At 43.0% G+C, this 57,671-nt stretch carries 66 protein-coding genes and 1 riboswitch (2 of these 67 cut by a window edge); of the genes, 59 read left to right on the top strand and 7 right to left on the bottom strand.

Annotated features, from left to right (window positions below):
* A protein-coding gene (locus NQ095_RS01260; RefSeq protein ID WP_258261702.1) for a GNAT family N-acetyltransferase crosses the window boundary here: on the bottom strand, positions 1–46 show its 5' portion. It extends 536 nt beyond the left edge of the window; 46 of the gene's 582 nt are visible here — the first part of the coding sequence; its start codon is at positions 44–46; its stop codon lies off the left edge, out of view.
* Positions 47–183: 137 nt separating this feature from the next.
* Here NQ095_RS01260 and spoIIM point away from each other — a divergent pair, with 137 nt between their 5' ends.
* The 17 genes from spoIIM to NQ095_RS01175 all read left to right on the top strand — a co-directional run bounded on the left by spoIIM (position 184) and on the right by NQ095_RS01175 (position 15,087).
* Positions 184–837, top strand: a complete 654-nt coding sequence (gene spoIIM, locus NQ095_RS01255; RefSeq protein WP_258261701.1) for a stage II sporulation protein M — start codon at positions 184–186, stop codon at positions 835–837.
* Between the two features lie 111 nt (positions 838–948).
* Positions 949–1,407, top strand: a complete 459-nt coding sequence (gene fur / locus NQ095_RS01250; protein WP_258261700.1) for a ferric iron uptake transcriptional regulator — start codon at positions 949–951, stop codon at positions 1,405–1,407.
* A 187-nt stretch (positions 1,408–1,594) separates the two neighbouring features.
* Positions 1,595–1,822 (top strand): YqzK family protein, encoded by a 228-nt coding sequence (locus NQ095_RS01245; RefSeq protein WP_060672280.1) that lies wholly within the window; start codon positions 1,595–1,597, stop codon positions 1,820–1,822.
* A 6-nt stretch (positions 1,823–1,828) separates the two neighbouring features.
* A complete protein-coding gene (gene xerD, locus NQ095_RS01240) occupies positions 1,829–2,722 on the top strand; it encodes a site-specific tyrosine recombinase XerD (protein ID WP_060672281.1) in 894 nt (297 codons plus the stop codon).
* 209 nt (positions 2,723–2,931) lie between these two features.
* Positions 2,932–4,116: a phosphopentomutase gene (gene deoB / locus NQ095_RS01235; protein WP_258261699.1), complete on the top strand. Its 1,185-nt coding sequence runs from the start codon at positions 2,932–2,934 to the stop codon at positions 4,114–4,116.
* An 82-nt stretch (positions 4,117–4,198) separates the two neighbouring features.
* Positions 4,199–5,014, top strand: a complete 816-nt coding sequence (locus NQ095_RS01230; protein ID WP_060672283.1) for a purine-nucleoside phosphorylase — start codon at positions 4,199–4,201, stop codon at positions 5,012–5,014.
* 34 nt (positions 5,015–5,048) lie between these two features.
* Complete coding sequence (locus NQ095_RS01225; protein ID WP_258261698.1) at positions 5,049–6,353, top strand: pyrimidine-nucleoside phosphorylase; 1,305 nt, start codon at positions 5,049–5,051, stop codon at positions 6,351–6,353.
* Positions 6,354–6,802: 449 nt separating this feature from the next.
* Positions 6,803–7,969, top strand: a complete 1,167-nt coding sequence (locus NQ095_RS01220; protein ID WP_258261697.1) for a D-alanyl-D-alanine carboxypeptidase family protein — start codon at positions 6,803–6,805, stop codon at positions 7,967–7,969.
* Positions 7,970–8,090: 121 nt separating this feature from the next.
* Complete coding sequence (spoIIAA, locus tag NQ095_RS01215; RefSeq protein WP_034758203.1) at positions 8,091–8,441, top strand: anti-sigma F factor antagonist; 351 nt, start codon at positions 8,091–8,093, stop codon at positions 8,439–8,441.
* A 1-nt stretch (position 8,442) separates the two neighbouring features.
* Positions 8,443–8,886 (top strand): anti-sigma F factor, encoded by a 444-nt coding sequence (gene spoIIAB, locus NQ095_RS01210; protein ID WP_060672286.1) that lies wholly within the window; start codon positions 8,443–8,445, stop codon positions 8,884–8,886.
* Between the two features lie 12 nt (positions 8,887–8,898).
* A complete protein-coding gene (sigF, locus tag NQ095_RS01205) occupies positions 8,899–9,663 on the top strand; it encodes an RNA polymerase sporulation sigma factor SigF (protein WP_258261696.1) in 765 nt (254 codons plus the stop codon).
* A 220-nt stretch (positions 9,664–9,883) separates the two neighbouring features.
* Positions 9,884–10,504 (top strand): stage V sporulation protein AA, encoded by a 621-nt coding sequence (locus NQ095_RS01200; protein ID WP_258261695.1) that lies wholly within the window; start codon positions 9,884–9,886, stop codon positions 10,502–10,504.
* A complete protein-coding gene (locus NQ095_RS01195; protein ID WP_258261694.1) occupies positions 10,494–10,916 on the top strand; it encodes a stage V sporulation protein AB in 423 nt (140 codons plus the stop codon). Before NQ095_RS01200 ends, NQ095_RS01195 begins: the two co-directional genes overlap by 11 nt.
* A 23-nt stretch (positions 10,917–10,939) precedes the next feature.
* Positions 10,940–11,536, top strand: a complete 597-nt coding sequence (gene spoVAEA, locus NQ095_RS01190; RefSeq protein ID WP_258261693.1) for a stage V sporulation protein SpoVABEA — start codon at positions 10,940–10,942, stop codon at positions 11,534–11,536.
* Complete coding sequence (locus tag NQ095_RS01185; protein ID WP_258261692.1) at positions 11,502–12,980, top strand: spore germination protein; 1,479 nt, start codon at positions 11,502–11,504, stop codon at positions 12,978–12,980. The genes spoVAEA and NQ095_RS01185 overlap by 35 nt, the downstream gene beginning before the upstream one ends.
* A gap of 76 nt (positions 12,981–13,056) precedes the next feature.
* Positions 13,057–14,355: a diaminopimelate decarboxylase gene (gene lysA, locus NQ095_RS01180; RefSeq protein WP_258261691.1), complete on the top strand. Its 1,299-nt coding sequence runs from the start codon at positions 13,057–13,059 to the stop codon at positions 14,353–14,355.
* Positions 14,356–14,715: 360 nt separating this feature from the next.
* Positions 14,716–15,087 (top strand): GNAT family N-acetyltransferase, encoded by a 372-nt coding sequence (locus NQ095_RS01175; RefSeq protein ID WP_258261690.1) that lies wholly within the window; start codon positions 14,716–14,718, stop codon positions 15,085–15,087.
* A gap of 13 nt (positions 15,088–15,100) precedes the next feature.
* Here NQ095_RS01175 and NQ095_RS01170 read toward each other — a convergent pair whose 3' ends face one another.
* Positions 15,101–15,631 (bottom strand): DUF309 domain-containing protein, encoded by a 531-nt coding sequence (locus NQ095_RS01170; RefSeq protein WP_258261689.1) that lies wholly within the window; start codon positions 15,629–15,631, stop codon positions 15,101–15,103.
* A gap of 165 nt (positions 15,632–15,796) precedes the next feature.
* Here NQ095_RS01170 and NQ095_RS01165 point away from each other — a divergent pair, with 165 nt between their 5' ends.
* The 15 genes from NQ095_RS01165 to NQ095_RS01095 all read left to right on the top strand — a co-directional run bounded on the left by NQ095_RS01165 (position 15,797) and on the right by NQ095_RS01095 (position 31,535).
* A complete protein-coding gene (locus NQ095_RS01165; protein ID WP_258261841.1) occupies positions 15,797–16,561 on the top strand; it encodes a segregation/condensation protein A in 765 nt (254 codons plus the stop codon).
* The gene (scpB, locus tag NQ095_RS01160; protein ID WP_258261688.1) at positions 16,548–17,141 is read left to right on the top strand and encodes an SMC-Scp complex subunit ScpB; all 594 of its coding nucleotides are present in this window, start codon (positions 16,548–16,550) and stop codon (positions 17,139–17,141) included. Before NQ095_RS01165 ends, scpB begins: the two co-directional genes overlap by 14 nt.
* A 245-nt stretch (positions 17,142–17,386) precedes the next feature.
* Complete coding sequence (locus tag NQ095_RS01155) at positions 17,387–18,553, top strand: D-alanyl-D-alanine carboxypeptidase family protein (protein ID WP_258261687.1); 1,167 nt, start codon at positions 17,387–17,389, stop codon at positions 18,551–18,553.
* On the top strand, positions 18,546–19,139 hold the full coding sequence (locus NQ095_RS01150; protein ID WP_258261686.1) for a nucleoside recognition domain-containing protein: 594 nt from the start codon (positions 18,546–18,548) through the stop codon (positions 19,137–19,139). The genes NQ095_RS01155 and NQ095_RS01150 overlap by 8 nt, the downstream gene beginning before the upstream one ends.
* A complete protein-coding gene (locus NQ095_RS01145) occupies positions 19,140–19,667 on the top strand; it encodes a spore maturation protein (RefSeq protein ID WP_258261685.1) in 528 nt (175 codons plus the stop codon).
* A gap of 801 nt (positions 19,668–20,468) precedes the next feature.
* On the top strand, positions 20,469–21,200 hold the full coding sequence (locus tag NQ095_RS01140; RefSeq protein WP_258261684.1) for a pseudouridine synthase: 732 nt from the start codon (positions 20,469–20,471) through the stop codon (positions 21,198–21,200).
* 254 nt (positions 21,201–21,454) lie between these two features.
* On the top strand, positions 21,455–21,985 hold the full coding sequence (resA, locus tag NQ095_RS01135) for a thiol-disulfide oxidoreductase ResA (RefSeq protein ID WP_258261683.1): 531 nt from the start codon (positions 21,455–21,457) through the stop codon (positions 21,983–21,985).
* Positions 21,986–22,016: 31 nt separating this feature from the next.
* Positions 22,017–23,693: a cytochrome c biogenesis protein ResB gene (gene resB / locus NQ095_RS01130; protein ID WP_258261682.1), complete on the top strand. Its 1,677-nt coding sequence runs from the start codon at positions 22,017–22,019 to the stop codon at positions 23,691–23,693.
* Positions 23,674–24,849: a c-type cytochrome biogenesis protein CcsB gene (gene ccsB / locus NQ095_RS01125; protein WP_258261840.1), complete on the top strand. Its 1,176-nt coding sequence runs from the start codon at positions 23,674–23,676 to the stop codon at positions 24,847–24,849. The genes resB and ccsB overlap by 20 nt, the downstream gene beginning before the upstream one ends.
* A 121-nt stretch (positions 24,850–24,970) precedes the next feature.
* Positions 24,971–25,687, top strand: a complete 717-nt coding sequence (locus NQ095_RS01120; protein WP_258261681.1) for a response regulator transcription factor — start codon at positions 24,971–24,973, stop codon at positions 25,685–25,687.
* The gene (locus NQ095_RS01115) at positions 25,684–27,447 is read left to right on the top strand and encodes a cell wall metabolism sensor histidine kinase WalK (protein ID WP_258261680.1); all 1,764 of its coding nucleotides are present in this window, start codon (positions 25,684–25,686) and stop codon (positions 27,445–27,447) included. Before NQ095_RS01120 ends, NQ095_RS01115 begins: the two co-directional genes overlap by 4 nt.
* Positions 27,448–27,700: 253 nt before the next feature.
* Positions 27,701–28,255 carry an RNA polymerase sigma factor SigX gene (gene sigX / locus NQ095_RS01110; protein ID WP_258261679.1) on the top strand — a complete coding sequence of 185 codons (555 nt, stop codon included), beginning with the start codon at positions 27,701–27,703 and terminating at the stop codon, positions 28,253–28,255.
* Positions 28,227–29,450: a hypothetical protein gene (locus tag NQ095_RS01105; RefSeq protein WP_258261678.1), complete on the top strand. Its 1,224-nt coding sequence runs from the start codon at positions 28,227–28,229 to the stop codon at positions 29,448–29,450. Before sigX ends, NQ095_RS01105 begins: the two co-directional genes overlap by 29 nt.
* Before the next feature lie 220 nt (positions 29,451–29,670).
* Complete coding sequence (locus NQ095_RS01100) at positions 29,671–30,564, top strand: M23 family metallopeptidase (RefSeq protein WP_258261677.1); 894 nt, start codon at positions 29,671–29,673, stop codon at positions 30,562–30,564.
* Positions 30,565–30,677: 113 nt separating this feature from the next.
* Positions 30,678–30,812, top strand: a riboswitch (FMN riboswitch).
* A 153-nt stretch (positions 30,813–30,965) separates the two neighbouring features.
* The gene (locus NQ095_RS01095) at positions 30,966–31,535 is read left to right on the top strand and encodes an ECF transporter S component (RefSeq protein WP_258261676.1); all 570 of its coding nucleotides are present in this window, start codon (positions 30,966–30,968) and stop codon (positions 31,533–31,535) included.
* A gap of 98 nt (positions 31,536–31,633) precedes the next feature.
* On the opposite strand, the gene NQ095_RS01090 is transcribed toward NQ095_RS01095, so the two are convergent.
* The gene (locus tag NQ095_RS01090) at positions 31,634–31,882 is read right to left on the bottom strand and encodes a ferredoxin (protein ID WP_034758261.1); all 249 of its coding nucleotides are present in this window, start codon (positions 31,880–31,882) and stop codon (positions 31,634–31,636) included.
* Between the two features lie 222 nt (positions 31,883–32,104).
* Here NQ095_RS01090 and NQ095_RS01085 point away from each other — a divergent pair, with 222 nt between their 5' ends.
* From NQ095_RS01085 to NQ095_RS01055, 7 genes are all read left to right on the top strand, one after another.
* Positions 32,105–33,169: a YpbB family protein gene (locus tag NQ095_RS01085; RefSeq protein WP_258261675.1), complete on the top strand. Its 1,065-nt coding sequence runs from the start codon at positions 32,105–32,107 to the stop codon at positions 33,167–33,169.
* A complete protein-coding gene (locus tag NQ095_RS01080; RefSeq protein WP_258261674.1) occupies positions 33,147–34,619 on the top strand; it encodes a RecQ family ATP-dependent DNA helicase in 1,473 nt (490 codons plus the stop codon). The genes NQ095_RS01085 and NQ095_RS01080 overlap by 23 nt, the downstream gene beginning before the upstream one ends.
* A 9-nt stretch (positions 34,620–34,628) precedes the next feature.
* The gene (locus NQ095_RS01075; protein WP_258261673.1) at positions 34,629–35,228 is read left to right on the top strand and encodes a CPBP family intramembrane glutamic endopeptidase; all 600 of its coding nucleotides are present in this window, start codon (positions 34,629–34,631) and stop codon (positions 35,226–35,228) included.
* A complete protein-coding gene (locus tag NQ095_RS01070) occupies positions 35,221–35,916 on the top strand; it encodes a LysM peptidoglycan-binding domain-containing protein (protein ID WP_258261672.1) in 696 nt (231 codons plus the stop codon). Before NQ095_RS01075 ends, NQ095_RS01070 begins: the two co-directional genes overlap by 8 nt.
* A gap of 158 nt (positions 35,917–36,074) precedes the next feature.
* Positions 36,075–36,599 (top strand): phosphatase PAP2 family protein, encoded by a 525-nt coding sequence (locus NQ095_RS01065; protein ID WP_258261671.1) that lies wholly within the window; start codon positions 36,075–36,077, stop codon positions 36,597–36,599.
* A 52-nt stretch (positions 36,600–36,651) separates the two neighbouring features.
* Positions 36,652–37,800, top strand: a complete 1,149-nt coding sequence (locus NQ095_RS01060) for a glycosyltransferase family 4 protein (RefSeq protein ID WP_258261670.1) — start codon at positions 36,652–36,654, stop codon at positions 37,798–37,800.
* Positions 37,801–37,901: 101 nt separating this feature from the next.
* On the top strand, positions 37,902–38,357 hold the full coding sequence (locus NQ095_RS01055) for a YpbF family protein (RefSeq protein WP_258261669.1): 456 nt from the start codon (positions 37,902–37,904) through the stop codon (positions 38,355–38,357).
* A gap of 55 nt (positions 38,358–38,412) precedes the next feature.
* Here NQ095_RS01055 and NQ095_RS01050 read toward each other — a convergent pair whose 3' ends face one another.
* Positions 38,413–38,673: a spore coat protein CotJB gene (locus tag NQ095_RS01050; RefSeq protein WP_258261668.1), complete on the bottom strand. Its 261-nt coding sequence runs from the start codon at positions 38,671–38,673 to the stop codon at positions 38,413–38,415.
* Positions 38,674–38,895: 222 nt separating this feature from the next.
* Here NQ095_RS01050 and NQ095_RS01045 point away from each other — a divergent pair, with 222 nt between their 5' ends.
* From NQ095_RS01045 to NQ095_RS01015, 7 genes are all read left to right on the top strand, one after another.
* Positions 38,896–39,531, top strand: coding sequence for a CBS domain-containing protein (locus NQ095_RS01045; RefSeq protein WP_258261667.1), 636 nt, complete (start codon positions 38,896–38,898; stop codon positions 39,529–39,531).
* Between the two features lie 59 nt (positions 39,532–39,590).
* A complete protein-coding gene (locus tag NQ095_RS01040; RefSeq protein ID WP_258261666.1) occupies positions 39,591–39,974 on the top strand; it encodes a hypothetical protein in 384 nt (127 codons plus the stop codon).
* A complete protein-coding gene (locus NQ095_RS01035) occupies positions 39,967–40,731 on the top strand; it encodes a metallophosphoesterase (protein ID WP_258261665.1) in 765 nt (254 codons plus the stop codon). Before NQ095_RS01040 ends, NQ095_RS01035 begins: the two co-directional genes overlap by 8 nt.
* A gap of 97 nt (positions 40,732–40,828) precedes the next feature.
* Positions 40,829–41,740, top strand: a complete 912-nt coding sequence (locus NQ095_RS01030) for a MerR family transcriptional regulator (protein WP_258261664.1) — start codon at positions 40,829–40,831, stop codon at positions 41,738–41,740.
* Between the two features lie 71 nt (positions 41,741–41,811).
* Positions 41,812–42,396: an adaptor protein MecA gene (locus NQ095_RS01025; protein WP_258261663.1), complete on the top strand. Its 585-nt coding sequence runs from the start codon at positions 41,812–41,814 to the stop codon at positions 42,394–42,396.
* 378 nt (positions 42,397–42,774) lie between these two features.
* Positions 42,775–44,052, top strand: a complete 1,278-nt coding sequence (locus NQ095_RS01020) for a Glu/Leu/Phe/Val family dehydrogenase (protein ID WP_258261662.1) — start codon at positions 42,775–42,777, stop codon at positions 44,050–44,052.
* 232 nt (positions 44,053–44,284) lie between these two features.
* Positions 44,285–45,250 carry a YpdA family putative bacillithiol disulfide reductase gene (locus NQ095_RS01015; RefSeq protein ID WP_258261661.1) on the top strand — a complete coding sequence of 322 codons (966 nt, stop codon included), beginning with the start codon at positions 44,285–44,287 and terminating at the stop codon, positions 45,248–45,250.
* Between the two features lie 63 nt (positions 45,251–45,313).
* On the opposite strand, the gene NQ095_RS01010 is transcribed toward NQ095_RS01015, so the two are convergent.
* On the bottom strand, positions 45,314–46,291 hold the full coding sequence (locus NQ095_RS01010; RefSeq protein WP_375162788.1) for an asparaginase: 978 nt from the start codon (positions 46,289–46,291) through the stop codon (positions 45,314–45,316).
* A gap of 86 nt (positions 46,292–46,377) precedes the next feature.
* Between NQ095_RS01010 and prsW the strand changes: the two genes are divergently transcribed.
* Entirely contained in the window at positions 46,378–47,061 is a 684-nt protein-coding gene (gene prsW / locus NQ095_RS01005; protein ID WP_258261660.1) for a glutamic-type intramembrane protease PrsW, read from the top strand.
* Positions 47,062–47,150: 89 nt separating this feature from the next.
* Here prsW and NQ095_RS01000 read toward each other — a convergent pair whose 3' ends face one another.
* A complete protein-coding gene (locus NQ095_RS01000; RefSeq protein ID WP_258261838.1) occupies positions 47,151–47,495 on the bottom strand; it encodes a hypothetical protein in 345 nt (114 codons plus the stop codon).
* A gap of 258 nt (positions 47,496–47,753) precedes the next feature.
* Here NQ095_RS01000 and sleB point away from each other — a divergent pair, with 258 nt between their 5' ends.
* The 8 genes from sleB (at position 47,754) to fni (ending at position 54,642) form a co-directional block, all read left to right on the top strand.
* The gene (gene sleB / locus NQ095_RS00995; RefSeq protein WP_375162793.1) at positions 47,754–48,554 is read left to right on the top strand and encodes a spore cortex-lytic enzyme; all 801 of its coding nucleotides are present in this window, start codon (positions 47,754–47,756) and stop codon (positions 48,552–48,554) included.
* A gap of 14 nt (positions 48,555–48,568) precedes the next feature.
* The gene (gene ypeB, locus NQ095_RS00990; RefSeq protein ID WP_258261658.1) at positions 48,569–49,915 is read left to right on the top strand and encodes a germination protein YpeB; all 1,347 of its coding nucleotides are present in this window, start codon (positions 48,569–48,571) and stop codon (positions 49,913–49,915) included.
* Positions 49,916–50,062: 147 nt separating this feature from the next.
* On the top strand, positions 50,063–50,710 hold the full coding sequence (locus tag NQ095_RS00985; RefSeq protein WP_258261657.1) for a flagellar brake protein: 648 nt from the start codon (positions 50,063–50,065) through the stop codon (positions 50,708–50,710).
* Positions 50,711–50,762: 52 nt separating this feature from the next.
* Positions 50,763–50,939, top strand: a complete 177-nt coding sequence (locus tag NQ095_RS00980; protein WP_258261656.1) for a YpfB family protein — start codon at positions 50,763–50,765, stop codon at positions 50,937–50,939.
* Between the two features lie 127 nt (positions 50,940–51,066).
* A complete protein-coding gene (gene cmk, locus NQ095_RS00975; RefSeq protein WP_375162787.1) occupies positions 51,067–51,735 on the top strand; it encodes a (d)CMP kinase in 669 nt (222 codons plus the stop codon).
* A 1-nt stretch (position 51,736) separates the two neighbouring features.
* On the top strand, positions 51,737–52,318 hold the full coding sequence (locus NQ095_RS00970) for a lysophospholipid acyltransferase family protein (protein ID WP_258261654.1): 582 nt from the start codon (positions 51,737–51,739) through the stop codon (positions 52,316–52,318).
* 119 nt (positions 52,319–52,437) lie between these two features.
* Positions 52,438–53,571 (top strand): 30S ribosomal protein S1, encoded by a 1,134-nt coding sequence (rpsA, locus tag NQ095_RS00965; RefSeq protein ID WP_258261837.1) that lies wholly within the window; start codon positions 52,438–52,440, stop codon positions 53,569–53,571.
* Between the two features lie 12 nt (positions 53,572–53,583).
* On the top strand, positions 53,584–54,642 hold the full coding sequence (fni, locus tag NQ095_RS00960; protein WP_258261653.1) for a type 2 isopentenyl-diphosphate Delta-isomerase: 1,059 nt from the start codon (positions 53,584–53,586) through the stop codon (positions 54,640–54,642).
* Positions 54,643–54,826: 184 nt separating this feature from the next.
* Here fni and NQ095_RS00955 read toward each other — a convergent pair whose 3' ends face one another.
* On the bottom strand, positions 54,827–54,964 hold the full coding sequence (locus NQ095_RS00955; RefSeq protein WP_258261652.1) for a YpzI family protein: 138 nt from the start codon (positions 54,962–54,964) through the stop codon (positions 54,827–54,829).
* Positions 54,965–55,017: 53 nt separating this feature from the next.
* Between NQ095_RS00955 and NQ095_RS22605 the strand changes: the two genes are divergently transcribed.
* The 4 genes from NQ095_RS22605 to der form a co-directional block, all read left to right on the top strand.
* Positions 55,018–55,686 (top strand): YphA family membrane protein, encoded by a 669-nt coding sequence (locus NQ095_RS22605; RefSeq protein ID WP_483880572.1) that lies wholly within the window; start codon positions 55,018–55,020, stop codon positions 55,684–55,686.
* Positions 55,683–56,579 (top strand): YIEGIA family protein, encoded by an 897-nt coding sequence (locus tag NQ095_RS00945; protein ID WP_258261650.1) that lies wholly within the window; start codon positions 55,683–55,685, stop codon positions 56,577–56,579. The genes NQ095_RS22605 and NQ095_RS00945 overlap by 4 nt, the downstream gene beginning before the upstream one ends.
* Positions 56,576–56,764, top strand: coding sequence for a capping complex subunit for YIEGIA (locus NQ095_RS00940; RefSeq protein ID WP_258261649.1), 189 nt, complete (start codon positions 56,576–56,578; stop codon positions 56,762–56,764). Before NQ095_RS00945 ends, NQ095_RS00940 begins: the two co-directional genes overlap by 4 nt.
* Before the next feature lie 178 nt (positions 56,765–56,942).
* Positions 56,943–57,671, top strand: the 5' portion of a protein-coding gene (gene der / locus NQ095_RS00935; RefSeq protein WP_258261648.1) for a ribosome biogenesis GTPase Der. Its footprint extends 582 nt past the window's final position; the window shows 729 of its 1,311 coding nt (coding positions 1–729); the start codon lies at positions 56,943–56,945; the stop codon falls past the right edge of the window.

Below are 57,671 nucleotides of genomic sequence, written 5' to 3'. Positions count from 1 at the left end.
GGGTTTCGATACGTTCAGGGAACTTGATTAGGCTGTGGTTCTTCATAGTATGTTCCTCCACTTCCACAATAAGGTTTCTATGATTATACGTTTATCCCTGTGGAAGTTCAATAGAATAGAATAGAATAAACGTGGCCAACCTCACATATAGATTAGTAATCGATATCTAGGAGGAGCACTGTGATGCGCAAAAAAATGTCAAATTCAAATCCACTCGTTCAACATGTACAAGCACATTCCTCAATCTATTTATTTATCATTACATTGTTTTTAATGGGGATCATTTTTGGTGCGATTGTCGTGAATTCTTTATCATTCGCCCAAAAGGAGGACCTTTATTTCTATTTAAGTAAGTTCTTTAGTGAGATGGAGGATGGAAGTATGACGTCAGCCGAAGAGCTCTTCCGTCAGAGTTTCCTCCATAATGTGAAGTATCTCGGATTGATGTGGCTCCTCGGGATCTCGATCATCGGGCTGCCCCTCATCTTCGTCCTATTATTTATGAAAGGTGTCGTAGTTGGCTTCTCAGTCGGTTTCCTCGTGAATCAAATGGGGTGGAGCGGATTTTTATTGTCTTTTGTGAGCGTGCTTCCACAAAATATTATCATCATTCCGGCATTCATCTTCATCGGGGCGATCAGCGCTAACTTCTCCCTGACATTGATCCGGAAGATCTTTATGAGGAGCACGTCGTCCCTGCAGTTCCAGATGATTCCGTTTCTGTCCAGATACGTCATCTTCATGGTGGTGGCCATCGGAATCGTCACCATAGCCGCAAGTATTGAAGCCTATCTTTCACCTACTTTAATGGAAGCGGTCATAGGGAAAATTAAATAAAACGATTCTTATATAAGAATCGTTTTATTTGTTTGATTATAATTATTTTATTTTGCTTATTCTTCCCTTTTTGATATAATAGTAAAGACATTGACGAGGGAGGAGAGGACTATGGAAAGCCGCATTGAACGAATAAAAAAACAGCTTCATTCTGCCAGCTACAAGCTTACGCCACAGCGCGAAGCTACGGTACGCGTGTTATTGGAACATGAAGAAGATCACCTCAGCGCCGAAGATGTATACCTCCTCGTTAAGGAAAAATCTCCGGAAATTGGACTGGCGACCGTATATCGTACATTGGAATTGTTGTCTGAACTGAAAGTTGTAGATAAAATCAATTTTGGCGATGGTGTATCGCGTTATGATCTCAGGCAAGAAGGGGCAGCCCACTTCCATCACCATTTAGTATGCATTGAATGTGGAGCTGTTGATGAAATTCAAGATGATCTCTTAGAAGACGTTGAAACGATTGTCGAACGAGACTGGAAGTTTAAAATAAAAGACCACCGCCTCACCTTTCATGGCATTTGTTCCAGATGTCAGGATAAAGAAGAGGATCCAGAAGAATAAGATGATGCCGGAAAGCCTTAAAGACCCCTGTGTTGTTTCTGAAATCGGAAACCTCCCATACATACTCTTTAAGGCTTTTTTTATACTCTCCCGGAATTTTTCGCGGTTTCTGACTCCATAAGGTATAAAACGGTTCAAAATCGTCATAGCTTGTATTAATAAGCAAGCGAATATGGAGGACGACAGGATGATAAAAGGGGTTCAAATGGTATGGCAGACCATTAAGGTGTTTATTTTATTTACGGGTTCAACGATTTTGTTCTACTATGGTATCATGTGGATAAGTGAAGAATACGAAGGTTATCACAAATATGATGAGCCAGAGGGAGCGGCGGTAAAGGTTTATTCTTCCGTGACAGAGGAAGAAAGCCATTGGTATGACCGATTATTATTTTTTTATATGAACGGGGAGTAATGCAGTGTGGAAGACCATATTCAAGATTTCATGCACTTTTTAATAGTAGAAAAAGGGCTTGCAAAAAATACGATCGAGTCGTATCAACGCGATTTAAAGAATTATGCCTTATATTTATCGAAGGTTGAGGAAGTGGCGGAATTAAATGCCGTTTCACGAGTGAATATTCTTCAATTTCTCGGCCATTTGAAAAACCAGGGGAAATCTTCAAAGACCGTTGCCCGTCACGTGGCATCGATACGGTCCTTTCATCAATTCCTATTGAGGGAAAAGACGACGGAACAAGATCCGACTGTTCATATCGAGACACCTAAGACCGAGAGGACACTCCCGAGGATCTTGAGCATAGCTGAAGTGGAGGCTTTACTCGAAGCTCCTGAAGAATCGACGCCTTTAGGGATGAGGGACAAGGCGATGCTTGAGCTTCTTTATGCGACGGGGATACGGGTAAGCGAGCTCATCCAGCTTCAATTGGAAGATGTCCATTTGACCATGGGATTTGTCCGGTGCATCGGAAAAGGGAACAAAGAGCGGATTATCCCGATCGGGCAGACGGCCATGGATGTCCTCGAGAAATATTTAGGTGATGCACGATTGAAATTACGGAGCAAGAAGCACCGTGATGATCATTTATTCCTGAATCACCATGGAAAAGGGCTGACAAGACAAGGCTTCTGGAAGAATTTAAAGGCCCTTGCCAAGAAAGCCAATATCGAGAAGGATTTGACACCTCATACGCTTCGTCATTCATTTGCCACTCATTTGTTGGAGAATGGGGCGGATCTCAGGGCAGTACAGGAAATGCTTGGTCATGCAGACATTTCCACGACGCAAATCTATACACATGTGACGAAAACACGCTTAAAGGATGTCTATTCGCAATTCCATCCTAGAGCTTAATAGAATGAAGAGGGATTCCACAAAGAAATTACGCTTCTTTAAGGGATCTCTCTTGTTTTTTTTGTAAGGGAAAAGTAGAATATAGATGTCAGACTTCTGACGTTAAATCCTGTCGATTGCTTCAAAGCAGATAAGGGTAAGATACGTTTGAAGGTCGAAAATGTAACCGCTTTTTTAAAAATGGATTAATATTTAGGAGGTTTACTATAATGAGTAACTATACATACAAACGGGTTCACTTGATCGTAATGGATTCTGTCGGTATCGGCGAAGCGCCTGATGCAGAACTGTTCAACGACAAAGGAACAGATACGCTCGGTCATATTGCTGAACATATGGATGGACTGAAGATGCCGAATATCGGGAAGCTCGGCCTTTCCAATATTAAAGAAGTAAAGGGTATTGAAAAAGCTGATAAACCTCTTGCATACTACACAAAAATGCAGGAAGCGTCAGTCGGGAAGGACACAATGACCGGCCATTGGGAAATCATGGGCCTGAATATCGATAAGCCGTTCAAGACATACCCGGATGGTTTTCCGGAAAAATTGATTCAAAGACTTGAAGCCGAAACAGGCAGGACGATCATCGGAAACAAGCCTGCGAGTGGCACTGAAATCATTGAAGAACTGGGAAAAGAGCATATGGAAACAGGAGCTCTCATTGTGTATACATCTGCAGATCCCGTTCTTCAAATCGCAGCTCATGAAGACATCATTCCGATAGAAGAGCAGTACAAAATCTGTGAGATTGCCCGTGAAATCACGAAAGAAGAGGAATACCTCGTCGGACGTGTGATTGCCCGTCCGTTCGTGGGTGAACCAGGGGAGTTCAAACGGACATCCAATCGCCACGACTATGCGTTGAAGCCGTTTGAGCGTACGGTCATGAATGAAATGACAGATTCAGGACTGGACGTGATCGCCATCGGAAAGATTTCGGATATCTACAATGGTGAAGGTGTGACCGATTCGATCCGTACGAAGCATAATATGGACGGAATGGACAGTTTCATCAAAACATTCGATCAGTCCTTCACAGGTCTAAGCTTCCTGAATCTTGTGGACTTTGATGCGTTATACGGACATCGTCGTGATCCCAAAGGCTACGGGGAAGCACTGGAAGAGTTCGATGCGCGACTGCCGGAAGTGTTTGACAAAATGACGGAAGATGATCTTCTCATCATCACGGCGGATCATGGAAATGACCCTACTGCACCGGGGACAGACCATACGAGAGAGTATGTTCCACTTCTTGTATATTCCAAACGATTTAAAGAAGGGAAGAAACTGCCGATCTCCGAAACATTCGCAGATATCGGGGCAACGGTCGCTGATAACTTTAATGTGAAAATGCCGAAGTTCGGGCAAAGCTTCCTGGCTCAATTGAAATAAGGGAAAGAAAAAATAAAAGCAGGAGAGAGGGATGAAGCGGAAAGCTCATTTCCTCCTCTTTACGTTGAAAAGGAGTAATAAGATGAATTACGAGAACATCCAAAATGCAGCAAATCATTTAAAAAATCAATATACAGGACAGCCTAAGGTCGGATTGATCCTTGGATCAGGACTTGGCGTACTGGCAGATGAAATCCAAAACTCAGTGAAGATCCCTTATAAGGAAATTCCTGATTTCCCTGTTTCAACAGTAGCGGGACATGCCGGACAGCTTGTGTTCGGACAATTAGCCGGACAGGAAGTTGTCGCTATGCAAGGGCGTTTCCATTACTATGAAGGGTATGGATTCGATAAAGTGACATTCCCTGTACGCGTCATGAAAGAGCTGGGCGTTGAAGTGCTGATTGTGACAAATGCAGCCGGCGGGGTGAACGAAAGCTTCCAGGCTGGGGATTTAATGCTGATTTCCGATCATATCAACAACATGGGTGGCAATCCACTCATTGGAGCGAATGATTCCCGCTTGGGACCGAGATTCCCGGATATGTCAGAGGCTTATTGTAAAGAACTTCGTCAAAAAGCGAAAGAAATCGCTGGAAAATTATCCATTGAAGTGCAGGAAGGTGTGTATGTAGGAAATACCGGTCCTACATATGAAACGCCTGCTGAAGTTCGCCTTGCCCGCACCCTGGGTGGAGATGCAGTCGGAATGTCAACGGTACCTGAAGTCATCGTGGCCCGCCATGCAGGAATCAAGGTATTGGGGATTTCATGTATTTCAAACATGGCTGCAGGGATTCTGGATCAGCCTCTTTCCCATGATGAAGTCATGGAAACGACGGAAATGGTACGTGCTAATTTCCTTTCATATGTAAAAGAGATCGTAAAATCGTTATAAAAGTGGATTAATTTTAGAAGAATGGGTGAATACAATGAGAATGGTTGACTTAATAGAGAAGAAACGCGAAGGAAAAGAATTATCTACGGAAGAAATTAAATTCATCGTGGAAGGGTATACAGATGGCAGCATCCCTGATTATCAGGTGAGTGCCCTGACAATGGCGATTTTCTTTAAAGATATGAGCGATAGAGAAAGAGCAGACCTGACGATGGCCATGGTGGAATCCGGAGATCAAATTGATCTGTCCGCCATTGAAGGAATCAAAGTGGATAAGCACTCTACAGGAGGAGTCGGTGATACAACCACACTTGTTCTTGGACCACTTGTGGCATCTGTCGGTGTCCCTGTAGCGAAGATGAGCGGAAGGGGTCTTGGTCACACCGGGGGAACCATCGATAAGCTTGAATCCGTAGAAGGATTTCATGTGGAAATCGAAAACGAGGAGTTCATCCGCCTTGTGAATAAGAATAAACTTGCCGTCATCGGTCAAAGCGGTAACTTGACACCTGCCGATAAAAAGCTGTATTCCCTGCGTGATGTGACGGCAACGGTCAACAGTATCCCTCTGATTGCAAGCTCGATCATGAGTAAAAAGATTGCAGCGGGTGCCGATGCCATCGTCCTTGACGTAAAAACCGGTGCCGGTGCCTTCATGAAGACGCTTGACGATTCAAAGGACCTTGCCAAAGCAATGGTGAACATCGGGAATAACGTCGGAAGAAAAACGATGGCGGTCATCTCAGACATGAGCCAGCCTCTTGGATATGCGATCGGGAATGCGTTGGAAGTGAAAGAAGCGATCGATACGTTAAAAGGGGAAGGACCTGAGGACTTAACGGAACTGTGCCTGACCCTTGGAAGCCACATGGTGTTCCTTGCGGAGAAAGCTTCAACGTTGGATGAAGCGAGGGCGTTATTACAAAAAGCCATTGAAGATGGTTCAGCTCTTGAGAACTTCAAAGTCTTCCTGGAGTCTCAAGGAGGAGATCCATCCGTTGTGGATGAACCTTCCAAGCTGCCTCAAGCGGAGTACAAGATCGAGCTTGAAGCGAAACAGGATGGCTATGTATCTGAGATAGTCGCTGATGCAGTTGGAACGGCTGCTATGTGGCTTGGGGCAGGACGGGCGACGAAAGATTCAGTGATCGACTTAGCCGTCGGTCTTGAACTTCGCAAGAAAATTGGCGATGAGGTCAAAGCGGGGGATTCCCTTGCGACGATCTACAGCAATGACGAAAACATCGACAAGGTTAAAGAGAAGCTATATGAAAGCATCAAAGTGACATCTGAACATGTGGATGCGCCTACGTTGATTCACACTGAAATCACGGGTTGATTCATCATGTTCGATCAAGGCCTTTGCCAAGAGGAATATTTCTCTTCGGCAGAGGCTTTTTTTGATGAGTTTTAGTAGAGTGAGGAGTGATATTTTCCACTTATTGTAATAAAACGCAATTGTTGAAGAAAATGACGCAATCACCAATGAAAAAGACGAACTCATAAAACAGAGCCTCTTTAAAGCGTTCAACCCCCAACTGAAGCAGTTTCAAAATAGCAAATCCTCAAGCCAAATAATCATTTCTCATTCTAAATTCACATTTTTTCAAATTCAATCCCCATTTCTTCAACAAACAACCATTTTACACCTAGCTCCTCTCCCGCTTCCATCAAACGCTCCTCTACCCCACCACTTTTTTACCAATCATTGTATAAAAATGATGAGGATGGAAAAAATGGATCTATGAGTATGGAATAATAACGAGATTTTGATTGGAGGACAGTTGGATGAAACGTTTTGCGTATATAGTGGTGACATTTGTGTTAACAGCTTTTCTATTTCCTTCTATGGGATTTGCTCAGGAGAAGAAATCGGAGCTCGCCGACGTGGCGAAATCAGCCATTTTGATTGAGCGTGATACAGGAGCGGTGCTTTATGAGAAAAACAGCCATGAAAAGCTGGCACCTGCTTCCATGACCAAGATCATGACCATGACCCTCATCATGGAAGCCCTTGAAAAAGGTCAGATCAAGTGGGATGACAAAGTGCGTGCAAGTGAGTACGCTGCATCGATGGGTGGATCACAGATTTTCCTCGAGCCGGGTGAAAGCATGTCAGTTAAAGAAATGCTGAAGGGGATTGCCATTGGGTCGGCCAATGACGCCTCAGTCGCGATGGCGGAGCATATTGCAGGAAGCGAAGAAGCATTTGTTGAGAAAATGAACAAAAAGGTGAAGGAGCTCGGATTAAAGGACACTCACTTCAAAAACCCGACAGGTTTACCGTCCAAAGATCATTACAGCTCGGCCCATGATATGTCCATGATGGCGAAAGAACTTCTTAAATATGATGGAATCACGAAATTTACAGGCAGCTATGAATCCTATTTACGGGAAGGGTCGGATAAAAAGTTCTGGCTTGTGAATACAAATAAATTAGTCCGCTTTTATGAAGGGGTGGACGGTTTGAAAACAGGTTTCACGAATGAGGCGAAATATTGCCTGACGGCGACGGCAAAGAAAGACAATATGAGAGTGATTGCGGTCGTGTTCGGTGCCCCGACTCCAAAGGAACGTAACAATGAGGTCAGCAAAATGCTTGATTATGCCTTCAATCAGTATTCGACCAAACCCCTCTTCAAAAAAGGAGATTCCCTGGCAAAGGTGAAAGTCTCAAAAGGGAAGGAAAATAAAGTGGATGCTGTAACGGATGAACCTATATCCCTCCTTACCCAAAAAGGTGAAAAGCTAGATGGGATCCAGCAGAAAATCACCTTGTCGAAAGACTTGAAAGCCCCGATTAAAAAAGGAGACAAAGTCGGGACACTCGTGGTGATGAATAAAGGGAAAAAAGTAGTCGAAAGCACCCTTGTGGCCAAGAAAAATATAAACGATGCCAGCTGGTGGGAATTATATAAAAAATCCTTTGGACTTTTTACGAAGGTAGGTAAGTAATGACCTTCAGAAAATAACCTCTAATTATGACGAATTCCTTCTAGTTTTGTCATGGAGAAGGAATTCACTAAAAGAATAGCGAAATGACTCACTATACGACAGAGAAGGAGGCTTTCTGATAGTGAGTCTTGCTATTAACTTAGAAGTCAAAAAAGATGTACTGTGTGTCCGTTTAAGTGGTGAGTTGGATCATCACACCGCCGATGAACTGAGAGAAAAAGCTTCAAGCCTGATTGAAAGTGAGAATGTGAAGCATATCATTTTGAATTTAGAGGAATTAAGCTTTATGGATAGTTCCGGATTGGGTGTCATTTTGGGCAGATACAAGCAGATCAAGCAAAAGCATGGAGAAATGGTGGTATGTGCGATTTCCCCTTCTGTAAACCGATTATTTGAAATGTCAGGGTTGTTTAAGATCATTCGTCTTGAGCCGTCTGAAGAAAACGCATTACAAAGATTGGGGGTCGCATGATATGAGAAATGAAATGAATATTCAATTCAGTTCTTTAAGCCAAAATGAATCTTTTGCCCGCGTGACTGTGGCATCATTTATTGCCCAGCTCGATCCGACAATGGATGAGTTGACTGAAATCAAGACCGTCGTCTCGGAAGCCGTGACCAATGCCATCATTCACGGGTATGATAACAGACCGAATGGGACGGTTTATATTTCCGTGATCATGGAAGAGGATGGGTTCATTGATATGACCATCCGCGATGAAGGGATTGGAATCGGGGATGTGGAAGAAGCCCGTCAGCCACTCTACACCTCCAAGCCGGAGCTTGAGCGTTCCGGGATGGGATTTACGATCATGGAGAATTTCATGGATGAAATAGAAGTGTCATCACACCCAGGTACAGGCACCACGGTAAGGTTGAAGAAGCACTTGACCAATAGTAAAGCGCTATGCAATTAAGGAGTCGTGCCCATGGATGTCGAAGTGAAAAATGAAAAGGAACAGACCTTTTTGAAAGATCACGAGGTGAAAGACCTGATAAAGAAAAGTCAGGATGGTGACCAGAGCGCCAGGGATTTAATCGTCCAGAAGAATATGCGCCTCGTATGGTCCGTCGTCCAACGTTTTCTCAATCGTGGTTATGAGCCGGATGATCTCTTTCAAATAGGCAGTATCGGGTTGCTGAAATCAGTGGATAAGTTTGATTTAAGCTACGATGTCAAGTTTTCGACTTATGCGGTTCCGATGATTATCGGGGAGATCCAGCGTTTCATTCGGGATGATGGGACAGTGAAGGTGAGTCGTTCCCTGAAGGAAATGGGGAATAAGATCAGGAAAGCAAAGGATGAGCTCTCCAAGAAGTTCGGAAGGGTCCCGACCGTCAGCGAGCTTGCCGACCATCTTGAGTATTCCGTTGAAGAGGTGATCATGGCCCAGGAAGCGAGTCGTGCTCCATCATCGATTCATGAAACGGTTTATGAAAATGATGGAGATCCCATCACGCTTTTAGATCAGATTGCCGATAATACGGATAATAAATGGTTTGACAAGATTGCCTTGAAAGAAGCCATCCGTGAATTGGATGATCGGGAGCGGCTGATCGTATATTTAAGGTATTACAAAGATCAGACCCAATCGGAAGTAGCGGATCGGCTGGGGATCTCCCAGGTGCAGGTATCGAGGCTAGAGAAGAAGATCTTACAAACGATGAAAGAACAGATGCATACAGAGTCATAGGTAAAATAACCTTGTGGATCCAATTTTTGAATCCACAAGGTTATTTTTTTGATTGAAATTGTTTTCATAAACCACTCACTCCAGTCCTTCCCAGTGCTTCCATCCCTACGTTGGGTTCAGCTATTTCTCCCAGTCATCCCCGTGGTCATTACATAAATAAATCACGTTAATCCATACTATTGGTACGAAGGGAAAATCATGTTTTCAGGAAGTGAACTGCATGGAAGGTATTTTGTATATACGCTTACGTCATCGAGTGCAGGTAAGGGAAGAGAGCATGGTCAAGCTTTCTCAGCTGGCGCAAATCATAGCATCCGAAACGATTGTAGAAGATGTAAGAGAAATCCCGATTCACCAAGTGACGCCTTCAGATAAGAATATTGTCGTGATCGATGTCATGAAAGTCATCAGTGAGGTATGCAAAGTATATCCAGACCTGGATATTCAAACGATCGGGCCGACTCAAAGTATTATAGAAGTGATTTATGAGAAAAAGAAAGTCTCTCTCCCTTTATTCATTGGCGTTTGGTTACTATTATTCATCGGTGCGGCCCTGGCAATTATGAATTTCCATGAAGATGTAAGTATGAGAGAAGTTCATCAAAGGCTGTATCATTTCGTGACAGGAGGGGTGGATCCCCATCCTTTATTGTTCCAGGTTCCTTACTCGTTTGGGTTGGGCCTCGGGATGATTTTGTTTTTCAATCATGTGTTCCGAAAAAGACTCAATGAAGAGCCGAGCCCTCTTGAGGTTGAAATGTTTAACTACCAGCAGGATTTAGATCAATACGTGATTATGCACGAAAATAAAGAAAGTCAGAAGAAACTGGATGACCATTAATGTTTTGATAACCGTATTTATTGGATTTGCCGGGGGGCTCGCTGTAGGCTCGGGCTTTGTTGCCTTTTTAACCGTATTGGGTATTATCCCCCGGTTAACTCAATTGACCAAAACAATGAAAATGATTCATTACTATGAGATGGCCGTCGTTACCGGGGCCCTAGCAGGAGGGTTTATCAGTCTGAATGATTACACACTCCATTTCTCTCCGCTGGTCCTCATCCCCCTCGGTCTTATGAGCGGGGTGTTCATCGGCCTGTTGGCCGCTGCGTTGACAGAAGTATTGAATGTGTTTCCCATCCTGGCGAAACGCATCGGGATTGATGGACAGATTGTGATTCTGATCATGGCGATTGTGTTCGGGAAGATATTCGGTTCACTATTTCATTGGCTCTACTTGGTTCATCAATAATTTGCAAGAGGCAGGGGTTGTATATGGACAATAAAAGGAAAGTGATCCTGATAACAGATGGGGATGAATACGCCAAGCGCGCCATCGAATGTGTGGCGAAAGGGTATGGGGGAAGGTGTATCTCAAGTTCTAAAGGCAATCCATCTGTACTGTCAGGACCTGAAGTCGTAAAACTGATCAAAAGAGCCAAGAACGACCCTGTCTTTGTGATGTTTGATGATAGTGGATTCATTGGGGAAGGTGCCGGGGAGCGCGCCTTGAAATATGTTGCGAATCACTCCGATATAGAGGTTCTCGGAATCATCGCCGTGGCCAGTAAAACACGACAGGCCGAATGGACCAGGGTGGATGTGTGCATTGATAAATTTGGGGAGTTGACCCCATATGGTGTAGATAAATTTGGCGTACCTGAAATGGACGTTGGCAGATTAACGGGGGATACTGTCTACTGCCTGGATGAACTGGATGTGCCGGTGATTGTCGGGATTGGTGACATAGGGAAAATGGCCAAGCGGGATCATTACTCCCAAGGCGCCCCCATTACGAAAAAAGCAGTGGAGATCATCTTAGAAAGGAGTGGGTATCATGCCTCAAAAGACGAAAGAAACACCGATACCTAAAGATCTAAAAGTCATTGAAGATTATATGAAAGAGCACGTAGGGTTGAACACAAGCTTTGACATCGGTGTCCGTAAATTGATGGTCTTGAAAAAAGGTGTTCATTTTTATTATATAAATGGCCTCACTGATGCATCCTACATTATTGAAATTGTAGAAGAACTTGTGGAGATCAATGATCATGAGCGGGCTACAAGCAGATTATACGATATTGTACATAATCGACTTGTGCATCAATCCGTCGAACCCGTCAAAACGATTGAAGAAGCAGTCGATGAAGTGCTTTCCGGATTGATTGCGGTCTTTGTAGAAGGATATGAAGAAGCGCTGATCGTGGATGTCCGAAGTTATCCGGGGAGGCAGCCGTCAGAACCTGATACAGAAAAAGTGGTGCGTGGTTCCCGCGATGGATATGTCGAGAATATCATCGTGAATACAGCATTAACTAGAAGAAGAATAAGGGACCCAAGACTTCGGTTTGAGATTTTCCGTATAGGCGAACGCTCGAAGACGGATATTTCGATTGCTTATATTGATGATGTGGCAAACCCGAGTTTAATCGAAGTCATAAAAAAAGAATTGAAGAGTATTAAAATCGATGGATTGACGATGGCAGATAAAACAGTGGAAGAGTTTCTTGTTAAACAGGGATATAACCCGTACCCGCTGGTCAGATACACGGAAAGAGCGGATGTGGCTGCCACTCACTTATTAGAAGGGCATGTCCTGATTTTTGTCGATACATCCCCGAGTGTCATCATCACTCCAACAACGTTCTTTCATCATCTGCAGCACGCAGAGGAGTACAGACAGTCACCTGCGGTAGGTACATTTGTCCGGTGGACACGATTTATGGGCGTACTTGCTTCATTATTCCTTTTGCCCTTATGGTATCTGTTTGTCCTAGATCCTTCATTACTCCCGGAAGCGATCAAGTATGTCGGTCCACAGGAACAGACCAATATCCCGGTCATCGTTCAATTATTCATCGCGGATCTTGGGGTGGAGATGTTCAGGATTGCCGCCATTCATACTCCTACTCCGCTCTCGACGGCCATGGGTTTGATCGCAGCCGTTTTGATCGGTCAGATTGCCATCGATGTAGGGCTTTTCCAGCCTGAAGTGATCTTATATGTAGCAGTAGCTTCAATCGGTACGTTTGCGACCCCGAGTTATGAATTGAGTGTGGCCAATAAGATGGCAAGGCTGCTTCTCCTGGTGATGGTTGCGTTCTTCCATATTCCAGGGTTGATGATCGGCAGCACCCTGTATATTCTATACGTTGCCAATATTAAATCTCTCAATACACCGTATCTATGGCCGCTCCTGCCTTTCAGTCCGAAGGCGTTTATGCAGATTCTCGTAAGGAAGTCGGTACCGGGATCTAAGATTCGACCGAGTATCGTCCAGCCGCGAAATAAATACAAACAGCCTGCGAAATCTTAGAATATTGCAACAACTCTAGTTCTGTGGTAAATTACGTTTAATTAGTAGTGGACTATAGAGGGGACTGAGGCAATTCATGCATCTTCATGAATCAGCAGAAATAAAAAACGGTTGCTTAATGATAGGAGGGGTCAGTACCGTAGACCTGGCAGCTCAATATGGTACGCCCCTTTATGTATATGACACGAAACTTGTCAGAGAACGTGCAAGAGGGTTTAAAGAAACATTTGAATCCCTCGGGGTGAAGGCGGAAGTTGCTTATGCCAGCAAAGCATTTTCCTGTATCGGGATCTTTCAGTTAATGGATGAAGAAGGTTTGTCCCTGGATGTCGTATCAGGAGGAGAGCTGTTTACGGCCCTGAAGGCAGGGTTCCCTCCAGGACGAATCCATTTTAATGGGAATAACAAGTCGAGGGAAGAACTAACGATGGCCATTGAACATAAGATCGGCTGTATCGTCGTCGATAATTTTTATGAGCTGGAGCTTGTGAGTGAATTGTCACGATCTCTTGAAGAAGCTACAAAGGTACTGTTAAGAGTAACCCCGGGGATCGAAGCTCATACTCATGATTATATCCTAACCGGACAAGAAGATTCGAAATTCGGATTTGATTTAGAGAACGGTCAGGCCGAGAAAGCGATGAAATCAGCGATGGATTCAGAAACAATTGAATTGTTGGGTCTCCATTGCCATATTGGTTCGCAGATTTTTGAAACGACGGGATTCATTCTCGCCGCCAGGAAAATCATTGAGAAGGTCGCCCGGTGGCATTCTCAATACAGCTTTGATCCAAAGGTCATTAATCTGGGTGGAGGCTTTGGGATTCGATATACAAAAGATGATGATCCAATCCCTCCGGCTCGATATGTGAAGGAAATGATTGCTGCAGTGCAAGAGGAAGTGGAGAAATACAGTTTAGAGATGCCTGAAATCTGGATTGAACCGGGGCGGTCACTCGTAGGAGATGCAGGGACCAGTCTCTATACAATGGGATCACAGAAAGAGGTTCCAGGCGTCCGGAAATATGTAGCGGTTGATGGGGGAATGAGCGATAATATCAGACCTGCCCTATATAAGGCGAAGTATGAAGCGATCATAGCGAATAAAGCCGACCGGATGTGTGAAGATACGGTGTCCATTGCAGGGAAATGCTGTGAGTCGGGAGACATGTTGATATGGGACTTGCCACTTCCTGTCCCCGAAGCAGGGGATATTCTCGCTGTCTTCTGTACTGGTGCATACGGATATTCGATGGCGAATAACTATAATCGGATTCCACGGCCAGCCGTCGTATTTGTCGAGGAAGGGGAAGCCAGGTTAGCTGTCCGAAGGGAGACATATGAGGATTTAATTACCCACGATGTAAAGTTTTAACGACATGTAATAGTCTTTAAGTATCTCATACTTAAAGACTACTTTTTTCGCATTCCGAATTACATACTTTAACAAATTTCGATTTTACTATACAATAACTATGACATAAATATATAGAGTGAACACAAAGGAGTCAGTCATGAAGATCAGTAATAAAGCATTGTTCTTGTTATTAATCGTTGCCGGTCTGGTGTGGGGAGTCATCTATTGGATGTTCATCGCTGGAAACTGATGGAGTAGGATTTGCTTAATAAAAGTAAATTTAGTAAGATAAATAAACGTTCATATCAATTAAATTTCTAGTTTTTGTCTATAATAGGAAATAAATAGATTAGACATAAAACATGACGAGGGGTAAATATGTTAATTCGGTATAAAAAGGCGTTTGAAAAGATTGCAATGGGGTTATTATCTTTCATGCCAAATGAAAAGGATTTGAAGAAGCTTCAACAGACGATGAAGCAATACGAAACTGAAGAAAATTGGCAGCTCTTTTTATGGAAAGAAGAGGACATAGTAGGTTTAATCGGAGTTTATAAAACTGAAGGTACATTAGAGATTCAACATATATCAGTCAATCCATCACATCGTCACGAAGGAATCGGGAAATCCATGGTGAAACATCTCAGGGATATGCACTCGGAGCTTGAAGTGAAGCCAAATGCAGAAACCGCATCATTTTTTGGGAAATGCGATGAAATGGGTGCGGAAAACGAGGAACAAGAACAATAAAGAGGCAGACCGCCTATTCTGGTGGTCCGCCTCTTTTTTTTCGCAAGGCATTCTTCCGCTCTGTTATCACATCAGTGCGGTCCCTGAGGGAATGACGGTGGATGAGCGCTGAATTCGTCAGGTCACTCTCTCTGCACCAGATGTAGCCATTTTTCCTGCACCGCAACTGAACCTGATTTGAAAGTGAAACATCCATTAAAGGCAGGATGATACTGTGATACGGCTGGTTTTCGCTGATTTGGTGGAGTGTTTCCTCAATCATTGCTTGAAGCTTTCCGGAATGAATCCCAAGACGGGTCAGTTCCTTGTGATTACTCTCAATATTCTTGATCGCTTTATTAAATGTTCTGACCGCACCTGTCTGATTGCCTCTTCTATAATGATAAAACCCAACAGCCACCTGGATCAGCCCTACCCAGTGGGAAGTCCTGTTTCCTGGATCGACTTCTTTCCAATACTCTTCTAATACTTCATGGCATTCAAAATAATCACGATTTCCATGGAAGTACATTAAGTATTCGATATAGGCTTCCGGATAAACCATAAGATCCCTCCATATGACGCAAAGTAGTTAAATTGTAGCATAATCCATTGCCAAAACGACAGGAAAGCCTGTAAATACAAAACTTTCTATTGGAGAATAGAAGTCTTTCTACTATACTATTAAGTAGCGTTCTTGCAAGATTGTTATGAGAAATTTGGTGATAAAGTGGAATACAATGTGAAGATTGACGCTTTTGAAGGCCCCCTGGATCTTCTTTTGCATCTGATTAACTCGTTAGAAATTGATATATATGATATTCCTATGGCTCAGATCACTGAGCAATATATGTTATATGTACATACAATGAAGAATTTGCAACTGGATGTAGCCAGTGAATACCTGGTGATGGCAGCGACGTTACTCGCCATAAAAAGTAAAATGCTCCTTCCTAAGCATGATGAAGGCATGATGAACGATGAAATCGAATTTGAAGAGGACGATCCCCGCGATGAACTGGTGGAGCGGTTGATTGAGTATCGTAAATTTAAAGAAGCAGCGAATGAGCTGAAACATCGTGAGGAAGAGCGGGGGCAGGTGTATACCAAGCCTCCAAGTGACCTTTCTGAATTCAGTGAAGAGGTCGATTTAAAAAATACTGAAGTTCAGGTATCTTTATATGATATGCTTGGAGCTTTTCATAAATTATTGAGAAGGAAAAAACTTCAACGACCTGTTCAAACGAGAATTACAAGACAGGAAATATCCATTGAGAAAAGAATGACTGATATTCTAGATAATTTACAGAATCTAAAAAGACGTACATCCTTTACAAGTCTTTTCCCCTCTGACAGCAAAGAGCATCTTGTGGTGACATTCCTTGCTGTGCTGGAATTAATGAAGCGGAAACAAATCATCGTCAACCAGGAACAAAACTTCACGGAAATATTTGTAGAAGCTGGAGAGGAGGCTGGAATGGTTGAACAGTATTAATTGGAAAGGGGTCCTTGAAAGCTTATTGTTTGCAGCGGGGGACGAAGGTCTATCACTGAAACAGGTCTGTTCTGTACTGGAAATCGAAGAACAGAAAGCAAAGGATGTCCTTGAAGACTTGAAGAATGATTATGAGAATGATTCCAATAGAGGCATATACATCCTTGAAATAGCAGGAACCTTTCAATTAGTGACCAAAAAAAGAAATGCCGACTACTTAAAGAAGCTGGTGGAATCCCCCCATGTTAGTTTTCTGTCACAGGCTGCCCTTGAAACCCTTGCGATTATCGCGTATAAGCAGCCAATCACGCGGATGGAAATCGAGCAGATCAGGGGTGTCAAGACCGAGCGTCCCATTCAGACCCTTACGTCAAAAGGGCTCGTCAAAGAAGTTGGCAGGGCGGAAGGGACCGGCCGTGCATTCTTATTTGGCACAACGAAAGAATTTCTGGACTACTTCGGCCTTAAAAGCATCGAGGAGCTTCCGCCTCTACCTGACAATATTGAAGACGAATTCGCCCAGGACGAAGCCGACCTGTTCTTTGAGAAGTTTCAGGAGACGATGGAAACAAATGAATAATGATTCATTTATGAACAGACAGGACTGTCAAGATTCAAAGACAGTCCTGTCTGTTTTTTGGTGGGTACAGGAGGGTTTTCAAGTACCCTGACACAGCTTTCATTAGTTGTGTTTTTGTCAAGGCTTAGGCAAATGGAGATAAACACTTCACCTGTATAATCAACACCTTTGCTTTCAAGATTTCACTCATATTACCCCTTGTCCTCTCATAAACTTGTACAAACACGTTAGATTTAAAGGAGTAGATGGGTGTGAATCGTAAGAGAGCGAAATTTTACATATATTATTTTCTTATATGTGCTTTTTTGTTTGTATCTGTTTCCAATAAGGTTCTGGCTGCACCTTCAGTCAGTGCACAAAAAGCAATCTTAATGGATCAGGAAACAGGGCGTATTCTATATGAAAAGGATGCCCATACTCAAAGTCGCATTGCCAGCATCACGAAGATCATGACAGCAATCCTCGCCGTGGAGTCCGGAAAGATGGATCAGGAAGTAACCGTATCTTCGAACGCAGCAGGCACGGAAGGTTCCTCCCTTTACTTAAAGGCAGGAGAAAAGATAAAGCTTGAGGATCTCGTATACGGGTTGATGCTCAGGTCAGGGAATGATGGGGCAGTCGCCATTGCAGAATATGTAGGTGGGAGCCTGGACGGCTTTGTATATATGATGAATGAAAAAGCAAAGGAAATCGGGATGGAAAATACTCATTTTTCCAATCCCCACGGACTGGACGACCATGAAGATCACTATTCGACTGCGTATGATATGGCCGTTCTGGCAAGATATTCAATGGAAAACGATAAGTATAAGGAAATTGCAGGCACCAAAGTCCACACCGCTCCAAATCCTGATGAAAAGTGGGACCGCAAGTGGAAAAACAAAAATAGATTGCTGACGGAATTATATAAATATAGTACAGGAGGGAAAACGGGTTATACAAAACTGGCAAAAAGAACGCTCGTTTCCACTGCTTCCAAGGATGGGGAGAATCTGATTGCCGTAACCCTGAACGGTCCAGATGACTGGAATGATCATATTGGTATGTTTGAATATGGATTTAAACACTATGATTATAAAATCGTCCTCGACAAAGGCAGAATTGAAAAAATGGATGATAAAATCTATAAAGATCATGCCTATCTGAAACGGGAGTCTGTATTAACGTTGACGGATGATGAGGTGAAGGAAGTCAAGGTTGAATACAAGATGCTGAAGCCAAAGGAGGAATGGATAAAAGGTGAGCATGTGCCTGAGGTAGTCGGGAAGGCAGTGGTGTATTTAGGGGATCAGGAAGTAGATATCCTTCCCGTTTTTTATAAAGCATCAGCCGAACAGAAAGAAGAAAAAAGCTGGTGGAAATTTTGGGCTTATTCCTTCGAATCCATCATAGGGGTACGGGACCATGGTTAACTTGATATGGGTTGGGATGACCATCATCGGGTTGATATTCGCAATCATTAACGGAAAAATGGCCGAAGTCAATGAGGCTATTTTTACTTCAGCGAATGAAGCTGTTACCTTATGTATTGGATTGGTCAGTGTATTAGTATTTTGGCTGGGGATTATGAGAATTGCCCAGGAAGCAGGTTTACTTGATAAATTGGCAAAGTTATTCAGGCCATTCGTGAAGAGGCTGTTTCCGGAAATACCTGATAACCATCCGGCGATGGGCTATATTCTTTCCAATATGATGGCCAATATGTTCGGCTTGGGAAATGCTGCGACCCCACTCGGGATCAAAGCCATGGAGCAGTTGAAAAGCTTAAACGGAGGAAGGGATGTTGCCAGCAGGTCGATGATCACATTCTTGGCGATAAACACCTCCAGCATTACGATCATTCCGACAACGGTGATCGCGATCCGTATGAAATATGACTCTGCTTCGCCAACTGAAATTGTAGGACCGACTCTGATCGCCACGATGCTGTCCACCATCGGTGCGATTCTGATCGACCGTTATTTTCATTATAGGCGTATCCGTCGAGAGGTGAAGTAAATGCAATGGATATCCACCATTTCCTTATGGCTGATTCCCATCATGATTGGGTTTATATTAATCTATGGGACCATTAAAAAGGTCCCGACGTATGAAACGTTTGTTGACGGAGGAAAAGAAGGGATTAAAATTGCCGTATCCATTATTCCCTTTCTCATCGGGATGCTGGTGGCCATCACCATCTTTCGGGAATCAGGTGCCCTTGAATTCTTTGTTGGGCTTATCCGCCCCGCATTGCTTGCACTGGGTATCCCACCGGAAATCGTCCCCCTGGCAATCATAAGGCCGATTTCCGGCACTGCTGCACTCGGCATGATGAGTGATATCATCGGAACGCATGGTCCTGATTCGTTCATCGGAAGACTGGCTTCTACCTTACAGGGAAGTACAGATACAACGCTATATGTACTAACCGTTTATTTCGGTGCAGTCGGAATCCGAAAAATGGGGGATGCACTGAAGGTAGGTCTCCTGGCCGATCTAGTAGGAATAGCAGCTGCCATCTTCATCGTCACCATCATGTTTTAATGATTGGCTGTTTTTATAACATAATTGCTTTTGACGAAGCGAGTAGTGGTTGATTTCCTCTGCAGGTGCCCGCTTTCCGCGGGGCGTGAGTTTGCCTCCTCGGGCTGTGCCCTGTGGGGTCTCAAGATCCAGCTACGGTGGCTAGCCCCTCGAGGTCATAAGATAAATGGTCCAAGAAGGCAAAAGAACGCCTTCTTAGCCCATTCATCATATGCTTGTCGGGGCTGAGCAAGCCACCTCCGCTTTTCAGGCTTTCCCGCAATTCCCGCAGGAGTCGAGCACCTGCAGCGAGAATCAACAATGTGAGTTTTTCCCTAAATTCGTAAATGTCATGTTTAATTCCTATCACATCACGCTTTAAATAGTGAAGGCTTTTTTATAACAAATGTAAAATCCACTTTATCTTTACTGAGTTTATTAGAACCTTTAGCTCTGCCACCAAGTGCATATTTAAAGGGTGAGGGGAAATGCGTAGACTCCTACGGAAAAACGGGCGTGTCGAGACCCCGGAAGCGAACTGTGCTGAGGAGACTCGGCCGAACGTCCGTGGAAAGCGGAGCAGTTCCCCTCACCATAAAGCATACACCTGTCGGCAGAGCATGTAGGAACATTTATGTAAACAACAATCTTTGTGAAAACAGTCTAAAGTTTTAATGACAAGTCTCACCTTGCAGGGAAGATTAAAAGGCATAAAGGCATCGATCCGAATGGTCGATTTTCCTTTATGCCTTTCTATTTTGCCTGGATTGTGTAATAATTCATGAAGGTAAATGTATTGAAAATTAAATGAGGTGAAAGACCGTGGAACGATTACAAAAAGTAATTGCTCACAGTGGCGTGGCATCACGCCGTAAAGCAGAGCAATTAATTATAGAAGGTAAAGTAAAGGTCAATGGGAAAGTCGTAAAGGAACTTGGAACGAAGGTGTCACACTCCGATCGCGTTGAAGTGACGGGAATCCAGATCGAAAGAGAAAATAAAGTATATTACATGCTCTATAAACCAAGAGGTGTCATCTCGGCTGTTACCGATGATAAAGATCGTCAGGTTGTAACGGATTTCTTCCCTGAAATCGAGGAAAGAATTTATCCTGTCGGCAGACTAGATTATGAAACTTCAGGCATTCTGCTGCTAACCAATGATGGCGACTTTGCCAATTCCCTGATGCATCCAAGCAATGAGATTGAAAAGACATATGTCGCAAGATTAAAAGGGATCCCGCCTAAATTTAAAATCCGTGAGCTTGAAAAAGGAATTAAGCTGGAAGACGGAATAACCGCACCTGCGAAGGTGAAAGTCCTGAGTATCGATAAAAAGCAGGGAAAATCTATCGTGGAGATCACGATTCATGAAGGAAGAAACCGTCAGGTCCGCAGGATGTTCGAAGCCCTCGGTTATCCTGTGCAAAAATTGAAAAGAGAAAGATATGCATTCCTCTCGCTCCACGGCTTGAATGCTGGAGAGGGCAGAGAACTGACGCCACATGAAGTGAAACAATTGAGGACGCTTGCTGAAACAGGCAGCATTCACTAATCACCCATGGAAAGTGTCACATATCCTTCATATAATTTACATTAACTTTAAAGTGATAAATGATATAATGAGAAAGGAATTTTACCCTGAAATCATGGGATATTTCTCTGCTCATTATGAGGATATGAAACCGTACATTATGGCAGGGACTGATTTCATAAGTGAACGCTTATGAAATCAGGCCCTTTGCTACTATAAAGAGAGAAAAACTTCTCCATTCTTGAGAACGATTTCAATTTGGGAGGCACACGTAAATGAATAAGAAAAAACGCAGATTGCTCATCCGGACCATTATTCTCATTGTGCTGACTTCTGCAGTTGCGTATACCCTTTATGCAAACTTTACGAAGGATGAAAGAGGAATGTTAAAGGAAGGCGACAAGGCACCTGACTTTGTCCTGACGGATATGGAAGGGAATACACACCGCCTTTCCGATTATGAAGGAAAAGGGGTCTTCTTGAACTTCTGGGGAACATGGTGCAAACCGTGTGAAAGGGAGATGCCTTATATGAACAATCAATTTAAGAAGTATCAGGTTCAAGGTGTCCAGATTTTAGCTGTCAATGTAGGGGAATCCGATTTTCTCATCAACCGATTCGTTTCAAAACATGGGTTAGAGTTCCCTATATTAGTAGACAAAGAAGAGGAAGTGCAGAATGCATACGGGATCGATCCACTCCCTACGACTTTTCTGATTAACCCTCAAGGAGAAATAGAAAAGATCATAACAGGGACGATGACAGAAAGCGATATCATTGAAGATTTAGAGAGCATCAAGCCATAAGGCAGTTCAACTTGATATAAGGAGTTTTAGCATGAAAGAGATTAAATGTGTATGCGGTCATGTGAATCCAAATGGTACCGTTCTCTGTGAATCCTGTGGACGGGCTTTAACGGAGGAAGCAAAGAATGAAGAGCTCCATGATATGCGGTACGAGGGGAGTGCTAGACGTTCCCAAACGTATAATAAATCGATCATAGATAAGGTTTGGAATTTCTTTTCATCTGTGAAAGTGGGCGTGTGGTTAATCGTCCTCACGCTCGTTGCTTCAGCAGTGGGAACGATATTGCCCCAGGAACAATATATTCCAAATGGTCAGCCTGCAGATGAATATTATCAAGATGTCTATGGTTTCTTCGGAGAACTATACTATACAGTAGGTTTCCATGATCTATACAGTTCATGGTGGTACTTGCTTCTAATTGCATCCATTGGGGTTTCCCTCGTCATATGCAGCCTGGACCGGGTGATTCCCCTCTATCGCGCCTTGAAGAACCAACGTGTATCAAGACATGTCGGCTTCTTGAAACGTCAAAGGATATATGGAAAAACGGACATGACCGAATATCATGAGCCCCTCGGCATAATAAAAGAAAAACTGACCCGGAAAAAATATAAAATCCGGGAAGAGGATGGAAATATCCTTGCAGAGAAGAACCGTTTTTCAAGATGGGGTCCCTATGTAAATCATATCGGTCTGATCATCTTCCTATTCGGAGGCATGCTTCGATTCGTTCCGGGGATGTACATCGACGAAACGGTGTGGATCCGCGAAGGAGAAACGAGAGCCGTTCCGGGTACGGACCAGGAGTATTACTTGGAAAACAAAGGATTCACCCTGGAAACATACGACAAGGATAAAGATAAAGAAGTATTCGGTGAAGCGATTGACAAAAATGGGACCATTGCGAAGAATTTCCAATCGGATGTGATCCTGTATAAGGAATCAGGAGATCGTGTACCCGGACAGAAGGCAGAACGCACGAAAGAACAGGAGGACTCCATTAAAGTAAACCATCCTCTTAAATTCGGGAATTTTGCCGTCTATCAAACAAGTTATAAATTAGATGAATTCAAATCCATGTCCTTTACCCTGGATAATAAAGAGTCGGGGAAAAGCTTCGGTAAATTCACCGTAGATTTATTCGATCCTCAAAATGCGTATACTTTTGAAGATGGGTATAGAGCAGAACTTATGGGATATTATCCGGATTTCTCCGGATTCAACGAACAGGGTGAACCGCAAACGAAATCTCCCCTTCCGAATAACCCTGCATTCCTATTTAAATTGTTCTCACCTGAAAAGCCCGACGGTGAAATCAGTTTTGTAGGAATCCGAAAAAACCTTGAGCCCTTAGGGGAAAATGACTATAAATTGTCATTTGCAGGGGTCGAGACGAGAGATGTATCCGCCTTGACCGTACATAAAGATCTTACCCTCTGGATTCTGGCTCTTGGAGGAGCAATCTTCATGATCGGTGTTATACAGGGTGCCTACTGGCATCACAGAAGGATTTGGATCAGGCGGAGTGATGAGGGGGATGGACTCATCGTAGCCGGTCACACGAACAAAAACTGGCATGGATTGAAAAAAGATATCAGCCTTGTATTGGAAGGCAGTGGAATCAATGAGCCTGTCGATCAACAACAAAAGGACGATGTAAGGAGGAATGAGGATGTCAACGACAACAATGGCGGAGTGGAGCAGTAATTTACTATACGTATCCTTCATCATGTACTTGATTGCTACTCTGTTTTTTGGCGGGAGTATCCGTCAAAAGAATACAACGGAAACGAACCAGAAGAAATGGGGCTTTATCGGGATTGCATTAACCCTTGTCGGATTTGCCTCTCAATTGGGGTACTTCTTTCTTAGATGGGGGGCTTCGGGACATGCACCGGTAAGTAATTTATTCGAATTTACCACCTTTTTCGGTATGATGCTTGTCGGAGCATTCATTATTCTATACTTTATGTACAAGACGACGATCCTTGGTGTCATAGCACTGCCATTCGCCCTTTTGGTGATTGCATACGCCAGCATGTTTCCAAAGGACATCAGTCCACTTATCCCTGCCCTTCAAAGTGATTGGTTGAAGATCCACGTCACGACCGTTTCGGCAGGGGAAGCGATTCTTTCCATCAGCTTCGTGGCAGGGCTGATCTACTTACTGAAATCAGTTCAGCATACAAAAGGCAGCAGGCAGTCATTCTGGCTTGAAACCGTGATGTATTCCTTGGTTGTCGTACTTGGGTTTGTTGTCGTATCGACGGCATTTACCCTTAGCCATTATGAAGCGAACTTTCAATATGTGAAGCAACAGGGAGAAGAGGCGATTTCAGAATACACCCTCCCTGCCCTGGTAGGACCGAATGAAGGTAAACTTGTAAGCGAAAACGTGATGGAGCCACTCGTAGAGATGCCCGCCCTCATCAATGCGAAGAAATTAAATACCGTGATCTGGTCATTTATGGTCGGGACAGTCATTTATCTTCTTCTTCGCTTGATCTTCAGAAAGCGGATCGCAGCTAAGATGCAGCCGCTCGTAAAGAATGTGAATCTCGACCTGATGGACGAAATCGGTTACCGTTCTGTCTTGATCGGCTTCCCGGTATTCACTCTTGGAGGACTCATCTTTGCCATGATCTGGGCACAGATCGCCTGGACACGCTTCTGGGGATGGGATCCTAAAGAGGTCTGGGCATTGATTACATTCTTATTCTATGCAGCCTTTCTCCACCTCCGCCTGTCTAAAGGCTGGCACGGCGAGAAATCGGCATGGCTTGCTGTTGTAGGGGTTGCGATCATTCTATTCAACCTTATAGCCGTTAATCTAATCATTGCTGGGTTACACTCATACGCTTGATCAATCGTAACGAAAGGAAGGAGCTGACAACCATGAGAATTCAATTCTCTTTCCAGTCAGCTTCTTTTTTTATACAAAATGTAGGATAATATAGTGTAAATATACAAAGGGGGATGTACCCATGGAGGAAAATATTCGCATTCTGGTTGTGGATGATGAAGATCGAATCAGAAGACTGCTAAAGATGTATTTGGAAAGGGAAAACTATGAAATTGATGAAGCCGAAAATGGAGAACAAGCGTTAGAAATGGCTCTCGATCAAAACTATGATTGCATTCTATTGGATATCATGATGCCTGGAATGGATGGAATCGAAGTGTGTCAGCACCTTCGGGAAAGCAAGGCGACTCCCGTCATCATGCTTACTGCCAAGGGTGAAGAAGTAAATAGAGTACAAGGTTTCGAGGTCGGGACCGACGACTATATCGTTAAGCCTTTCTCTCCCCGTGAAGTGGTTCTCAGGGTGAAGGCACTCTTACGGCGCTCCACAAAGTCAAGTTTCATTCAGACGGATGCAAAAGCAAAGGACCTGATCGTTTATCCCCATCTGACAATCGATAATGATGCCCACCGGGTATCGGCGGATGGAATCGATGTCAATTTGACCCCAAAAGAGTATGAGCTTTTATATTTCCTTGCGAAAGCTCCTGATAAAGTATTTGATCGTGAGCACCTCCTGAAGGAAGTATGGCATTATGAATTCTTCGGTGATCTCCGTACAGTGGATACCCATGTGAAACGATTAAGGGAAAAGCTGAACAAAGTGTCTGAAATGGCAGCTAAAATGATCGTGACCGTATGGGGAGTAGGCTATAAATTCGAGGTAACAAATGAATGAGGCTTTGGCGTAGTGTAGTAGGGAAACTGTGGGTGACCATCCTGCTTCTGGTTTCCTTTGTTTTATTTATTCTTACAATCTTATTGCTGGAGTTTTTTCAGAATTACCATGTGGGTGTAGTGGAGAAAGAGCTGACCCATACTGCTGAAAAAGTAGCCAGGGTCATCGAGAATCATAATGATCTGACCCTCGGAATGGAACTGGGGAAAGAAATCATCGATGAACCTGTGAATATCATCATTTCCCTGGATCAAAACCAGTCTTTATATTCTCAAGACTCGACGGTCTTTCAAAAGAAAATCCACCAGTATATCTCGAAAGATAAAAAGCTTCAGTCAGTCAAATCAAAGGAAATCACCGTAAAAAAAGAGGTCGAACTATCCAAGGAGTCGCCTAATCGGTATGAGAATGTGATCGTAGTCGGGACGCCACTACATATTAATGGGGAAGATGGGGCCGTTTATCTCTATCAGTCTCTTGGGGTAATCAAAGATACGACCCGACAAACCACCAAACTGATCCTGCTTGCGGCAGGGATTGCCATCATCCTTACGACCATCTTTGCCTTCTTCCTTTCCACGCGAATCACAGCACCTCTCCGGAAAATGAGGGAGGCAGCTTTCGAAGTGGCAAAGGGAAAGTTCGATACAAAGGTACCAATCCTGACGAAGGATGAAATCGGTGAACTTGCTACAGGATTCAATCAGATGGGCAGGCAGTTAAAGTTTCATATCAATGCACTCAGTCAGGAAAAAGAACAGCTTTCATCCATTCTCAGCAGTATGGCCGATGGTGTCATCACCTTTAATCGGGACGGTACCATCCTGATCACGAACCCTCCTGCAGATCGTTTCCTCCAACACTGGTATTACGAGCAAAGTGAAGAGGATGAAGAGGCAATCCCGACGACTGTAAGAGAGTTATTGCAAAGTGTGGTCGTAACTGAAATGGAACAGACTGATGAACTGAGTCTGCAAGGGCGTTCTTATGTAGTGATCGTGAGCCCCCTATATAATAATAACACCATCAGGGGAGCGGTGGCGGTGGTTCGTGATATGACAGAAGAACGGAGATTGGATAAGCTTCGGAAGGATTTCATCGCCAACGTCTCCCACGAACTGCGCACACCCATTTCCATGCTGCAAGGGTACAGTGAAGCGATCGTGGATGATATTGCAGGATCCGAAGAAGAGAAGAAAGAAATTGCCCGCATCATCTATGATGAATCGCTTCGCATGGGAAGGCTCGTCAATGATCTCCTGGATCTCGCCCGCATGGAAGCCGGGCATATCACCCTCAACAAGGATGTGATTGGAGTTATCCCTTTCACCGAAAGAGTGACAAATAAGTTCATCGGATTGGCCAAGGAAAAAAAGGTTTCCATCTGCTTTGAAAGTGATGTGGGATTGAATAAGGAGATTTCCATAGACCCCGATCGAATTGAACAAGTATTGACGAATCTCATCGATAATGCTTTGAGGCATACGCCAACGGGAGGGGAAGTGACGGTTTCCCTGACGGAAAAGAAAGGCGGATATCTGTTCCATGTCAGGGACACGGGCTCCGGCATACCTGAAGAAGATCTTCCCTTTGTATTCGAGCGTTTTTACAAAGCGGATAAAGCCAGAACAAGAGGGAAGTCGGGAACGGGTCTCGGCCTCGCCATCGCTAAGAATATCATTGAGTCCCATAAGGGGCATATCCAGGTGCAAAGCAAAGTCGATCAAGGGACAACCTTCACTTTCTTTCTCCCTATTTAGCCAATTATCGATCATCTCCATAGAAACATGACGATTTTTCTTGTTACATGGGAAACATTCTTTATTTTTTGCTCTATTTCAAAAAGGATGTTGAAATAGAGAAGATGGGCCAGCGGGGTGATTCTCTGCTGGCTTTTTCATGTCGTTTTCCAGTCAATATGGGTCTTTCCTTTTCACCTGAATAATACTATATTGATAGTGTGTAACTTTTTTACATAGTAAACGACTAATAATTTGACGGGGAGGGAATAAAGTGAACTCCGTTTTTGAGAAATTATACTCTGCTTATCATCAGGAAGTATTTCAATTCCTCATATACATGGTACAGAATAAACAGCAGGCTGAAGACCTAGCTCAAGAAGTCTATATACGGGTGCTTAAATCTCATGAGAACTTCGAAGGGAAAAGCTCCGAAAAGACCTGGCTCTTTTCCATTGCGAAAAATGTAGCCATTGATCATTTCAGAAAACAAAAAAACTGGAAAAACCGTATTCTGGATAAATTCGATTGGAGCCGCAATGAAGTAACAGACAACGGGGCACTTCCCGAAGAGATCGCCGTTGCCAATGAAGAGATCCAGGTGTTGTATGAATGCTTAAAATACTGCACAACGGACTTTCGAATGGTCATCATCATGCGTTACTTACAGGAACTTTCAATCACCGAAACCAGAGAGGTGCTTGGCTGGTCAGAAAGCAAAGTGAAGACGACCCAGCATAGGGCCATCAAATGGTTGAGGATTGAAATGAATCAACGGCTCCCAAAGGAGGAAAGAGACATTGAACCAATCAGAATGGAAAGATCGTGATATCGAGGACCTCATCAAAAATCTTCCTCAAATCAAAGATGATCGAACTTCTCAATCTATTCTTGCACGTATGGAACGACAAAAAAAGAAGCGTCAGGCTTCATATAAACAGTTCATACCTGCAGTTGCTGCACTTGCCGCCATCTTTATTATGGTTCTGCTGGCACCTACCGTTCTAAATCAACTCACTGAAACGAGCATGGAGAAGTCCGAATCGAGTACAGCGGATTCTTCGGGAAGCTCAAAAGATAAGGTCGAAATGGCTCCCGAAAAGAAAGAATCAGACATTTCGCCTGAATCAAGTGAAAATCAGAAAGTCGCTGGGATGGAAGAAAATCAAAAAGAAAACAACAAGCTGACAATGTCTGAAGACCTACAAGAATCCAAAGAAAGGCTTTCTCTTTATGAAGAAGACATAAAGGGAAAGGAATTTTATAACTTCGGACTTGTTTCCCCGGATGCCGTACCCATACCTGTATCGGTTGTGGAAAATCAGAAAGCTGAAGACTGGTTAACAAGACATGAGAAAATTGCAGGGAGGCTGCCTGAAACGGACTGGGGACTTGAAGACTATCTTCCTTTGAATGGAGACGTGTCTTTCGACAAAAATAAGGTCATTTTCACTCTTCGTTCTGATCACTCTTACAGTGGCAGCAGTGCAGTCGAATACGCTTTTTATCACTCTCTTCAATATTCATTCCAACATAAGGGGTTAGAAGAGGTCGTACTGAGAAATCATGACGGTTCTGTCCCTAAATTCAGTTCAGCCGGAGAATTCTCAAAGATTGATTTGAATGAAAAAGTAAACAACGCTTACTATCTATACTCCTCTAATGGAAAGGACCGCTTCCTTGTTCCCGATAATATTGACAGGGGAGGTGTCAAGGAGTCGATCGCAGCGATGAAAAGTGCAGAGACGGGCCTTTTTCAAAGTGTGATCCCGAAGGACATCAATTTTAATGTATCGGAAAGAGATGGAATTGTAACGATCAGTTTTTTAAATGAATTGGATTTGAGCTCCTTAAACGAACAGACCGCACAGGAGATGATAGAAGGGATATTACTGACTAGCAGGAGTTCTGGATATGAGAATGCCCGGTTTGAAAACATCAAACCGGAAAGCTGGAACGGTTTCGACTTCACAGGACCCATCAAGACACCGATCAGCCCGAATAAAAAGAGCTTAGTAAATTAAATAACGTGCATAAGACCAGAAACGGATTTTCCCTCCGGTTCTGGTCTTTCCTATTTTTTAGCTATGAAACGAATATTTATCTCATACACAGACAAACTACTCAAAGGAAAAATATCTCAATATGTTTGCCGGTGCATGGAATGAGGGGGAAAAGGTTAGAATGGTGTAATACATATAGAAGTCGCGGCACGTCTGTCAATAAGAGCGAAGGAGGACAAGCATGATTTTCGATTATGCAAGAAGGCTTTTCATCGTTTTTCTTTTAACGTTACTTGTATTCATGATGTTCTTAACCGGTAATGTGGTGAAAGCAGAAGGGGACAAGGTGTCAGGGGACACAGCGTCCTGGACATTCCCCGTAAAAGGCATGATAACAGATTCATATGGTACAAGGTCGGGTTCTCACAAAGGAATGGATATCGGAGGGGAAATCGGGTCGCCTGTGTATTCTGTGGCTAAAGGAAAAGTGATCAAATCTTATCTTTCAGAGAGCTACGGTCATGTTGTATTTGTGAGGCATGAAAATGGATATGAAACCGTTTATGCCCACCTAGAAAGCAGGATTGTGGATGAAAATCAGGAAGTGGTACAAGGTCAACAGCTTGGACGATTAGGAAATACGGGAAGATCGACGGGGGCCCATCTTCATTTTGAAGTACATAGGGGGGAGTGGACGATTGATAAAGAAAATGCAATCGATCCATATCGTGTATTCGGTCATGGGGAAGTCGGGCAGCTTGTATTTGCCAAAGAGCAGGATCCTTACCAGGCAGTCGGTGTGGCAGGGAATCCAGAATCGCCTCCTGAGGAAAGTGTGGCGGAGGGGGTGCATATCGTACTTCAAGGAGAGACCCTTTGGGGGATATCCCGTCAATACGATTTGTCAGTTGAAGATATAATGCAGGAAAATGCATTGAAGAGCTCCGAGTTAATGATCAATCAGAGATTGATGATTCCCGGATCATCCCCTAAAGGGCAATACGTAGTGAAGCAAGGGGACACACTGTATTCCATCTCAAGGGCACAGGGGATCGATATGAATGAATTGGTCTCGAGGAATGACTTGAACCCGGCATCGTCGATATATCCGCATCAGGTGCTAATGGTGGATTGATGAGGTCATGAGCAACGCGAAAAAGGAGTGCACATATTTAGTTCGAATTCGAACTGTTTTTCTTCACATAACGATTAACATTATGTATAATGAGAATGTATAAAAAAATAAAGATTCGTCTTCGGGGCAGGGTGAAATTCCCTACCGGCGGTGATGAAACCACGTGTTTCTAAGCCCGCGAGCCTTTTGGGGCAGGATTTGGTGCGATTCCAAAGCCGACAGTATAGTCTGGATGGGAGAAGATGAAGGTGATTGCCACAACGTTTAGAAAATGGGAAGCTAAACGTTTATTAGGGTATGCCTTTCATTCTCCGGGATATGTATATCCGGGAGTTTTTTAATGCTACCTTTGGCTTGAACCGTCTTCGAAATGAGATGAATCTCCTAAAGGAGAGAGAGTTATGAAAAAAATGAATACGCGCATGTTTGTCACAGTTGGTATGTTAAGTGCCATATCGTATGTACTAATGTTATTCAACTTCCCAATTCCACCATTTCCAAAGTTTCTAATGGTTGATTTCAGTGATGTACCTGCATTAATTGCGACGGTCACACTGGGACCACTTGCAGGAATATTGGTCGAACTGTTTAAAAACGTGATCGATTATGTCATGACCGGAAGCGACACAGGTGTTCCGATTGGTCATGCGGCCAATTTTATTGCGGGAGTCCTGCTGATTTTGCCAACGTATTATATCTATTCACGTTTCCAATCGAAAAAAGGTTTGCTGGTCGGACTGATCACAGGTACCGTCGTCATGAGTATCAGCATGGGGATCCTGAATTATTTCGTGTTCCTGCCTGCTTATAAATACTTTATGAACTTTGAGCTTCCTTCTGAAATTATCATTACCGGAATCGTCCCATTCAACATCCTGAAAGGGATTTTGGTTACATCCGTATTTACCTTACTTTTTGTCCGCCTTCAAGGCTGGTTATCAAGGCAAGTGGCCTTAAACAAAGCGGGATAATGATTATATAAAATGAACCCCTCAACCATATTGAGGGGTTTTTCAATTGATACATGAAAAAAGCTAAGAAGAATAGATCTTCTTAGCCCTCATGCTTGCTATTCAAATTTCAGTGCATCTCCGTCGAATGGTTCGTCAGATACTTTAATGGAATCTGTCGGGCAACCTTCGAATGCATCGATCATATCATCTTCCAATACGTCAGGAACTTCTACCGTTCCCTGGTTATCATCTAATGTTACAAATGCAATACCTTCATCATCGTAATCGTAAATATCTGGAGCGGCAGCCCCGCAAGCTCCACATGCAATGCATGTATCCTTGTCAACGATCGTATATTTTGGCAAAGAAAAAACCTCCCGAATAAATAATTCTATATAATTCATCATTATACACAATGTCAACTTGTGAAAATCACTTAATGTTTATTTTATAGAGGATTGAATGACTTTTCAATAGTTAGGTGCTTTCTTTTTATTTTTATCCTATATAAGAAAAACAAAACATGGTGAAAAGCCAATTTCATGGTACAATATTTGACAATAACCTACATATTAAGGAGTAGAGAATTGACCTATCTTAATTATGTGATCCTATATTGTTTTTTGCAAATTAGTGGAGAACGCTCCGTTTACTCGGTATTTCATATTTTAAAAGGGAAGAAGTCTTCCCAATCCATTCAGGATGCACATATTTTTCATCTGCAACCATTTTTCCTTTCATTACCTAAGTTGAAGCGGCCATACTTCAATCAAAAGGTTAAGGAATTGGAACAAGCAGGATGGATCACTTTTGGTGAAAGCGATAATGCCCACGTGTCAGTTGAGGGAACAAAAGCCGTGAAAGAACAGTTTCTGGGTGAGGCTTTCCCTTCGGATATGAACGGACTCATCTATGGTGATCAAACCCGTCTATTCTGGATGAGATTGAGCCTACTGATTCAAGTGCTTTCCAATGCCAAACAGCAGGAAACCCTTTATTACCCGGTTCAGCGGAACAAACTTATTCAAGAATGGGTAAAGGATTGTATCAGGACCAATCAGAATCGTGACCATCTTTCGTCCCTGCTGTTTAAAGAGCTGACCACTCTGTTGAATGCTCAAAGGAATGATCCTTCTTTATTGGTTTATCGATTAACCGGATATCGCGACTACGGGTATACGGAATTTCAGGTGGCAGAGAAAATAGGACTGGACCCGGAAGAGTGCAGATTCAGCTTCCTGAATTTGCTCCACGGGATGCTGACAGAAATAGAAAAGGACCCTAAAGGCTATCCTTTATTATATTCCATCAGCTTGAAAAGTGAACACAGACAGAACCTGACCATATCGACCAGCAAAACGTACGACTTGTATAAGAGGGGGCATTCCCTTGAAGAAATAGCCCGGATCCGTAAATTGAAACTCAATACCATTGAAGACCATGTCATCGAGTTGATCTTAACAGAAGAAGATTTAGCCATTGATCCCTTCATTACCAGTGAAGAATACGTGAACGTACTGAAAGTGATGAAGGAAGCCCAAACGAAAAGACTTAGGACCATTAAGGAAAAGCTACCTCATTTGACCTATTTTCAAATCCGGGTGGCAATCGCAAAGGCAGGTGAAACACGTGAATTTGCAACGAGAACTTAAAGAAAGATTCGGCTACTCTTCCTTTAGGGAAGGGCAGGAAGAAATCATCCATTCCGTACTGAATCGAAAGGATACGGTTGCTATGCTTCCGACAGGAACAGGGAAGTCGCTGTGTTATCAACTGCCTGGATATCTGATGGATGGGCATGTGTTGATTATTTCCCCCCTGCTCTCTTTAATGCAGGATCAAGTGGAGCAGATGAAAGTGATGGGGGAAAAGCGGGTCATCGCACTGAATTCTTTTTTACCTTATATGGAAAGAAGAGAGGCTTTGGAACGATTACATGAGTATAAGTTCATCTTCATTTCCCCTGAAATGTTAATGAATCGAGGGGTCATATCCTCCCTGCAATCCTTGGATATTTCTCTATATGTGATTGATGAAGCTCACTGTATATCTCAGTGGGGGCCTGATTTCAGGCCGGATTACCTAAAGCTCGGTGAACTGAAGGAACTGCTCCGAAATCCGACCACCCTTGCATTGACGGCAACGGCGACAAAGGAAGTCAGGGAAGACATCAAGCAGGTGCTTCAAATGAATCATGCTGTTGAAATGGTCTACTCAGTCGATCGTGGAAATATTGGATTATTTGTTAAGAGGGTATCCGGTCAAAATGAAAAGCTAAATACATTGTTAGAATGTGTGAGAGCGTGGGGTGGTCCGGGGGTAGTGTATTTCTCCAGTAAACGGATGGCAGAAGAAGTTGCCCTCTGGCTTTCAGAGAAAGGTGTGTCAGGGGTTGCCCACTACCACGGGGGAATGGAGCAAGAGGAGCGGATCTTAATTCAGCAGCAATTCCTTTCGGGAAAACTGAGAATGATCTGTGCAACCTCAGCGTTCGGTATGGGAGTGAATAAAGAAAATATCCGTTTCGTCATTCACTTTCATTTTCCTTCCAGCATCGAAGCGTTTTTACAGGAAATTGGACGGGCGGGCCGTGATGGAGAGAGCAGTATTTCTGTCGTGTTATACTCTGAACAGGATCTTTCCTTGCCCTTACAGCTCATTGAAAGCGAGCTGCCCGAAGATGTTCAAATTAGAGGTTTTATTGACAAAAGCAGAAAGGGTCAGTCGAAGGAGCTAATTGAACAACTGCAGCTTACGGAGGTGCAGTACCGATTCCTGACGTATTACACAGATGAGTTGACTCGGGGAATGCCATTTGATCAAGATAGATTACTAGAAAAAGTGAAACAAATCCGTGACAATCGTTTACAATACAAAAAGGAGAAGCTGTACTCCATGATCAACTGGCTGCAGGCAGTTACGTGCAGACGGGAGAAGTTGCTCCATTATTTCAATGAGAATATGAATGTGGACCATCCATTTTGCTGTGATATATGCGGCGATTTACTCGATGATTTCAAGACTAAACCTTTCGCGTTAAACGCACAAGATTCCGGCGACATAAACTGGGAGAAAAGGTTAGAAAATTTATTATTAGGATAAGTGGTAACAATGCAGAAACAAGGGGATATCATTCAACAGCTTACTAAGAAACAGTTAACTTTTCATTTGTATTTTACTCAAATTTTACTATTAACGATTGCCAGTGCATTAGGTATATTTTTATTTGACACAACATCTGATTTCTGGAAACAGCTCAGGTTTTCCCCCGACATATTGACGGTCGGGATGACGAGCGGTCTCCTGATCGTCATGATCGATATTCTTCTGATGAAGGTGTTACCCGCTAAATACTATGATGATGGCGGGGTCAATGCACAGATATTCACTAATAGAAGCATGGGAGAAATTGCCCTTCTGGCTTTTTTTATCAGTGTAAGTGAAGAGGTATTATTCAGGGGTGTGCTTCAATTTCATTTTGGACTGGTCATCTCAAGTATTATTTTCGCACTCATTCATTTCAGGTATTGGGCTCACTGGTTTTTAATCATCAATATAATACTGCTCAGCTTTTGGATCGGTTTCATTTATGAGTTCACAGATAATTTATTGGTTACAATCATCATGCACTTTGTCATCGATTTTTTACTCGGGTTATACATGCGTAAGAATGGAAGACAAAGACGTAAAGAAGGGATGTCACATGAGTAAAGACCCATATCGAGATCAGGCAGCGAAAAAGAAGATAAAAATTGAACGAGTCCCTGAGGAACCACCCGCCAAAAAAAGGGAACCGCTTCCCCCAAGAAGTGAGCTTCATAGAGATAAACATAAGAAGAACAAATGGAAGATGAAATATCCATTGATTAGTATGCTGCTTTTATTTTTTATTTTATTGCCTCTGACTGTTTTTGGCCTATACTCTTTTTTCGACCACAGAAATGGTCCCCTGGTGGTCATGTCGGAAGATGTAGATGACGTGGTTGAAGTCCGTTATGATCAATCTGAAAATGAAAAAGAAGGAAGCGAGGCGGCCGCGGACCCTAAAACGGAAGAAGATCCTCCTGAAACGGAACAGAAAAATGCATCATCGAAAGAGTCCGCTTCCTCTACTGGAGAGAAGAATCAACAAGCCTCGGCACCACCACCTAAAGAAACGGTAGAAAAGCCTAAGGAACAGATTAAAAAAGAAACAAAAGAAGAACCACAAGAAACAAAGAAAGAAGAACCAAAGGTCAAGGTGGTATATCATACGGTTAAGCCACAGGAAACCTTGTATCGGATTGCCATGAATTACTACCATTCCCCATCAGGCGTTGATCGGATCAAAGAATGGAATAAGATTCAGGATACCGACATTCAAACAGGCCAAGTGTTGGAAATCCCGTTAGATCAGTAAAACACCCGCCCCATCATATGGGGATGGGTGTTTTTTTGTAGGTGGTTTACAATTATTTGCAACAGTCGCAAATAGAATTTACATGGAATTAGTAGAAGCATTACATACCGGAAATATAATGGAACTGACATACCAGTACAGGGAAGGGAGTCGATGATATGAACAATATGATGACGCGCTTTCGTCACGCAGATGATAAGTTGTTTTACAGGATCAATGGTAGTAAGGAGCTGTATCGTTCATTCTTTGGATATGTAACTCATTTAGGCGGGGCGAGGGTTACAGTAGGATCCATCCTAATCCTGTTTATCCTGTGTCAGCGTTATATCTGGCTCACGGACACGGTCAGTGCGGCAGCGGTTTCTCTATTCGTAAGCCACATCCTGATGATGTTGCTAAAAAAGGGTGTTAAAAGAATACGTCCTTATATGACACTGCCGGGTGCCATCATCCACGGCTATCAATTCAAGGATCACTCATTTCCGTCAGGCCATTCAACGGCTATTTTCTCCATCACCATTCCCTTTATGATCCACTACCCGGTCACGATGCTCGTTCTGTTCCCGTTGAGCTGTCTCGTTGGGTATTCGAGAGTTGTCCTCGGTGTACATTATCCTTCAGATATATTGGCAGGCGGGTTTCTTGCATTTGCCACGACAATGATGGTGATCTTGTTTATCTGAGGAACTTACCGAAAGCTACGATTGCAAGTAAACTCGGAAAGGGGAAAGGGTAATGAGAGTAGCGCTTTTTTCTGATACGTTTTATCCGCAAGTAAATGGAGTAGCAAGGACGTTAAAAAGGCAGACGGATCATTATGAAAAAAGAAGGATTGAATACAAAGTGTTTGTACCGGACCTGCAGGATAAAAAGGAGAATTATCCTAATGTGCACTCTTTCACGAGTTTTCCCTTCTTTCTTTATCCTGAATGCCGGACCGCCATAGCAAATCCAAAGACAATCCGAAAGCAGCTGATGGATTTCTCTCCCACGCTGATTCATGTAACCACACCCCTGACGATGGGGCTTTATGGAATCCGTGAAGCAAAGAAATTGGATCTCCCCCTGGTTGCCTCTTATCATACCCATTTTGATGTGTACTTGAACTATTACAAAATGATGTGGGCAGCCCCGCTACTGTGGAAATATATGAAATGGTTTTATTCACATGCAGACCGAATCCTCGTCCCTTCTGAGGAAACGAGGCTTCATCTGATGAAACAGGGCTTTACCGACTTGTCCATATGGGGGAGGGGGGTCGATTGTACGACCTACTCACCCAAGAAGAGAAATTCCTCCCTTAGGGAAAAATACAAGATTGAGAAGAAATATATCCTCCTTTATGTAGGGAGGCTTGCACCCGAGAAGGACTTGGATACACTGGAAAAAACGATCAAACACCTTCCTATGGAGATGAAAGATCAAGTCCAATGGATCATCGTGGGCGACGGACCGCTGAAGAAAGAGCTTATGGATAAAACGCGGGGTGAAAACGTCATCTTCACAGGTTATCTGACAGGGGAAGAACTTGCAGAAACGTATGCATCCTCGGATCTGTTTGTATTTCCTTCAGCTTCTGAGACATTTGGGAATGTGGTACTGGAAGCATTGGCATCAGGGTTGCCTGCGATAGTCGCAGACAGGGGGGGAGTGACGAATATCGTCGAGCATAATCATACAGGAAGAATAGCGGAAGCTCATCGATACCAGTCCTTCATTCACCAAATCATCGAATTGCTGGATGAAGACCGACTGATATACATGAAACGAAAAGCACTTCAAAAGGCTGAAAAACAATCCTGGGATGCTATCTTTGAAGGCCTTATAAATGAATTCAGGGAAGTGAGCTCCTTCCCTACACAAACTCAACGGTACGGCTCATAAAATTATTCATGAAGGATCCTCATCGGGGATCCTATTTTAGGTGCTGATTCTATCTCCCAGGACATGCTCATAGACTATAGGGAGGGGAGGAGTGGATAAGGATGGACCGGGGAGGAAAGGAATTTGGGGAGTGGACAGATCAGGCAACGGAGCAAATGCTCTATAACCTGATTGAAAAAAAACAAACATTTGATAGAGCGAAGGCAATTCACCTATATACATTATGGGGGACGATGTTTGCATCCTTCTTTTTTCTGTATTATTTGACGAAATTCGTGTTTGGCCCTTATTCATACTCGTTTGCTGCGATGTTCTCCATCTTTGTGTCAGATTCCATTCATTTATTCATGGCTTTGTTTCTGGTAGTACTACTCGGAGCAGCAAAAATATTATATGAAAAAAAGGAAAAAAAAGAAAAAGAATTTCATGCATTAAGATGCGAAGTCATCGATCGCAGTAAAGATTTATGGAAAGAAGATGCATGGAAAAAAAGGCACCATGTATACGATAAGATGAAAAAGGAATGGGATATCAATCTGTTTCATGGCAGTAAATGAGAATCCAGTGCTTCATGGAAGCACTGGAGTGAATGATGACAGGAATGCACTTATCTCACACTTGCCATGGCCACGGTGCATCTTTCCAATCCCACGGGTAATTGGAGTAGCTGTACCCATAATGGGTCAGGGGACCAAACTCCCTTTCAAACTTCTTTTTAATTTGTTTTCGCGTTTTTACATACATATTATACTGTGAGATGGCTTCATAGTCTTCCGGGTGGGTATCAAGGTACAGAGTGAGATCGACAATGACGAAATCGATCGCCTGCAGTTCTTCCAACACTTTATAATAATGGGCGGGAAGCTCTTTCATATGGGATCATTCTCCCTTCATTTTTTCGCAGTGATTAGTAATACGGATATGATGTATTAAATTCCTGCATACCAACTCCTCCTAGTAAATAAAATCCTTCGTAACAACATATGAATGGAAGAATGGGAACATGATAATTTATATAAATTCACAAGAATGAAGGGAAATACAGAGGGGATGTTGAATACTTAAGGTGTAGGAAATTAATGATGAGGTGGTCAAATGTTTGTTAAAAATGCCATGATACCGAAACACAAATGCTATGTGGTGGATGTAAACGATTCAGTTGAAAAGACGCTGACGGTACTAGAACACCATAAAATCGACGGGGTACCTGTCCTTTCGAATGAAGAGTTTAAAGGCGTAGCGACCCGTTACAATATTTATCAAAGCTTCTTCCTTTCCGGAATGGACAAGGGAACCTTTCTCAAAGAGAAGAAGGTCAGTGATATCATCACGGATTCGGACAAATATATGACGGAAAAAGATGTATTTGAAAATGCATTGATCGAATTAAAAGATTCACCGATCCTCCCCGTGGTAGGCGAAAATAATAAGTTCCTGGGTCTCGTCACGCGCTTTGACGTCCTGGATCAATTCAGAAGTGCATTCGGCATGGATCAGAAAGGAGTCCGCATCGCTTTCTCTTCTGTAGAAACGGAAGGTCGGATCGCGAGGCTCGGTGACATCATCCAACAATATTCAGAATCTGTGATATCACTTGTAACGTTCGACGAATCGGATAAATTATTACGTCGTATTGTCCTGAAGGTGGAAAAGAAGGACAATATGGATAAATTCCTTCATAAGTTAGAGAAATCGGGATTCAGAATTCTCGATATACATGAAGATGAATAATTGAATAAATCCCTGTATGAAAAAAAATCCCCCTCATAAGATTTATGGGAGGGATTTTTTTGATCAATCATTTCATGAAACTGATAATTACGTTTCTTTTAGGGTATCTATTCATTACATGGTTTCCGGCATCAGAACGATTTACAAATCCAGAATTCGTTGTGGAGATGGTCCTCAATCCGGTACAGTTCTTTGCTGCGTCCATTGCATTTATGATCGGGATTTTGGTCCAGGTGAATGTACTGAAAGCTGTATTCTATTCTATCCTTCAATTATGGAACGGGAAACTTCATAAAGAATTGATCCTCTTTCCATTTCACTTAGCGGTGATCTATGTGTTGAGCGGATATGGCATTTGGCAAACGATGATTTTTTCCTGTTCAGCCATTTTTTATGGTATCATTTCAATAGATTTTCGCCGTCAAGGAGGCCATAATGCTTGAATTTTGTATTGTTTTATTGACAGGGGGAGCAAGCCTCCTCTTGTATATGTTATATGAGGCCCGATGTAACGTTGTAAAAATTGAGAAGGTTAATCTGCCTCACTATCCTGAACAAATGAAGCCCGTATCCCTATTTTTTATTTCGGATATACATAAACGGGAAATTGCAAACGAAATCATCGAAGACGTGAAGGGGAAGGTGGATCTTGTCATCATCGGCGGGGACCTTTTGGAAAAAGGAGTGCCTTTTTCAAGGGTCGAACGAAATCTCGACAAACTCCTAACATTGGGGAGTGTTTATTTCGTATGGGGAAATAATGACCATGAAGTGAATATCAGCAGGTTAAAACAGATCTTCAAGAAAAAAGGGATCGTTGAAATCGTCAATTCATCAGTAAAAGTAAAGATTCATAACGGTGTCATGAACTTGATAGGAGTGGATGACGCAAGTACCCAACGGGCAAATTATGAGGCATCACTTGAACGGGTGCACCCTTATGAATTCAATCTTTTGATCAGTCATGACCCAAGACTTGTGAATCAAGTACAGAAAAAGGATGGAATCGACTTCATGTTAAGCGGTCATACACACGGGGGACAGATTCGTCTGTTCGGTTGGGGGCTGTATAAAAAAGGAAGACTTGAAACTCTCCCGGAGACCACCCTATTAGTAAGCAATGGTTACGGGACCACCGCCATTCCTTTACGGTTGGGTGCTCCGGCCGAAACCCATTTGTTGGTAATGCATAAAGGATGAAATGAACAAATGTTATCCATTACCTATACAAATTTTACACAATGAGGTTTCTCGGGTTATAATTTTAGAGAGATGAGAAATACTTGGGGGACTATTTATGAGCAATGATAAGAAGTTGGAAGGCAAATACAATATTAAAGCTGTGTCTACCATTTTAGGGATTCAACCGGGAACATTGAGGGCATGGGAGAGAAGGTATCAGATCATTGCACCAGTGCGGAATGAATCCGGGCACCGTTTGTATACCGAACAGCATTTAAATATATTAAAATGGCTAGTTGAAAAGGTCGATCAAGGCTTTACCATCAGTCAGGCCGTTGTGTTACTGGACAAACAGGAACTTGAAGAGAATGAAATCACATCCTCTGAACAAAAGGATCGCACCCAAACGATTTCCGATGATCTCTTAAAGGCTTTACTGAGTTTTGATGAAACAAAAGCACATGAATTGATTAACCAGTCGTTTTCGGTGTATACCATTGACAAGGTGGTCATCGACATTCTCGGAAGCCTGCTGGTAAGGATCGGGGATTTATGGGAAAATGATGAAATTACGACTGCCCATGAGCATTTTGCCACTTCCATCCTCAGGTCCCGAATTGGCATCATCATGCATTCATTCCCGCATAATGGGATATTACCCAAGGTAGTGGCTGTCTGTGGCCCTGGAGAATGGCATGAATTAGGATTATTGATTTTCACCCTTTATGTACGAAGAAAGGGATTTGAAGTCATCTATCTGGGATCGAGCATAAAAGAGAATGATATTGATATCGTATTGGATGAAGTGAATCCAAAGTTCTTATTTTTCTCATGCACACTGCTTGAAAATGTTGATAATCTTCTTTCCCTCGTTACGTCCTTAAAAAAAGAGCGGAAGGATCTCGTGATCGGGATGGGAGGATTTGCGGTTGATCATCTGTCCAAAGACATAAAAGCAGAATTTGATGAACACATCGTGGGACAATCCAAATCGGAATGGGAAATTTGGCTCAAAAGTAAATTATAAGTGGAGTATGCACTGTTTTTTGCCCCTTACATAGTATGATGATAAATCGTCACACTCTAGGGGGTACGAAGATGAAGCTCGAAAGAATTTCGGACAATAAAATAAAATTTTCCATCAGTGTAGAAGAGTTAGAACAAAAAGGCTTATTTGAACAAGACCAATGGAAAGATTCCTATATGTGGCATGATCTGTTCGAAGATATGTTAGATGAAGTACAAGGGAAGTTCGGCATCGAAACGCAAATGGAAATCACAGTGGAGATCGAATCATTTGATGATCAGGAAATCTGCTTGATCCTCACGTTAGAATCAGAAGATGACTTTTCCGACTGGGACGAAGGTACCGAAATGATGAAATCCATGAATGATCACGATGTTCTCGTGTATTTCGATGATTTCGAGGACTTACTCAACCTCCTTAAACGGATCAATAAAATGGGAAAGCTGAGCCATTCCCTCAGTCAATGCAGTATTGTTTGCTTTGAAAAAAAATATTACCTGCTTATAGAGAATTTGCTTGAAGGCGACAGCTCCATACTGGAAGCGATTTGCGCCGAATATGGTCAACATTCAATGATCACAAAGCATGTCCTGATGGAATATGGCCGAGTTGTGTTACTAAAGGATTCCATCGAAAAGATATTGTATTATTTTTGACTCGATGGTCCTGATAGTGAATCTTTACCCCCTTTAATTATACCTCTTACGCTTAAAATCGTCTTCTTGCACTCTCGGGGCATTCCTGGGAGTGCTTTTTGGGTTTGGAGCTTTTAGATGTGTCCAGCTCCGGCGGCTAGAGGCTCGAGGTCATAAGTCAAACCTGCCAAAAGGCAAAGAACGCCTTTCCGTCCGCTTTGCCTTATGCTTGTCGCCTCTAAACGAGCCGCCTCCGCTTTTCTATAATGACAGCGTTTTCAAAAAAATACTCCATATTGAATTTTCCTTCTTTGCAAGTGGAAATCAAACGTGTATACTATGTCATGAAAGCGGACGAGGTTCTGCTAAACAGTGAAGGATACTGGGAGGTTTACATACATGGTAGCCGAAAAGGGGAAAGAAAATCACCAAGCACCGGAGCAGCATGATGTGTTGAAATCTACACAAACGGTTATTCATCTTGCGCTCGATAAATTAGGGTATTCAGAAGAAGTTTATGAATTATTAAAAGAACCAATTCGTATGTTAACAGTTAAAATACCAGTCCGGATGGACGATGGAAAAGTAAAGGTGTTTACGGGCTATCGTGCCCAGCACAATGATGCGGTTGGACCGACAAAGGGCGGGATCAGGTTTCATCCGAACGTTTCGGAGAAGGAAGTTAAGGCACTTTCCATATGGATGAGCTTGAAATGCGGAATCGTCGACCTTCCATATGGGGGAGGTAAAGGCGGGATCATCTGTGATCCCCGGGATATGTCATTTAGAGAGCTGGAGCGTTTAAGCCGTGGATATGTGCGTGCCATCAGCCAAATTGTCGGACCTTCTAAAGACATTCCTGCACCGGATGTTTTCACAAACTCGCAAATCATGGCGTGGATGATGGATGAATACAGTCGTATTGATGAATACAATTCTCCAGGTTTCATTACCGGGAAACCGTTGGTGCTGGGAGGATCCCACGGCCGTGAAACGGCAACTGCCAAAGGGGTGACGATCTGTATCCATGAAGCGGCGAAGAAAAAGGGAATCAAACTCGAAGGGGCAAGGGTGGTCGTTCAAGGTTTCGGAAATGCGGGAAGCTTCCTTGCTAAATTCATGCATGACGCCGGTGCGAAGGTGATCGGGATATCTGATGCTTACGGCGGCCTGCACGATGAGGACGGATTGGACATCGATTATTTGCTGGATAGACGCGACAGCTTTGGAACGGTCACGAAGTTGTTCAATAATACGATCACCAATGAAGAACTGCTGGAGCTTGATTGTGACATTCTTGTGCCTGCAGCCATTGAAAATCAAATCACGGATAAGAATGCCCACAATATCAGGGCAAGTATCGTCGTCGAAGCTGCGAACGGACCAACAACATTAGAAGCGACGAAGATTTTGACTGAACGCGGTATTCTACTGGTACCTGATGTGTTGGCTTCGTCAGGTGGAGTGACGGTTTCGTACTTCGAGTGGGTTCAAAACAATCAAGGATATTACTGGACAGAAGAAGAAGTGGAAGAGAAACTTGAAAAGATCCTGGTCAGCTCTTTTAATAATGTGTATGAAACGTCCCAAACAAGAAGAGTGGATATGAGGCTCGCCGCCTATATGGTTGGTGTAAGGAAAATGGCGGAAGCCTGCAGGTTCAGAGGCTGGATTTAGCGATATACTAAAAAGGGTGAGGTGTGTGGCATCCCACCCTTTTTTCTTTTGGAATCACATTCTATCCCACCGGTGGAATAATAATATGAGTCTGGGTCCCGATACACTGAGGGCTCCTTTTTGACCTGGACGCAATCTTATTCCATAATAACTGAGTAAAGACTTTTTGATAATCTGAAGTGTACGGATGAACATGACCATTCAGATAGAGGAATTGAAGGAGTGTCTGAATTTGAAAATGGAAGAATGCATTGTTATAGGCGGAGGACCGTGCGGGTTGTCTGCTGCCATTAGTTTGAAAGAAAAAGGAATCAATCCTTTGATCATTGAAAAAGGGAATATCGTCAATGCGATTTATCACTACCCTACCCATCAAACTTTCTTTTCGTCGAGTGAGAAGCTGGAGATCGGTGATGTACCTTTTGTCATTGAAGAACATAAGCCTAGAAGGAATCAGGCATTGGTGTATTATCGAGAAGTCGCGAAGCGTAAAAAGCTGAGAATCAACCGGTTTGAAACCGTCCATAAAGTAGAAAAGCACGACGGTATCTTTACGCTGACTACTTCCAAGGGCCATTACGAAAGTAAGTCGATTGTCATCGCGACCGGATACTACGATAATCCAAATTATATGGATATCCCTGGCGAGGGACAAGAGCATGTGTTTCACTATTTTAAAGAAGCACATCCTTTTTTTGACACGGATGTGGTGGTCATCGGAGGAAAAAACTCGGCGGTTGATGCAGCCCTTGAATTGAATAAAGCCGGGGCAAGAGTCACCGTCTTATACCGTGGAAGTGAATATTCCAAAAGTGTCAAGCCATGGATCCTCCCGAATTTTGATGCCCTCGTAAGAAACGGTGAGGTCACGATGGAGTTTCAGGCATGTGTGGATGAAATAACCGGGGATTCTGTTCTTTACGACGTTAATGGAGAAAAAAAAGAAGTCAAGAGTGATTTTGTGTTTGCCATGACCGGCTATCATCCCGATCACAGCTTCCTGACGAAGATCGGAATAGAAATCGATAAGGAAACCGGGCGTCCTGCCCATAATCCTGAAACGATGGAAACAAATGTAGACGGCGTCTATATTGCAGGTGTCATTGCTGCAGGAAACAATGCCAATGAAATCTTTATTGAAAACGGTCGTTTGCATGGAGGACTGATTGCTGAATCCATCACTGGTATGGAAAAATAGGATGAAGAAGGAGAAAGAGGCTCACAGAGGAGCCTCTTTCTTTTTTTAAACTCTTAGTGTTTGTTAGTTTCTGAAAATCGCTTCCAATTCTTTCATATCATGTATTTGGGAGAGGGCGACCACAAGCTTGATTCTGGCCTTTTGACCATTTAGTCCATTTGAGAAGATGACCCCTTTTTCCTTCAGTTGTTTTCCACCACCGGAATATCCGTAAATGTCCTGGACAATCCCGTTGAAGCATCTGGAAACCAATACGACGGGAATATTCGATTCTAACAGTTCCTCTATCCCCGCCACCGTTCCCGGCGGGAGATTTCCCTGACCCAATGCTTCAATGACGACCCCATCGTACTGAAGAGCTTTAATGGCCCTCAGTAAACTTGAATCCATCCCTGCGTATGCCTTGATGAGTGTCACCCTTTTGGAAATGTCACATACCTCGTAGTGCTCGTTCGAGGTGGGCTGGTGATGGAAGAGGACACCTCTTTTGGTCACGATTCCGATCGGTCCATACTGAGGACTTTGGAAAGTGGATACATTGCTTGTATGGGTTTTGGTCACATTTTTCGCTGAGTGGATCTCGTCATTCAGGACAACTAAAACCCCTTTGTTCATGGATTTGTCGTCCGCCGCCACCCGGACAGATGATATCAGGTTATATAAACCGTCGGCTCCTATTTCATTGCTTGATCTCATGGCCCCTGTCACGACGATCGAGATGGGAAGGGAGAGGGTCAAGTCTAAGAAGTAAGCTGTTTCTTCCAGTGTATCTGTACCGTGGGTGATGACGGCCCCGTTGAATGGCCTTTCCTGATACTTTTCTTCGATGATCTCTTTCAGTTGATGCATATGCTCCGGCGTAATATGAGGGGAAGGCAGATGGAATGCTTCTTCGACCGTCACATTTGCCAGATTTGAAACGATGGATGTCTGTACCGAAAGAGGGTTTTCTTTTCCTGGCGTAACAGCTCCGGTGTGTTCGTCTTCCATCATCGAGATAGTGCCGCCTGTATGTATGACTAAAATATCTTTCTTCATCATTCATTCCTCCAACCATTTAAATTCCTATTTCCAATCCTACATTAACATGATACGATTAAGAAAACCGAAAGAAAAGAGGACTTTTTATGCTGGTGATTTTATCAGCGGGTATAGCACCAGGATTAGCATTGTTAAGTTACTTTTATTTACGGGATCAATATGATGCCGAACCCATTACATTGGTGTTTAAAACGTTTATGTACGGGGCCCTTATTACCTTTCCGATTATGTTTTTACAATATGTCCTGGAAGTGGAGGGGATCATCGACTCTAATTGGTCTACTGCCTTCATTTCTTCCGGGTTCCTCGAAGAATTTTTCAAGTGGTTTATTTTGATGTTTGCCATCTTCCAGCACGTGGACTTTAACGAACCATACGACGGGATTGTATATGGGGCCAGTGTTTCTCTTGGGTTCGCTACCGTAGAAAATATATTATACTTGATCGCCAATGGTGTAGAACACGCGTTTGGGAGGGCGGTACTCCCTGTTTCTAGCCATGCCCTTTTCGGGGTCATCATGGGATACTATTTAGGAAAAGCCAAGTTTTCATCTCGAGAAGAAAGGCATAAATGGCTTTTTCTAGCCATCTCAGTTCCTATCTTGTTACATGGAACCTACAATTATATTTTCCTTGCTGAGAAAAACTGGGTTTACTATATGGTTCCGTTTATGTTTTTCTTATGGTGGCTAGGATTAAAGAAAGTGAAGAGTGCCCACCAGCTTACAGAGAAGAAGTATAAGAGGGAATTGAAGAAAGAACTCATTTAAAGTGACTGTGACAATAAGTGTTTTTATCAAAAGAAAATCCGAACGATCATTCGAAATTCTTTATTGAAAATCGAATTCGTTCGGATTTTTTATTTATAAGCTGCAGCAAGATCGGTTTTCGGGGATTCTTTTCGCTTCACTTCATCAATTTTGTTCACAAACATCTGAAATACTTTTCTTTTTTCATCCAAGTCGCGCATGTATTCTTTCAGTTCACTATACTTTTCTTCAAATGGCTTATGATACATTTCCCTGATATTTTCAATGATTTCTTCATTCACCGTGGACTGAATGACCTGCTTTGTAATGCCGTATTTGTAGGAATAGACTTTCAGTTCTTTTTTTACTTCCTCATAATCTGTATTGATTTGATCCAATACCTCCGAAATATCCTCTTTCCATTCATCCAAAGATTTCGCTAAATAATCCTCCATCATGACCCTCCTGTTTGAATTAATGAAGTATCCCTCACTCATTATAACCTTGCTTGTTTACATCCTTTTTGCTGAGACATTACAGTGTCTTATCAAAGTGCTTCACTATTACATGCACTTGTACCAGTTTTAAATTTTTAATGATTCCACTTGTATAAAATGGGAGCCTCTACAAAAACTAGAGTTAATGTTAATTGAAGATATGGAGGTTAAGGCATTATGAATAGTCGTTTCAAATGGGTTTCTACTTCAGTCGTCATGGTGCTTATGTGTTCTCTACTTATGATTTATTCTGAAGGGGAGAAGGCAGACGCTTTTACAAACCAGGTAATTCAGCATGGCGCAACGGGTGAGGATGTAATCGAGCTTCAATCCAGACTTCAATATATCGGATATTATAACGGCGATATTGATGGTGTATTTGGATGGGGGACCTATTGGGCCCTCCGAAACTTTCAATATGAGTTCAGTCTTCCAATCGATGGCCTTGCCGGTGCGAAAACAAAAGAAAAACTTGTGAAAGCATCAAAGTACAATAAGGAATATGTGAAAAATCAAATTGAAAAAGGCAATGACTTCAGCCATTATGGCGGCACAGATTTAGATAAACAAAAAGGGTCGACAGGTGGTGGAGGGGCAAAGGCACCTGCTCAAAACAAACCGGCCCCTTCCAAGCCGACGGCCGTGAATACACCGAATGGTTTCTCTCAAAATGACATTCAATTGATCGCAAACGCAGTATATGGAGAATCACGTGGTGAACCTTACGAGGGACAAGTAGCTGTAGCGGCGGTCATTCTTAATCGGATAGACAGCTCGGCGTTTCCCAATACCGTGGCAGGGGTCATCTTTGAACCAGGTGCGTTCACAGCTGTAGCGGATGGCCAAATCTGGTTAACCCCTAATGAAAGAGCAAAAGAAGCGGTGTTGGATGCCATTAACGGTTGGGATCCGTCATCAAGTGCTCTGTATTACTTTAATCCAGCGACGGCAACAAGTAAGTGGATTTGGTCCCGTCCCCAAATCAAGAAAATTGGAAAACACATATTCTGTAGTTAAAGAGGTGAAGGGAATTGCTACGTATCATTTTAATTACGGTACTCGTCCTGGGTGTAGCCGGTACCGCTTTCTGGGGATACCAGGAACACCAGGAGAAAAATGCGATATTAATCAATGCGGAAAATAACTATCAAAGAGCATTTCATGAATTGACTTACCAGGTGGACCTCCTTCATGATCAAATCGGTTCCACTCTTGCCATGAATTCAAGAAAGTCACTATCACCGGCACTTGCCGATGTGTGGAGATTAACGTCACAGGCTCACAGTGACGTGGGGCAGCTGCCTTTGACGCTTCTTCCATTTAATAAAACGGAAGAATTCTTAAGTGAAATCGGTGATTTCAGCTATCGTGTAGCTGTACGGGATCTGGACAAGAATCCACTGACCGAGAAAGAATATAAGTCATTGGAAAACCTGTATGAACAAAGTGCCGATATACAAAATCAGTTACGTAAAGTCCAGCATCTTGTCATGGAAAACAATTTGCGATGGATGGATGTGGAAATGGCTTTGGCATCAGGAGATGAGCAGGCAGATAATACGATTATCGATGGCTTCAAGACCGTCGAGAAAAATGTATCCGGATATGATGAGGCGAATATTGGAACGACTACCTTTGTCAACACTGAGAAGAAAGATCAAAATTTTAAAAAGTTAAAGGGGAAAGAGATTTCCAAAGAAGAAGCAGTCAAGATTTTAAGAAAGTATTCCTCTATCCCAAAATCGAAGGATGCAAAAGTATCAAAAAGCGGAAAAGGGGCGGATTACAAATTCTATAGCGTATCGATCGGAAATGGAAATACCGAAGCAAGCATGGATATCACCCAAAAAGGCGGGTATCCGATCTGGTATATCAATAATCGCAAAATCAATGAGCCGAAGATCAGTTTAAACAAAGCAGCGGAAAAGGCGACGGCTTTCCTGAAGGAAAATAAATTTCAGAAGCTTGAGTTGTTTGAAAGCGCACAATATGATAACATCGGGATTTTCACTTACGTGACGGTCCTGGATGGAGTTAGGATTTACCCTGACTCAGTCAAAATAAAAGTAGCACTGGATAATGGACAAATTGTCGGCTTTGCTGCTGAAGAATACTTAAAGAATAATCATGAAAGAAAAATCCCTGAAGCTTCCATTACTATGGCAGAGGCGAAAGAAACGACGAACCCCAGTCTGAAGATAATGGAAGAGCGTCAAGCGGTGATCGTGAACGACCTGAACGAAGAAGTGCTATGCTATGAATTCCTGGGTATGCTGGGCAAAGATACCTATAGAATATTCGTCAATGCAGAAACTGGAGAAGAAGAAAAAGTGGAAAGGCTCAAACAAGCAGAGCCCATTTACGAAGAAGTCGTATAACACTCAGCGGGACGGACCTTAAATTTGAAGGTCCGTCCCTTTCTTCTTATTCGAAAATTCAGAATGGAGTTAAAAAAGGTATGGAAAGGTGAGGGATCTCGTGACATAATATAGATACATATTATGGGAAAGTGGGAATTTCGGACTATGATAAAAGCAGGTACCACATTGCAATTGGAGCCTTTACATAATGAAACATTTGATCGATATAGATGCAGGGTGGTCGAACTTTCCGGGGAGGGGATTTTTATTGATTATCCCATTCATACCAAAACCGAGAAAGCCGTTTTTTTAATCGATGGAACGCAGATGAAAGCAAGCTTCACCCTCAATGAACAGACAGTCCTGATGTTTGAAACAGAAGTGATGGGCCGTAAATTATCCAAAATACCGATGATCCACCTGCATTATCCAGGGGACGAGGGGTTAATTAAAGTCCAAAGACGACAATTTGTCCGTGTAGAAGCCAATACTGACATTTCATTGAAGATCAATGGTCAGTTTTACCCGACAATCACGGAAGATCTCAGTGCAGGGGGATGTGCTGTAGTGGTGAGGAAGGAAATGGGTTTGATAAATGGCGCAAAGCTGTCCACAACCATCGTCCTGCCGATGCAGACAGGGGAGTGCAGGTACGCAGAAATCGAAGGAAAAGTGATCCGGGTATGGGAAAAAGAGCACAAACAGATTGCGAGCATCGAGTTTGTTCAATTAACTGAAAATCAGAGACAGTATATTTTAAGATATTGTTTCGAAAGGCAGCTTGACTTAAGAAAAAAAGGCTTGCTTGAATAAAAAACCAAAAAGTACACATACTTTTTCTTAGTACGGAAAAAGGGTGATCTTTGTGAAAACGGTAGAAAGAATTTTAATTAAATTAGCCATCATACATGTCATATTATTAATAACGGTCCAGTTTGTATTCCATCAACTGAATCTCCTTCCCGAGATACATAAGCTCGTTTTTTACGAAGGGGTGGAGAAAATGGAATACAGTGAGATTGTAGAAACCTTATCACGTTAGAGCAGGAGATGAATCCCTGCTCTTTTTTTTTGAAAGAACATCCCAAAGGAAAGAATCTATAAACGAAAAGAGAGATTTATGTTAAAATGGGTAAGAAAATTATTAGGAACTTAAGTAGGTGGATGAATTGAAAAAGTTAAGAATTGCAATCGATGGTCCTGCAGCAGCAGGGAAAAGCACTGTTGCAAAGATTGTGGCAGGGAAATTATCTTATCTTTATATTGATACCGGGGCGATGTACCGCTCTTTAACGTATAAAGCTTTGAGCAACAATGTAGACTTGCATGATGAGAATGAATTGAATCAACTATTGGCAGAAACGACGATCGAACTTGAACCTTCTGAAGATGGACAGCTTGTATTCCTGGACGGGAATGATGTAACAGATGAAATCCGTCAGGCTTCCGTGACCAATTCAGTGTCTCATGTGGCCGTGCATTCCGGGGTGAGGGAAGAAATGGTGAAGAGACAGCAGCAGCTTGCGAAAGAAGGCGCTGTAGTGATGGACGGAAGGGATATCGGCACTCATGTCATTCCGGATGCGGAAATCAAGGTTTTCTTACTTGCGAGTGTGGACGAACGTGCCCAAAGAAGACATGAAGAGAACCTCTCGAAGGGATATCCGAGTGATCTTGAGCAATTAAAAGAAGAAATTGCCCGCCGTGACAAAATTGATTCTGAAAGAGAAGTGGCTCCTCTGAAAAAAGCCGAAGATGCAACGGAAATAGACACCACTTCCCTTTCCATATCAGAAGTGGTGGCCCAAATCATGTTGTTAGTAGAAAGGAAAGGTTAAAGTGAATCTATATACCTTTGCTAGAGGTCTCGTTAAATCGATCCTTTCTCCTTTGTACCGGATTGAGGTGAAGGGGTTGGAGCATTTCCCGAAAGATGGGGGTGTTTTACTATGCGCCAATCATATTGATAACCTGGATCCCCCCGTTGTAGGGATTTCAGCACCAAGGCCTGTGTCCTTCATGGCGAAGGAAGAACTCTTCAATCTACCCGTATTAGGGAAATTGCTGCCTGATTTACGTGCATTCCCTGTGAAAAGAGGGATGAGCGACCGTGAAGCACTCCGGAAAGGATTAAAGGTCCTGAAGCAAGGAGATGTTTTAGGACTGTTCCCAGAGGGTACTAGAAGTAAGACAGGGCAAATCGGCAAGGGATTGGCAGGTGCAGGCTTCTTTGCTCTTCGTTCTGAAGCTTATGTTGTACCATGTGCCATCATTGGACCATACAAGCCATTTAGGAAATTAAAGGTTGTATTCGGGGCGCCGATCCCGATGGACAGCATCCGTGAAGAAAGATTGAATGCGGAAAAAACGACGGAAATCATTATGAAGCATATCGAAGACCTGATACATGCGAATCAATAATATAAGGTTTCCCGCTTGACAAAAAGTAGTATTTATTAGAAGTTAGTAGAAAGAATATTTTAAATTGCGAAGTCTCACAATAATCAAAATCTTTGCAGTCATGGATTAAGGAGGAGTACATAATGGAAGACATGAATGGAATTGAAGTGAAGAATCTTGAAATTGGTGAAAAAGTTAAAGGGACAGTCACTAAGGTTGAAGAAAAACAAGTCTTAGTCGACGTTCAAGATAGTAAAGTGGATGGCATCATTCCAATTAGTGAGCTCTCAAGCCTTCATATCGAAAAAGCTTCTGATGTAGTCAGTGAAGGGGATGTACTTGAGTTAATCGTGACAAAAGTGGAAGAAGAACTGTTGGTTCTATCCAAGCGTAAAGTGGATGCCGAAAAAGCATGGGAAGAAATGAAGGTCCGTTTTGAAAATGGAGACGTCTTCGAAGCTGAAGTGAAAGACGTTGTAAAGGGCGGACTTGTCGTTGATCTTGGAGTAAGAGGATTTGTCCCGGCGTCATTGGTTGAGGACTACTATGTCGAGGATTTCTCCGATTATAAAGATAAAACGTTAACGTTCAAGATTGTTGAACTGGATCAGGAGAAGAATCGATTGATCCTGTCCCACCGTGCAGTGGTCGAAGCAGAGAAGCAGCAACAGAAAAAACAGCTGCTGACAGATATCGAATCGGGTGCGGTTCTTGAAGGGACGGTCCAGCGGATCACGGATTTCGGTGCCTTCGTAGATATTGGTGGAGTGGATGGGCTTGTTCATATTTCCCAACTTTCTCACGAACATGTAGAGAAGCCGTCTGATGTAGTGACTGAGGGACAAAAAGTACAGGTGAAGGTCCTGAGTGTCGATCGAGACAACGAACGGATTTCTTTATCCATCAAAGAAACCCTCCCTGGGCCATGGAGTGACATTTCCGACAAGGCTCCTAAAGGAAGCGTGTTGGATGGGGTCGTAAAACGCCTCGTATCTTACGGTGCATTTGTAGAAGTGTTCCCTGGAGTTGAAGGCCTTGTCCATATCTCTCAAATTTCACATAAACATATCGGTACTCCGCACGAAGTGCTTCAGGAGAACCAGGATGTAAAAGTGAAGGTACTTGACGTGAACGAAAATGAACAACGCTTATCTTTAAGCATCAAGGCTCTTGAAGAAAAAGAGGAAGAAGTAACGGATTACGAAATGCCTGAAGAAAGCACCGGGTTCCAATTGGGTGAAATGATTGGAGACAAATTAAAAGATCTTAAGTAATGGTGATGAATTGTGACGAGAGCTCAAAGAAAGCAAGACCATATTAATTATGCAATATCAACCGGTCAACAACGGAAGACGGGTTTCGATGAAGTGGCTTTTGTCCACCAAAGCTTACCGAATATAGCAGTGGATGAGGTTCATCTGCAGTCTGAAATTGGCGAACTTACTTGGAGTTCGCCAATTTTCATAAATGCTATGACTGGTGGAGGTGGAGAATCCACTACAAAAATCAATCAAGAATTATCGATTCTTTCCAGGGAAACGGGGTTGGCAATCGCGGTAGGATCCCAAATGTCAGCCCTTAAAGACCCTGCTGAACGAAAGACGTATGAAGTCGTCCGGAAGCACAACCCGGATGGGATGGTCTTCGGGAATTTGGGGAGCGAGGCGACGGTTCAACAGGCAAGAGATGCCGTTGAGATGATTAGAGCCGATGCCTTGCAGATTCATTTGAATGTGATTCAGGAATTGACGATGCCTGAAGGGGACCGTGATTTCCGGGGGGCTATGGAGAGGATCCGGATAATTGCGGAGAATCTTCCAGTACCAGTGATTGTGAAAGAGACAGGGTTTGGTATCAGTAAAGAGGCAGCTGAAACCTTATCCCATTCAACGATTTCAGCCATCGATATAGGCGGTTTCGGCGGAACAAACTTCTCAAAAATCGAGAATCAACGACGAAAGCGTATGTTGGATTTCTTCGATGATTGGGGCATTCCCACTGCCATTTCAATAGCTGAGTCCTATTCCGCCTCGGATAAGCCGATCCTTGCATCCGGAGGTATCCAAAACAGCTTAGACATCGTTAAGTCTCTAGGATTAGGGGCCTCTGCTGTAGGGATGGCCGGCGTCATCCTTAAGCAGCTCCTGGAATCGGGTTTGAAGGATACCATTGATGAAGTGAATCAAATTCATACGGATATTCAGTTTTTAATGTGTGCTCTTGGATGTAGACGGATTGACGATCTTCATAAGGTACCCATGGTATTATCGGGCAGTGTGTACCATTGGCTTGAGAAGAGAGGGTTGAATCCCGGTGCATACAGCAATAGAACGTTACATTTGTAAAAAGAACGAATTCTCATGATTGAGAATTCGTTCTTTTTTGTTGTTGCATGAGTTGTGAGTTGGTTGGTTATGATTCGGTTTGATTGGATATTCGTATTTCAACATAAACCGCAGGATTAAATGCTCTAAACAGCCGAATTATCGGGTGATGGCTGTCCCATTGATGGGGTTTAGGCTTGCCGGCTCAAACCTCGCCGCCTTCGCTTTTAGCTTTTTCCGTTCCTTCAAGCCTTGTTGATCCGTTGTAATGTAAGCCCTGGTCACGGTCTGATTCTACTCGTTTGCTTTGTTTCAGCTTCTTCTCTTGTCGATCTTTGCCCACTTGAAAACACCTCCTTACTTTATTTTTTCTTTGGAAAGTTGATTCATACATGAATGAGATACATAAAGATTTTCCATAATGTAGATAATAGGAGGGGGAGTTTGCTGATGGATGGCATTTTGTATTTATGGTTCCTGTGGGGAATGTGGGTATATACGACATTTTTATTGAGAAAGTCTCATCCGCACCGTTTTCGTTATTCGTTTCTAAGTTTATTGCTCATTTGTGTATTTCCATATGGAATGATGGCTGGGTCTGTAGAAATATCATTCCCTGTTATTGTACTTGCACTCATTTGTATTGTTTCTATACGAATATTAAGCTTGAGGGAAAAGTTATATATGCTTATTGCTGTTCTCTCGATGGGGATGCTCTATGCAGGAATCTCATTGATCTCCATATATGACCCGGTACTTATGTTTATAGATCGGGATATCATTCTTTCTTTGTCATTGGTGCTCGTGGGCATTCTTTTCTACAGTCACTCCTCTCTATACAGGCTTCGTCTTATAGCGGTCGCTTTAAGCAGTGTAATCGGCGACTTTTTTCTGAGCATTCCATTAAACAAGGTTGGATTTTATTATTCGATCGGAGGTCCTGCTTACCTGGACGTGCTAGCTGTAACCATCGGGCTTATATGTGCCTTAAAAATAGTGGTGGAACTAAATCAGGCTGTTCACATCAGGACACAAACAAATAAGGGGGAAATGAAGAATATATGAATGTGTATGTGTATCCCGTGATCTTTGGCGTGGTGGTGGGTACCCTGACAAGGATCTATATGCTTCGCACTGACTATCGCCAATATCCGACGTATCTGCATGGAAAGATTATACATATAGCTCTTGGGTTCATTGCGGCAGGACTTGGCACCATTGCGATCCCTGCTTTACTGGAGGAAAATTTCACGGCGATAACGTTTTTGACGGTTGCGGCTTCTCAGTTCCGCGATGTGAGGAATATGGAGAGAAACACGTTGACAGAGCTGGATGCTTATGAGCTGGTCCCTAGAGGGGCTACTTACATTGAGGGAATCGCCATTGCATTTGAAAGTCGAAATTACTTAGTCATTTTCACCTCTCTACTTGCTACGATCGCCTACATCGTGTTTAATATTTATGCCGCTTTAGGGATCAGTGCGATCTGCATGGTGCTTGCTCATAAATTAATGGCAGGCGGCAGGTTGAAGGATATCGTTGACATTGAATATGTGAAGCCTCATTTTGATGGAGCGGGATTATATATTGATAATATATACATCATGAATATAGGACTTAAAGTTAGGCAGGAAGAGATCCTCCGATATGGGATGGGGTTCATCCTTTCACCCAAATCGTTTGATGCTAGGTCGACACTCGCGAATCTGGGTCAACGTCAGGCCATTCTCCATGATATGTCCACTTCACTCGGGATCTTTAAGGATTCGGGGACTCCTGCATTGACCCCACTCGCCAAGAGGGATTTGGATGATGGAAGAGTCGGGGTATTTGTCCTTCCACAGCGAAAGGATGTAGAGAAGGCCATTGCCATTCTTGGTCAGGTACCAACCCTCGAAAATGCCATAAGGATGCCGTCTGAGTCGAAAGCGAATCAGGAGGGGAGTAAATTAAAATGAGTACCATACAGAAATTCATCCTCGCAACAGTAACGACCACACCTGAAAAAGTACCGAGTGGAACAAGTGTGTTCTACTGTAAAACCGATGATGAATTACAAAAAATTTGCGCAAACCTGGAAGCCATTCTGGACGGGATTGCCCATGAAATAGATCAGGGACTGTTCATCATTGTAAAACATTGATTGCCAGTTTATTCTTTTACTGATAAAATAGTAAAGTTAGGGGGGACTGTCCCATAAGGAAACATTACCTTAAGGGCCGGTCCTTCTTATGCATAGCTCAGTTTATGATAATGATTGAACAGGCTTAAAAAGAGGAAATGTAAGAACGAAACAACTTCTTACAGAAAGGGTGATGAACGTGACTAAACCAGTAATAGCAATCGTAGGGCGTCCGAACGTCGGGAAGTCCACGATCTTTAATAGAATTGTTGGTGAAAGAATATCCATCGTTGAAGATGTACCTGGTGTAACAAGGGACCGTATATATAGTTCTGCAGAATGGCTGACGCATGAATTTAATATCATCGATACAGGCGGGATTGAACTGGGAAATGAACCATTCCTGGATCAGATCAGACAACAGGCTGAAATTGCGATTGATGAAGCCGATGTCATTGTATTCTTGACGAATGGCCGTGAAGGCGTCACAGCTGCTGATGAAATTGTTGCCAAAATTCTTTACAGATCAAAGAAACCGGTCGTATTAGGGATAAACAAAATCGATAATCCTGAAATGAGGGAAATGATTTATGATTTCTACTCTTTAGGATTCGGCGAACCGTATCCTATTTCAGGTTCCCACGGACTTGGTCTGGGAGATCTACTCGACGAGGTCGTGAAGAACTTCAAACAGGAAGAGGAAGAGCAGTACGCAGAAGATGTCATCAAATTTTCTTTGATCGGTCGTCCGAATGTGGGGAAATCCTCTTTAGTCAACGCTTTATTAGGGGAAGACCGTGTCATCGTCAGTAACGTAGCAGGCACGACGCGGGATGCCATTGACTCCTCCTATACGTATGATGGACAGGACTACGTCATCATTGACACAGCGGGTATGAGGAAAAAAGGGAAAGTGTATGAAACCACT

The organism is Rossellomorea sp. SC111, assembly GCF_024733565.1.
GTDB lineage: Bacteria > Bacillota > Bacilli > Bacillales > Bacillaceae_B > Rossellomorea.
This window is presented reverse-complemented; position numbering and strand designations above follow the sequence as displayed.

Excerpts from the sequence above, each read along its gene's own strand:
- spoIIM (WP_258261701.1), top strand. The coding sequence starts at position 184 with ATGCGCAAAAAAATGTCAAATTCAAATCCACTCGTTCAACATGTACAA.
- fur (WP_258261700.1), top strand. The coding sequence starts at position 949 with ATGGAAAGCCGCATTGAACGAATAAAAAAACAGCTTCATTCTGCCAGC.
- NQ095_RS01245 (WP_060672280.1), top strand. The coding sequence starts at position 1,595 with ATGATAAAAGGGGTTCAAATGGTATGGCAGACCATTAAGGTGTTTATT.
- deoB (WP_258261699.1), top strand. The coding sequence starts at position 2,932 with ATGAGTAACTATACATACAAACGGGTTCACTTGATCGTAATGGATTCT.
- NQ095_RS01230 (WP_060672283.1), top strand. The coding sequence starts at position 4,199 with ATGAATTACGAGAACATCCAAAATGCAGCAAATCATTTAAAAAATCAA.
- NQ095_RS01225 (WP_258261698.1), top strand. The coding sequence starts at position 5,049 with ATGAGAATGGTTGACTTAATAGAGAAGAAACGCGAAGGAAAAGAATTA.
- NQ095_RS01220 (WP_258261697.1), top strand. The coding sequence starts at position 6,803 with ATGAAACGTTTTGCGTATATAGTGGTGACATTTGTGTTAACAGCTTTT.
- spoIIAB (WP_060672286.1), top strand. The coding sequence starts at position 8,443 with ATGAGAAATGAAATGAATATTCAATTCAGTTCTTTAAGCCAAAATGAA.
- sigF (WP_258261696.1), top strand. The coding sequence starts at position 8,899 with ATGGATGTCGAAGTGAAAAATGAAAAGGAACAGACCTTTTTGAAAGAT.
- NQ095_RS01200 (WP_258261695.1), top strand. The coding sequence starts at position 9,884 with ATGGAAGGTATTTTGTATATACGCTTACGTCATCGAGTGCAGGTAAGG.
- NQ095_RS01195 (WP_258261694.1), top strand. The coding sequence starts at position 10,494 with ATGACCATTAATGTTTTGATAACCGTATTTATTGGATTTGCCGGGGGG.
- spoVAEA (WP_258261693.1), top strand. The coding sequence starts at position 10,940 with ATGGACAATAAAAGGAAAGTGATCCTGATAACAGATGGGGATGAATAC.
- NQ095_RS01185 (WP_258261692.1), top strand. The coding sequence starts at position 11,502 with ATGCCTCAAAAGACGAAAGAAACACCGATACCTAAAGATCTAAAAGTC.
- lysA (WP_258261691.1), top strand. The coding sequence starts at position 13,057 with ATGCATCTTCATGAATCAGCAGAAATAAAAAACGGTTGCTTAATGATA.
- NQ095_RS01175 (WP_258261690.1), top strand. The coding sequence starts at position 14,716 with ATGTTAATTCGGTATAAAAAGGCGTTTGAAAAGATTGCAATGGGGTTA.
- NQ095_RS01170 (WP_258261689.1), bottom strand. The coding sequence starts at position 15,631 with ATGGTTTATCCGGAAGCCTATATCGAATACTTAATGTACTTCCATGGA.
- NQ095_RS01155 (WP_258261687.1), top strand. The coding sequence starts at position 17,387 with ATGGGTGTGAATCGTAAGAGAGCGAAATTTTACATATATTATTTTCTT.
- NQ095_RS01150 (WP_258261686.1), top strand. The coding sequence starts at position 18,546 with ATGGTTAACTTGATATGGGTTGGGATGACCATCATCGGGTTGATATTC.
- NQ095_RS01145 (WP_258261685.1), top strand. The coding sequence starts at position 19,140 with ATGCAATGGATATCCACCATTTCCTTATGGCTGATTCCCATCATGATT.
- resA (WP_258261683.1), top strand. The coding sequence starts at position 21,455 with ATGAATAAGAAAAAACGCAGATTGCTCATCCGGACCATTATTCTCATT.
- resB (WP_258261682.1), top strand. The coding sequence starts at position 22,017 with ATGAAAGAGATTAAATGTGTATGCGGTCATGTGAATCCAAATGGTACC.
- ccsB (WP_258261840.1), top strand. The coding sequence starts at position 23,674 with ATGGCGGAGTGGAGCAGTAATTTACTATACGTATCCTTCATCATGTAC.
- NQ095_RS01120 (WP_258261681.1), top strand. The coding sequence starts at position 24,971 with ATGGAGGAAAATATTCGCATTCTGGTTGTGGATGATGAAGATCGAATC.
- NQ095_RS01115 (WP_258261680.1), top strand. The coding sequence starts at position 25,684 with ATGAGGCTTTGGCGTAGTGTAGTAGGGAAACTGTGGGTGACCATCCTG.
- NQ095_RS01100 (WP_258261677.1), top strand. The coding sequence starts at position 29,671 with ATGATTTTCGATTATGCAAGAAGGCTTTTCATCGTTTTTCTTTTAACG.
- NQ095_RS01095 (WP_258261676.1), top strand. The coding sequence starts at position 30,966 with ATGAAAAAAATGAATACGCGCATGTTTGTCACAGTTGGTATGTTAAGT.
- NQ095_RS01075 (WP_258261673.1), top strand. The coding sequence starts at position 34,629 with ATGCAGAAACAAGGGGATATCATTCAACAGCTTACTAAGAAACAGTTA.
- NQ095_RS01070 (WP_258261672.1), top strand. The coding sequence starts at position 35,221 with ATGAGTAAAGACCCATATCGAGATCAGGCAGCGAAAAAGAAGATAAAA.
- NQ095_RS01065 (WP_258261671.1), top strand. The coding sequence starts at position 36,075 with ATGAACAATATGATGACGCGCTTTCGTCACGCAGATGATAAGTTGTTT.
- NQ095_RS01060 (WP_258261670.1), top strand. The coding sequence starts at position 36,652 with ATGAGAGTAGCGCTTTTTTCTGATACGTTTTATCCGCAAGTAAATGGA.
- NQ095_RS01055 (WP_258261669.1), top strand. The coding sequence starts at position 37,902 with ATGGACCGGGGAGGAAAGGAATTTGGGGAGTGGACAGATCAGGCAACG.
- NQ095_RS01050 (WP_258261668.1), bottom strand. The coding sequence starts at position 38,673 with ATGAAAGAGCTTCCCGCCCATTATTATAAAGTGTTGGAAGAACTGCAG.
- NQ095_RS01045 (WP_258261667.1), top strand. The coding sequence starts at position 38,896 with ATGTTTGTTAAAAATGCCATGATACCGAAACACAAATGCTATGTGGTG.
- NQ095_RS01035 (WP_258261665.1), top strand. The coding sequence starts at position 39,967 with ATGCTTGAATTTTGTATTGTTTTATTGACAGGGGGAGCAAGCCTCCTC.
- NQ095_RS01030 (WP_258261664.1), top strand. The coding sequence starts at position 40,829 with ATGAGCAATGATAAGAAGTTGGAAGGCAAATACAATATTAAAGCTGTG.
- NQ095_RS01025 (WP_258261663.1), top strand. The coding sequence starts at position 41,812 with ATGAAGCTCGAAAGAATTTCGGACAATAAAATAAAATTTTCCATCAGT.
- NQ095_RS01020 (WP_258261662.1), top strand. The coding sequence starts at position 42,775 with ATGGTAGCCGAAAAGGGGAAAGAAAATCACCAAGCACCGGAGCAGCAT.
- NQ095_RS01010 (WP_375162788.1), bottom strand. The coding sequence starts at position 46,291 with ATGATGAAGAAAGATATTTTAGTCATACATACAGGCGGCACTATCTCG.
- prsW (WP_258261660.1), top strand. The coding sequence starts at position 46,378 with ATGCTGGTGATTTTATCAGCGGGTATAGCACCAGGATTAGCATTGTTA.
- NQ095_RS01000 (WP_258261838.1), bottom strand. The coding sequence starts at position 47,495 with ATGGAGGATTATTTAGCGAAATCTTTGGATGAATGGAAAGAGGATATT.
- sleB (WP_375162793.1), top strand. The coding sequence starts at position 47,754 with ATGGTGCTTATGTGTTCTCTACTTATGATTTATTCTGAAGGGGAGAAG.
- NQ095_RS00985 (WP_258261657.1), top strand. The coding sequence starts at position 50,063 with ATGATAAAAGCAGGTACCACATTGCAATTGGAGCCTTTACATAATGAA.
- NQ095_RS22605 (WP_483880572.1), top strand. The coding sequence starts at position 55,018 with ATGAGATACATAAAGATTTTCCATAATGTAGATAATAGGAGGGGGAGT.
- NQ095_RS00945 (WP_258261650.1), top strand. The coding sequence starts at position 55,683 with ATGAATGTGTATGTGTATCCCGTGATCTTTGGCGTGGTGGTGGGTACC.
- NQ095_RS00940 (WP_258261649.1), top strand. The coding sequence starts at position 56,576 with ATGAGTACCATACAGAAATTCATCCTCGCAACAGTAACGACCACACCT.